The 57,454-nt window shown below is 69.5% G+C and carries 48 protein-coding genes, 1 tRNA gene, 2 pseudogenes and 2 other annotated features (2 of these 53 cut by a window edge); of the genes and pseudogenes, 41 read left to right on the top strand and 10 right to left on the bottom strand.

Going from position 1 to position 57,454, the window contains the following annotated elements:
- On the top strand, positions 1 to 415 hold the 3' portion of the coding sequence (locus tag CIK81_RS01520) for an IS30 family transposase (protein ID WP_087054967.1). Its footprint begins 722 nt before the window's first position; the window shows 415 of its 1,137 coding nt (coding positions 723-1,137); its start codon lies off the left edge, out of view; it ends in the stop codon at positions 413 to 415.
- Between the two features lie 5 nt (positions 416 to 420).
- On the opposite strand, the gene CIK81_RS01515 is transcribed toward CIK81_RS01520, so the two are convergent.
- Positions 421 to 798: a hypothetical protein gene (locus tag CIK81_RS01515; protein WP_147272333.1), complete on the bottom strand. Its 378-nt coding sequence runs from the start codon at positions 796 to 798 to the stop codon at positions 421 to 423.
- 667 nt (positions 799 to 1,465) lie between these two features.
- On the opposite strand from CIK81_RS01515, the gene CIK81_RS01510 reads away from it, so the two are divergent.
- The gene (locus CIK81_RS01510) at positions 1,466 to 2,611 is read left to right on the top strand and encodes a Cmx/CmrA family chloramphenicol efflux MFS transporter (protein ID WP_096166882.1); all 1,146 of its coding nucleotides are present in this window, start codon (positions 1,466 to 1,468) and stop codon (positions 2,609 to 2,611) included.
- 187 nt (positions 2,612 to 2,798) lie between these two features.
- On the opposite strand, the gene CIK81_RS01505 is transcribed toward CIK81_RS01510, so the two are convergent.
- Positions 2,799 to 3,200: a heme-binding protein gene (locus CIK81_RS01505; RefSeq protein WP_096166885.1), complete on the bottom strand. Its 402-nt coding sequence runs from the start codon at positions 3,198 to 3,200 to the stop codon at positions 2,799 to 2,801.
- Positions 3,201 to 3,230: 30 nt separating this feature from the next.
- Entirely contained in the window at positions 3,231 to 4,007 is a 777-nt protein-coding gene (locus CIK81_RS01500; RefSeq protein ID WP_096166886.1) for an SDR family oxidoreductase, read from the bottom strand.
- 99 nt (positions 4,008 to 4,106) lie between these two features.
- Between CIK81_RS01500 and CIK81_RS01495 the strand changes: the two genes are divergently transcribed.
- On the top strand, positions 4,107 to 4,673 hold the full coding sequence (locus tag CIK81_RS01495) for a TetR family transcriptional regulator (protein ID WP_096166887.1): 567 nt from the start codon (positions 4,107 to 4,109) through the stop codon (positions 4,671 to 4,673).
- A 72-nt stretch (positions 4,674 to 4,745) separates the two neighbouring features.
- Here CIK81_RS01495 and CIK81_RS01490 read toward each other — a convergent pair.
- Positions 4,746 to 5,968, bottom strand: a protein-coding gene (locus CIK81_RS01490) for an IS3 family transposase (protein ID WP_096166910.1) whose coding sequence is annotated in 2 segments (ribosomal slippage) — positions 4,746 to 5,689 and positions 5,689 to 5,968 — 1,224 coding nt in all. Because the reading frame shifts where the segments join, the coding sequence is not laid out codon by codon here.
- Positions 5,597 to 5,699 (bottom strand) — a sequence feature (AL1L pseudoknot). It overlaps the preceding gene by 103 nt.
- Positions 5,969 to 6,127: 159 nt before the next feature.
- On the opposite strand from CIK81_RS01490, the pseudogene CIK81_RS01485 reads away from it, so the two are divergent.
- Positions 6,128 to 6,433, top strand: a pseudogene (locus tag CIK81_RS01485) (leucine zipper domain-containing protein); the annotation flags it as partial.
- Between the two features lie 21 nt (positions 6,434 to 6,454).
- Here CIK81_RS01485 and CIK81_RS01480 read toward each other — a convergent pair.
- A protein-coding gene (locus tag CIK81_RS01480; RefSeq protein ID WP_241963871.1) for an IS3 family transposase occupies positions 6,455 to 7,701 on the bottom strand; the annotation gives its coding sequence in 2 pieces (ribosomal slippage) (positions 6,455 to 7,416 and positions 7,416 to 7,701; 1,248 coding nt in all).
- Positions 7,295 to 7,423: a sequence feature (AL1L pseudoknot), on the bottom strand. It overlaps the preceding gene by 129 nt.
- A 223-nt stretch (positions 7,702 to 7,924) precedes the next feature.
- Positions 7,925 to 8,959 (bottom strand): IS30 family transposase, encoded by a 1,035-nt coding sequence (locus CIK81_RS01475; protein ID WP_096166919.1) that lies wholly within the window; start codon positions 8,957 to 8,959, stop codon positions 7,925 to 7,927.
- A gap of 757 nt (positions 8,960 to 9,716) precedes the next feature.
- Here CIK81_RS01475 and CIK81_RS01470 point away from each other — a divergent pair.
- The gene (locus CIK81_RS01470; protein ID WP_114355297.1) at positions 9,717 to 11,003 is read left to right on the top strand and encodes an ISL3 family transposase; all 1,287 of its coding nucleotides are present in this window, start codon (positions 9,717 to 9,719) and stop codon (positions 11,001 to 11,003) included.
- A gap of 69 nt (positions 11,004 to 11,072) precedes the next feature.
- Here CIK81_RS01470 and CIK81_RS01465 read toward each other — a convergent pair whose 3' ends face one another.
- Positions 11,073 to 12,383, bottom strand: coding sequence for an ISL3-like element ISAar39 family transposase (locus CIK81_RS01465; protein ID WP_114355296.1), 1,311 nt, complete (start codon positions 12,381 to 12,383; stop codon positions 11,073 to 11,075).
- A 220-nt stretch (positions 12,384 to 12,603) separates the two neighbouring features.
- On the opposite strand from CIK81_RS01465, the pseudogene CIK81_RS01460 reads away from it, so the two are divergent.
- A pseudogene (locus CIK81_RS01460) lies at positions 12,604 to 12,690 on the top strand (metal-sulfur cluster biosynthetic enzyme); the annotation flags it as partial.
- Between the two features lie 213 nt (positions 12,691 to 12,903).
- Here CIK81_RS01460 and ald read toward each other — a convergent pair.
- A complete protein-coding gene (gene ald, locus CIK81_RS01455; protein ID WP_096163214.1) occupies positions 12,904 to 14,019 on the bottom strand; it encodes an alanine dehydrogenase in 1,116 nt (371 codons plus the stop codon).
- Positions 14,020 to 14,360: 341 nt separating this feature from the next.
- On the opposite strand from ald, the gene CIK81_RS01450 reads away from it, so the two are divergent.
- The 28 genes from CIK81_RS01450 (at position 14,361) to pyk (ending at position 46,670) form a co-directional block, all read left to right on the top strand.
- On the top strand, positions 14,361 to 15,965 hold the full coding sequence (locus CIK81_RS01450) for an ABC-F family ATP-binding cassette domain-containing protein (RefSeq protein WP_096163213.1): 1,605 nt from the start codon (positions 14,361 to 14,363) through the stop codon (positions 15,963 to 15,965).
- 130 nt (positions 15,966 to 16,095) lie between these two features.
- Positions 16,096 to 16,725: a helix-turn-helix domain-containing protein gene (locus tag CIK81_RS01445; protein WP_096163212.1), complete on the top strand. Its 630-nt coding sequence runs from the start codon at positions 16,096 to 16,098 to the stop codon at positions 16,723 to 16,725.
- 74 nt (positions 16,726 to 16,799) lie between these two features.
- Complete coding sequence (efp, locus tag CIK81_RS01440; protein ID WP_096163211.1) at positions 16,800 to 17,360, top strand: elongation factor P; 561 nt, start codon at positions 16,800 to 16,802, stop codon at positions 17,358 to 17,360.
- Entirely contained in the window at positions 17,357 to 17,875 is a 519-nt protein-coding gene (gene nusB, locus CIK81_RS01435; RefSeq protein WP_114355295.1) for a transcription antitermination factor NusB, read from the top strand. Before efp ends, nusB begins: the two co-directional genes overlap by 4 nt.
- Positions 17,876 to 18,094: 219 nt before the next feature.
- Positions 18,095 to 18,709, top strand: coding sequence for a bifunctional pyr operon transcriptional regulator/uracil phosphoribosyltransferase PyrR (pyrR, locus tag CIK81_RS01430; RefSeq protein ID WP_096163209.1), 615 nt, complete (start codon positions 18,095 to 18,097; stop codon positions 18,707 to 18,709).
- Complete coding sequence (locus tag CIK81_RS01425; RefSeq protein ID WP_096163208.1) at positions 18,706 to 19,662, top strand: aspartate carbamoyltransferase catalytic subunit; 957 nt, start codon at positions 18,706 to 18,708, stop codon at positions 19,660 to 19,662. The genes pyrR and CIK81_RS01425 overlap by 4 nt, the downstream gene beginning before the upstream one ends.
- Complete coding sequence (locus CIK81_RS01420; protein WP_096197802.1) at positions 19,659 to 20,993, top strand: dihydroorotase; 1,335 nt, start codon at positions 19,659 to 19,661, stop codon at positions 20,991 to 20,993. The genes CIK81_RS01425 and CIK81_RS01420 overlap by 4 nt, the downstream gene beginning before the upstream one ends.
- Positions 20,993 to 21,484 carry a hypothetical protein gene (locus CIK81_RS01415; protein ID WP_241963870.1) on the top strand — a complete coding sequence of 164 codons (492 nt, stop codon included), beginning with the start codon at positions 20,993 to 20,995 and terminating at the stop codon, positions 21,482 to 21,484. Before CIK81_RS01420 ends, CIK81_RS01415 begins: the two co-directional genes overlap by 1 nt.
- Entirely contained in the window at positions 21,481 to 22,725 is a 1,245-nt protein-coding gene (gene carA / locus CIK81_RS01410) for a glutamine-hydrolyzing carbamoyl-phosphate synthase small subunit (RefSeq protein WP_096163206.1), read from the top strand. The genes CIK81_RS01415 and carA overlap by 4 nt, the downstream gene beginning before the upstream one ends.
- Positions 22,725 to 26,081: a carbamoyl-phosphate synthase large subunit gene (carB, locus tag CIK81_RS01405; RefSeq protein WP_114307227.1), complete on the top strand. Its 3,357-nt coding sequence runs from the start codon at positions 22,725 to 22,727 to the stop codon at positions 26,079 to 26,081. Before carA ends, carB begins: the two co-directional genes overlap by 1 nt.
- Positions 26,078 to 26,929, top strand: coding sequence for an orotidine-5'-phosphate decarboxylase (gene pyrF / locus CIK81_RS01400; protein WP_096197800.1), 852 nt, complete (start codon positions 26,078 to 26,080; stop codon positions 26,927 to 26,929). Before carB ends, pyrF begins: the two co-directional genes overlap by 4 nt.
- Before the next feature lie 214 nt (positions 26,930 to 27,143).
- Entirely contained in the window at positions 27,144 to 27,470 is a 327-nt protein-coding gene (gene mihF / locus CIK81_RS01395) for an integration host factor, actinobacterial type (protein WP_096163203.1), read from the top strand.
- The gene (gene gmk / locus CIK81_RS01390; RefSeq protein ID WP_096163202.1) at positions 27,467 to 28,063 is read left to right on the top strand and encodes a guanylate kinase; all 597 of its coding nucleotides are present in this window, start codon (positions 27,467 to 27,469) and stop codon (positions 28,061 to 28,063) included. Before mihF ends, gmk begins: the two co-directional genes overlap by 4 nt.
- Before the next feature lie 83 nt (positions 28,064 to 28,146).
- Positions 28,147 to 28,512, top strand: a complete 366-nt coding sequence (rpoZ, locus tag CIK81_RS01385; protein ID WP_096163201.1) for a DNA-directed RNA polymerase subunit omega — start codon at positions 28,147 to 28,149, stop codon at positions 28,510 to 28,512.
- A 25-nt stretch (positions 28,513 to 28,537) separates the two neighbouring features.
- On the top strand, positions 28,538 to 29,812 hold the full coding sequence (gene coaBC / locus CIK81_RS01380; RefSeq protein ID WP_096163200.1) for a bifunctional phosphopantothenoylcysteine decarboxylase/phosphopantothenate--cysteine ligase CoaBC: 1,275 nt from the start codon (positions 28,538 to 28,540) through the stop codon (positions 29,810 to 29,812).
- Complete coding sequence (gene metK / locus CIK81_RS01375; RefSeq protein WP_096163199.1) at positions 29,809 to 31,017, top strand: methionine adenosyltransferase; 1,209 nt, start codon at positions 29,809 to 29,811, stop codon at positions 31,015 to 31,017. The genes coaBC and metK overlap by 4 nt, the downstream gene beginning before the upstream one ends.
- Positions 31,018 to 31,097: 80 nt before the next feature.
- A complete protein-coding gene (gene hisI, locus CIK81_RS01370; RefSeq protein ID WP_158541873.1) occupies positions 31,098 to 31,511 on the top strand; it encodes a phosphoribosyl-AMP cyclohydrolase in 414 nt (137 codons plus the stop codon).
- A complete protein-coding gene (locus tag CIK81_RS01365) occupies positions 31,508 to 33,112 on the top strand; it encodes an anthranilate synthase component I (RefSeq protein WP_158541872.1) in 1,605 nt (534 codons plus the stop codon). The genes hisI and CIK81_RS01365 overlap by 4 nt, the downstream gene beginning before the upstream one ends.
- The gene (locus CIK81_RS01360) at positions 33,109 to 33,846 is read left to right on the top strand and encodes a Trp biosynthesis-associated membrane protein (RefSeq protein WP_096163198.1); all 738 of its coding nucleotides are present in this window, start codon (positions 33,109 to 33,111) and stop codon (positions 33,844 to 33,846) included. The genes CIK81_RS01365 and CIK81_RS01360 overlap by 4 nt, the downstream gene beginning before the upstream one ends.
- A gap of 149 nt (positions 33,847 to 33,995) precedes the next feature.
- Positions 33,996 to 34,244, top strand: coding sequence for an HGxxPAAW family protein (locus CIK81_RS01355; protein ID WP_096163197.1), 249 nt, complete (start codon positions 33,996 to 33,998; stop codon positions 34,242 to 34,244).
- A complete protein-coding gene (locus CIK81_RS01350) occupies positions 34,241 to 34,708 on the top strand; it encodes a DUF2752 domain-containing protein (protein ID WP_241963869.1) in 468 nt (155 codons plus the stop codon). Before CIK81_RS01355 ends, CIK81_RS01350 begins: the two co-directional genes overlap by 4 nt.
- A 64-nt stretch (positions 34,709 to 34,772) precedes the next feature.
- Entirely contained in the window at positions 34,773 to 35,606 is an 834-nt protein-coding gene (trpC, locus tag CIK81_RS01345; protein WP_114355294.1) for an indole-3-glycerol phosphate synthase TrpC, read from the top strand.
- The gene (gene trpB / locus CIK81_RS01340; RefSeq protein ID WP_096197798.1) at positions 35,603 to 36,937 is read left to right on the top strand and encodes a tryptophan synthase subunit beta; all 1,335 of its coding nucleotides are present in this window, start codon (positions 35,603 to 35,605) and stop codon (positions 36,935 to 36,937) included. The genes trpC and trpB overlap by 4 nt, the downstream gene beginning before the upstream one ends.
- Positions 36,934 to 37,761 (top strand): tryptophan synthase subunit alpha, encoded by an 828-nt coding sequence (gene trpA, locus CIK81_RS01335; RefSeq protein WP_096163194.1) that lies wholly within the window; start codon positions 36,934 to 36,936, stop codon positions 37,759 to 37,761. Before trpB ends, trpA begins: the two co-directional genes overlap by 4 nt.
- 189 nt (positions 37,762 to 37,950) lie before the next feature.
- On the top strand, positions 37,951 to 38,880 hold the full coding sequence (gene lgt / locus CIK81_RS01330; protein WP_096197797.1) for a prolipoprotein diacylglyceryl transferase: 930 nt from the start codon (positions 37,951 to 37,953) through the stop codon (positions 38,878 to 38,880).
- Positions 38,881 to 39,000: 120 nt separating this feature from the next.
- Positions 39,001 to 43,626, top strand: coding sequence for a glutamate synthase large subunit (gene gltB, locus CIK81_RS01325; RefSeq protein ID WP_114355293.1), 4,626 nt, complete (start codon positions 39,001 to 39,003; stop codon positions 43,624 to 43,626).
- On the top strand, positions 43,619 to 45,097 hold the full coding sequence (locus CIK81_RS01320; RefSeq protein ID WP_114329512.1) for a glutamate synthase subunit beta: 1,479 nt from the start codon (positions 43,619 to 43,621) through the stop codon (positions 45,095 to 45,097). Before gltB ends, CIK81_RS01320 begins: the two co-directional genes overlap by 8 nt.
- A gap of 103 nt (positions 45,098 to 45,200) precedes the next feature.
- On the top strand, positions 45,201 to 46,670 hold the full coding sequence (gene pyk / locus CIK81_RS01315; RefSeq protein WP_096197795.1) for a pyruvate kinase: 1,470 nt from the start codon (positions 45,201 to 45,203) through the stop codon (positions 46,668 to 46,670).
- 94 nt (positions 46,671 to 46,764) lie between these two features.
- Here the strand turns inward: pyk and CIK81_RS01310 are convergent.
- A tRNA-Leu gene (locus CIK81_RS01310) sits at positions 46,765 to 46,847 on the bottom strand.
- A gap of 107 nt (positions 46,848 to 46,954) precedes the next feature.
- Between CIK81_RS01310 and CIK81_RS01305 the strand changes: the two genes are divergently transcribed.
- Together CIK81_RS01305 and CIK81_RS01300 are read left to right on the top strand one after the other, a co-directional pair.
- Entirely contained in the window at positions 46,955 to 47,605 is a 651-nt protein-coding gene (locus tag CIK81_RS01305; protein WP_096196581.1) for an ANTAR domain-containing response regulator, read from the top strand.
- Positions 47,606 to 47,653: 48 nt separating this feature from the next.
- Positions 47,654 to 49,018 carry an ABC transporter substrate-binding protein gene (locus tag CIK81_RS01300; protein ID WP_096196580.1) on the top strand — a complete coding sequence of 455 codons (1,365 nt, stop codon included), beginning with the start codon at positions 47,654 to 47,656 and terminating at the stop codon, positions 49,016 to 49,018.
- Positions 49,019 to 49,133: 115 nt separating this feature from the next.
- Here the strand turns inward: CIK81_RS01300 and CIK81_RS01295 are convergent, their stop codons facing one another.
- Positions 49,134 to 49,598, bottom strand: coding sequence for a PaaI family thioesterase (locus tag CIK81_RS01295; RefSeq protein WP_096163187.1), 465 nt, complete (start codon positions 49,596 to 49,598; stop codon positions 49,134 to 49,136).
- Positions 49,599 to 49,710: 112 nt separating this feature from the next.
- Here CIK81_RS01295 and polA point away from each other — a divergent pair, with 112 nt between their 5' ends.
- From polA to aroC, 5 genes are all read left to right on the top strand, one after another.
- Positions 49,711 to 52,401 (top strand): DNA polymerase I, encoded by a 2,691-nt coding sequence (gene polA / locus CIK81_RS01290; RefSeq protein WP_096163186.1) that lies wholly within the window; start codon positions 49,711 to 49,713, stop codon positions 52,399 to 52,401.
- A 394-nt stretch (positions 52,402 to 52,795) separates the two neighbouring features.
- Entirely contained in the window at positions 52,796 to 54,283 is a 1,488-nt protein-coding gene (gene rpsA, locus CIK81_RS01285) for a 30S ribosomal protein S1 (RefSeq protein ID WP_114305871.1), read from the top strand.
- Positions 54,284 to 54,456: 173 nt separating this feature from the next.
- Positions 54,457 to 55,287, top strand: a complete 831-nt coding sequence (locus tag CIK81_RS01280) for an HAD-IIA family hydrolase (RefSeq protein WP_096163222.1) — start codon at positions 54,457 to 54,459, stop codon at positions 55,285 to 55,287.
- A gap of 320 nt (positions 55,288 to 55,607) precedes the next feature.
- Positions 55,608 to 56,387: a hypothetical protein gene (locus CIK81_RS01275; protein WP_114355292.1), complete on the top strand. Its 780-nt coding sequence runs from the start codon at positions 55,608 to 55,610 to the stop codon at positions 56,385 to 56,387.
- A gap of 89 nt (positions 56,388 to 56,476) precedes the next feature.
- Positions 56,477 to 57,454: the 5' portion of a chorismate synthase gene (gene aroC, locus CIK81_RS01270; RefSeq protein ID WP_114355291.1), read on the top strand. It continues 273 nt past the right edge of the window; only the first 978 of its 1,251 coding nucleotides appear in the window; the start codon lies at positions 56,477 to 56,479; its stop codon lies beyond the right edge, outside the window.

Raw genomic sequence — 57,454 nt, 5'->3', positions numbered from 1 at the left:
CAGCGCCGTGGCAACCCTCGTGGAACGCACCACCAGGATCGTTCGCCTCGTCAAGCTCGATGGCATCAAGGGCCCAGACGTCCGCGCCGCGCTCGTCCAGAACCTCCGCGGCATGCCGAAATCACTGTTGAGGTCGATCACTTGGGATCGAGGTCGAGAGATGTCAGAGCACGAACAACTCGCCCACGACCTCGGCATCCACGTCTACTTCTGCGATCCTCGCTCACCGTGGCAACGAGGCTCGAACGAGAACACCAACCGGCTCCTACGCCAGTACCTGGCGAAGAACGCCGACCTGTACCGCTTCACTCAAGACGAACTCGATCAGATCGCGAACAAGATCAACACACGTCCACGCCAGGTCCTTGACTGGCTGAGCAGCCGCGAACGACTTCGTGCTTGCAGGCTCGCCTAAACGGCTCAGTAGAGCGGCTCGAGAGTGTCATCTTCGAGGTCAGGCAGCATCTCGTGATCGTCGTAGGTCATGTAGTCAACGGAGTGCAGGTAACCGTCGACGACCCATAGATCGAGCTGGCCAAGCCCTTCTCCGGCGCGCGAGACATCCAAGGTAGAGAACGGTCCGCCACCGTGCCTGATCCGGGCTGCCTTCGGCAACTTGGGAACCGAGATAAGGAAGCAGTCGCACTCGTCGAGCTGGTACCCACCCCACGACGCGACGCGGAGCTGCTCGCAAGCCTGTTCACGGTACGGGTGATCCCCGCTGCACAGAAGATCCAGCACCGTCTTCTCCTTCGCGGAGAAAGCACTCCCAACTGCGCGACCACGACTCATGTTCATCCCTCGAGGATACGGGGGCGGCATCGCTGGGTCTCGCTACCGCAGACATGGCACCTACGGCACGAAGACCTGACAGAGTAGGCGGGTGGTGCGTTGACCGGTTGAGACCGCCGTCGTTTCGGACCCTGTGGGACGGGGGAGCCTACGGTGCCGTAGCTGTCACGCAGGGTGGTGTTCAATGTGGCAGATGTGTCCAGTTGAGGTGACCTGACCTATAGCCCGGTTTCCAATGTCGGTCGCTAGCTTCTGGTGGTGGTGAGTGCGGACGTGATCATGCAGATCGAGCCACCGCCCCGAGCGCACGGCCGCCGCCCACAAGAGAACGGCATGTACCGATCGTGGGCGCAGCGACGCTCGCAAAAATGCGTTCTCGGGCCCTATTGGGAACCGTAAACGACCTGCGAGTAGCTGTCCTGGTGGGGTTCCCTAGTTCGAGACGTACCTGGCGACGCTGCGCGTGACACCTCTGTGCGTGTCAGTCCGGGGCTCGGTTATGGTGGTTCAGTGAGTTCTCCCGAAGCGTCCAAGGTCGAGCTGCCGGTACGCCGGTAGCTCACTACTTCGACGCCTTCCTCTTCGAGTGGGTGCGACTGCGCGACGTTGATCGCGGCCAGTGAGCACGCGTGCCGGTCTAACCCGACCGCCACCTCACTTCGAAAGACTCACCATGCCACTCGTTATCGTCCTGCTCGCTGTAGCGGTCTTCGCCCAGGGAACCTCCGAGTTCATGCTCGCCGGTCTTCTGCCGGATATCGCGGAAGACCTCGCAATCAGCATCCCTCAGGCGGGTCTACTGACCTCAGCCTTCGCCCTCGGCATGATCGTCGGCGCTCCTGCCATGGCCGCCGTCAGTCGCCGCTGGTCGCCGAGGCTTACCCTCTCGGTCTTCCTCATCGTTTTTATCGCGATGCATGCGATCGGAGCCATGACTGACAGCTTCGCACTCCTCCTCGCCACGCGCATCGTGGCCGCCTTGACCAACGCAGGCTTTCTCGCCGTCACACTCTCCACAGTCTCGGCACTGGTACCTCCCGGCCGCATTGCGCGTGCGCTGGCCGTGATCCTTGGTGGGACCACCTTGGCACTCATCGCAGGTGTCCCCGGCGGCGCTGTGATTGGATCTCTGCTCGGTTGGCGAGCAGCCATGTGGGCGGTAGCTGCCATCTCTGTGCCGGCTCTGGTCGCCGTGATGGTGGCGACCCCTCAGCGAGCGGTTGGCACGCAGCGCCCTGTGTCGCTGGTGGCGGAGCTCCGAGTTCTGCGCCGACCGGGACTCTTGATCCCGTTGGGGCTCGGGGCACTCATCAACGGTGCCACGTTCTGCGCCTTCACCTACTTCGCGCCAGTGATCACTGAGTCCGTTGGCCTCGCCGCGCCCGCAGTGCCTGCTGTGTTGGCGGTTTTCGGCATCGGATCATGCGTCGGAGTATGGACAGCGGGACGGCACGGCGATGCTCACTCCACCCTCATCCTCGTCGCAGGCGGAGCGGCTTTGTTCATCGGATGGGGGTCCCTCGCGGTGTTCGCCACGGTCCCTGCCGCGGTGTTCACCCTCGCACTTCTTCAAGGAGCGCTGTCATTCGCCGTCGGAAGCACCCTCATCGCCGCCTCGATCCGCGCGGCGGCATCTGCCCCAACTATGTCGGGCTCGTTCGCGACAGCATCCCTCAACATCGGCGCTGCTGCAGGTCCCATCCTCGGCGGGATCGCTTACGCAACAGCCGGAGCTACGGGGCCACTCGTAGTGAGCGCTGCTCTGGTCCTCGCCGCCGCACTGACGTTTTTGGCCACGCCAAGGGCAGGGGTTTCGTGAGGGAAGTGTGTTTCACACGGTGGAGATTTTGGTCGTTCGGCTCCGTGAGTGCGACAGCTGCTGCGCACCGTTACGACGTGGTCGACGCGGCGCCTGGGTGGGGAACGGGCCTCTGGCCGGAGTGGTGGGAGGGGGTGCTGGGTTCGTCCATCTCGCCGGACGAGGCCCGTTCCGTGACCCGAGTCGTTTAGCTGATCGCTGTCCGAGCGATCTCGGCGTCCTGTTCTGGGGTTCCTCCTGAGACGCCTAGCGCACCGAGGAGTCGACCTGTGTCATCAGTGATCGGAACGCCGCCGCCCATGAGGAGCAGACCGCCGTTGGTGTGATCGAAGTGAGCGACCGGCTCACCGAGCTGTAGGGGCGCGTTCAACGCTTCGCTTGGTGCTTCGAACATGACGGATGTACGTGACTTCGCCAGCGCGAGATCATTGGAGGCCAGCCAAGCGCCGTCCATCCGCTCGAAGGCGACAAGGTTCGCCCCGGCGTCGAGGACGGCGAAGACGGCGTTCAGGCCGAGATCGAGGGCCTTCTCCTGGCCGGCGTCGATGATGCGGCTGGCCGTTTCAAGAGTGATTGTGGGGTGTGACATGTGGTTCTGTCCTTTCCTTCTCTCTCGGTGTCAGGCCTTCTGGGTCCACTCGGTTTCCTGCCACTGCTTGGCAGCGTCGATGGTCTCCAGTGGCCGCATGGTCCGGTAGTCGGGATTGTCGGCGGTGATGGTCTCCACCATCGCGTCGACCATCTCCTGGGGGTCGGCCTGGTCGGCCAGCGACGGACCGAAGTCAGGCATCGGGACATGTGCGGTCTCGCCGTCGTACCACTGCACGTAGCTCTCGGCGCCGGTGTCGTTGAACCCGGTTCCGAACACTCCGGGGTTGATGGTGGCGACCTTGATGCCGAACTGCTCCAGCTCGGCCTTCATCGACCCGGCGACCGCTTCGATCGCGTGCTTGGTCGCGCAGTAGGCGCCCAGGAACGGGACGACGAGGATCCCGCCCATCGAGGAGGTCCAGACGATGCGTCCGCTCTTGCGAGCGATCATCTTCGGTGCGATGGCCTGGACCAGTTCGAGGTGCCCGAACAGGTTGATGTCGAACGACTCCCGCACGCGCTGCAGCGGGATATCGACCACTGCTCCACCCTCCATGACTCCGGCGTTGAGGACCAGAACGTCCACGTCGAAGGAGCCGGCGTGAGCGATGTCGATGGGGTCGAGCAGGTTGAGCTTGATGACGTTGAGTTCGACGCCGGCTGCGTCGGCATCCGCTCGAAGGCCGCGGACCTGGGGCCACGTCTCGGCGGCGGCGATCACGTCGTGGCCCTGGCGGGCGAGTTCGAGCGCGGCACCTTGCCCGAATCCACTGCTGGCACCGGTGATCAGGATCTTCTGGGACATGGACACTCCTCGTGTAACTATCTGGATGCTTACGAGAAGGAGACTGTCACGTCACGGCGAGAACGTCAATAACCAGATGGTTACCTATAGACTGGGGGCATGCCACCCGATGCCACAGACACCAAACGCCGGATCCTCGGCGCGGCGCGGGCCGAGTTCGCGCAGTTCGGCCTTGCTGGCGCGCGCGTGGACAGGATCGCTGAGACTGGGCGGGTCAACAAGCGCTCCATCTATGTCCACTTCGGACCGAAGCGCCAGCTGTTCGATTTCGTGGTGTCGGCCGCGCTGGCCGAGATGGCAGACGAGGTGCCATTCACCGCTAAGGACCTCCCGTCGTATGCAGGGGCACTCTTCGACTATCTGACGGCTCGACCAGAAATCTTGCGCCTAACGTCCTGGGCTGGCCTTGAACGGGAAGATGCATCGCCGAGCGAGGTCCAGGCGTACGAACCCAAGGTGCGAGAGCTGTCGAAAAGTTTCGATGGTGCGGCGGTCGATGTGCTCGCCCTGTTGCTTGGCCAGATCACGGCGTGGCAGTTCGCATCGCCTGGTCTTCGCGCGCACGCTTCAGAGGGGCCCTGGTCTGATGACCGCCTCCAGCGGCACCGCGCCCTGCTGATCGTTTCCGTTGAAGCACTCGTCAGCGCCGCGAGGGCCCGCACTTGAGGGTCATGCTTCAGGAGCCTCGATAGCTTGTTCCAATCGACTAGGTGAAGCGCCCTGGGTTTCGTTCCGTGGTTAGACGGTCGCGGGCGCGGTCGTCGTGGGGTGAGTGTAGGCCGCTTCGACCGCTGCGGGGGTGCGGTAGCCGAGAGCCTCGTGGAGCCGGGCCGTGTTCCACCAGTGGACCCAGCCCATCGTGGCGAGCTCGACCTCGCTGACCGACTCCCAGATCCGCTTCGAGTAGATCAACTCTGCCTTGTAGAGGCCGTTCACGGTCTCGGCCAGCGCGTTATCGTAGCTATCTCCAACGGTACCAACTGACGCTTTCACGCCTGCCGCGATGAGAGCGTCCGAATAGGCCAGTGAGACGTACTGACTGCCCCTGTCGGAATGGTGGATCAATCCGCTTTCATTCCTGCTCGTCCCAGTGGAAAGAAGCGCGTGCTCCAGTGCGAGCAATGGCAGCGGCTGTGTGTGGAGTGTGGGCGCGACCGCCCAGCCTACGATTCTGCGGCTGAAGACGTCGGTGATGAATGCGACGTAGCAGAACCCGGTGAGTATCCGAACGTAGGTGATGTCGGCGACCCAGAGCTGTTGCGGGCGGTCCGCGACGAACTTCCGCTCGACAAGGTCGGGACGCTGGTCGACTCCAGCTTCGGGACGGGTGGTGACGGGCTTGCGACCTCGGCGGACGCCCTGGAGGCCAGCGATCTTCATCAGCCTTACTACTTGGTCGCGACCGACATCCCATCCCGCATGGCGCATTGCGTGCCACATCTTCCGGACCCCGTAGACACTGTAGTTCTCCTGATGAATCCTCCGTAACTCCTCGACAAGCATCTCGTCTCGCAGGCTTCGAGCGGATCTCGGCCTGATTTTGGAGGCGCGGTATCCGCGGGAGGTGATGAACCCACATTCTGTCGCACCGAGGATGCGGCATATGGCCTCGACCCCGAACTTCTCGCGATGTATGTCAATGAACGCGATCATTTCGTTGTGGGGCGGTCGAGTTCCGCTGCAAAAAACGCTGAGGCAGCTTTCAAGATCTCGTTAGCGCGTCTCGCCTCGGCGAGTTCCCGCCGAAGCCGGCGGTTCTCCTCCTCGAGCGGCTCTCCCGAGCCAGCCGGTTCGGTGGGGCCGTACCGGTTGCACCAGATCCGCAGGGTCTCCTCACCGACGCCGAGCTGTGGTGCGACGGCGCGGATCGATGCCGCGCGGGGACCACCTTCGCGGGCTTGGCGGTCGTAGACCATGCGCACGGCGCGGTCACGCAGCTCTGGACTGAACTTCTTGGGCATGTTCCGATTCTCCTTGCTGAGACTCGGAACGGAACCCAGGGCGCTTCAAGGTGTTGCGGGTCATGACGTTGTAGTCACGGAGCGGGGATGAAGGAACGGGTCCCTGACCGGCACGATGGGTGGTGTCTAGACATCCGTCGCCCGGGAGGAACCCGTTCCATGACCCACCGTAATTCGCCGCTGACGCCTGCCGGAAGACTCCGCCTGGTCCAACGTGTCGAAGATGATGGCCGACCCATCGCCCACGTCGCCGCCGAAGCCGGCATCGCCCGCTCGACTCTGACGAAGTGGGTCCACCGCTACCGCAGCGACGGTGCCGAAACCCTGGAAGACCGCACCAGCGCCCCAGCCAGGCGACCCTCGCGGCTACCGGTCGAGGTCCTCGAGCTCATCGACTCCTGGCGACGAGAGCACAAATGGTCGGCCCGCCGTATCGCCCTCGAGCTTGCCTCCCGCGGTCACCACTACTGAATCGCCCCGGGTTTGTTAGAGGCTCGCAAGTGCCGCGTCGGCGGGTGCCGGTGCGGGGTTGTTGTGATGGTAGGTGTCCTCGAGCTCGACGGGCGGGATCATTCCGATCTCGCCGTGCAGACGCCGGTGGTTGAACCAGTCGATGTATTCCGCGGTCGCGATCTCGAGGTCGTCGATGTTCTTCCAGGGCCCGCGGTTGCGGACCAGTTCGGCCTTGAACAGCGAGTTGAAGGCCTCGGCCAGGGCATTGTCATACGAGTCGCCGGTGGAGCCGACCGAGGCGACCGCGCCGGCCTCGGCAAGTCGCTCGGTGTAGCGGATGGCGACGTATTGAACGCCCTTATCGCTGTGATGCGTGAGCCCGGTGACGGACTGGCCTGCGTGATCGCGGGCCCAGATGCCCATCTCCAACGCGTCCAGCGCAAGGTCGGTTCGTAGCGACTTCGACAGCTGCCAGCCGACCACGCGGCGGGAGAACACGTCGATGATGAACGCGGCATACACCCAGCCGGCGAAGGTTCGGCAGTAGGTGATGTCCGCGACCCACAACTGGTTCGGAGCAGTCGCCGTGAAGTCACGTTCGACAAGGTCAGGACGAGAATCCGGACCGCGACCGGAGATCGTGGTGCGCGGGCCCTTGGCCCGGCTGATCCCTCGCAACCCCGCGACGCGCATGAGTCGCTCGACCGTGCAGCGCGCCACCGAGATGCCCTCCCGCCGCAACTGCGCATGGACCTTCTTTGCCCCGTAGACGCTGAAGTTCGCGGAGTGGACCCGGCCGATATCGACCAGTAACTCCTCGTCACGCAGTGCTCGCTTCGAGGGCGGGCGGGCCGTGCTCGCGTAGTACGTGCTCGGCGCGATCTGCGTGCCCGCTGCGGTGAGCGTCCGACAGATCGGCTCGACGCCGAACTCATGCTTGTGCTGGTCTATGTACTCCACGATCAACGCTGTGGGCGGTCGAGCTCCGCCGCGAAAAAAGCCGACGCCGACCTCAGGATCGAGTTCGCCCGGCGCAGCTCACGTACTTCCTTCTCCAGCTCGACCAGGCGTTGGGACTCGCTAGTCGTGGTCCCGGGACGGTGCCCCTCGTCAACCTCGGCCTGCACGACCCAATTCCTCAGAGTCTCGGGATTGATCCCGAGCTGCTCGCCCACACGACGGAACGTGCCCGACCTCGTCGATGGATCCAGTCGCGCCTGAACAGCCATCCTCGTGGCTCTCTCCCGAAGCTCGTCCGGGTACTTCCTCGGTGCTGCCATGCTCCTCATCCTCCCGTGGATTCAGAGCCTCCACCAGACCCGGGGCGATTCACGCGAGCAGCATGGCCTGGCGCTGACGCCTACGGCCCAGACCCGAGGAGGCTGCAATGACTCGATGGGCGTCGGAGAGATCGTCCATGGCCATCGTCTCCTCGGACCGAAGTCCCTTGGGGCTATCCGAGTCCTGGTGCCGTAGAAGCTGACGCTGGAGGTCTCGGCGATGTCAAGGCGTCGAAGCAACATGGGGCTCGCCGGCGAGCAGTCGAGCGAATGCCTCGGTGGGCGTGAGATAGCCCAGTCGGCGGCGGGGTCGATTGTTGATCTCCTCGGCGATGGTGGTGAGGTAGGGCTGGTGATCGGGGATCACCGTGCCCTTGGGCAGATACTCCCGGTAGAGCCGGTTCGTGTTCTCGTTGCTGGGCCTCTGCCAGGGCGAGTGGGGATCGGCGAAGTAGACCGGCATCGCCGTGGCCAGGGAGACCTTCGCGTGCTGGGCCATCTCGCTGCCCTGGTCCCACGCCAACGATGCCTTCATCATCTCGGGCAGGTCGTTGAAAAACTCGATGACCGCGTCAGCGGTTGGCTCGGCGTGTTTCGAGGGCAGGGCCAGCAGCCCGGTGAACCCGCTCATCCGCTCCACCAGCGTCGCCGCGCACGAGGTGCCGTTCTTCCCGATGATCAGGTCACCTTCCCAGTGCCCCGGCACCCGACGCTGGGCGGCGTCCTCACCTCGCTCCGCGATCGGGACCATACCTACGATTGGGCCACCGCGCGTCCGCCCGGTCGTACGTGGTCGGCGCTTGGTCCGCTTGGACTGCAGGAAGATGCCCTTGCGGGCGAGCTCACCCTTCGGGATTGCGTAGATGTACTGGTAGATAGCCTCACCGGAGACGGTTCGGCCGCGTGCGTCAGGAGAGTTCGCCATGCGTTCAACGGTCGGGTCTGTCGCCTCCAGACGCAACCGGCCCGCTATCTCGTTCGGCGTCCACGACGCGGCCAGATCCGCCTCCACCCTCGCCTGCAGCACCGGATCCCCCGCGACCTTCCGCTGCTGCGGGCGAGCCCGCCGACGCTGCGCTCTGACGTCTGCGGTCACGGCTTGGTAGCCGCGGGTCTTCGTCGAGTTCCGGTGAAGCTCCCGCGAGATCACCGACGGGCAACGCCCCAGGTGACGGGCGATCCTCCGCACCGACCAGCCCGCTTTCGAGGCCGTCGAGATCTCCGACCTGTCGCTGAACGACAACCCCACCCGCGCCATCCGCACACTCCACCGATCAGACCCCCGCCGACCGGGAGTGTTGCTTCGACGCTATGACACCACCCTCGCGCAACGGCACTCAACTCCCTGACCGCTTCCTCGCGAGCTTGCGCGCGCATTTGGAGCACTGTGGACTGCGAGACGACCGCCAGACCGAATCCAGTGCTGATGATTGCGCTGATGAGGGCCGAAATGGCCACGGTGCTCCAGTCCATGAGTTGACCATATGCGTCTGTTCGATGAAGAAGACGCGATCTGTGTCATAGGGCTTTCAAGTCGTCGACCTGACTGGGCGGAACCGCGTTGCCCTGAGATGTGTGGCTTGCCGTCATGGTGCCTGATGGGCCACGACGCTGAAGCGGTCGCGGACGGTTCTCGTCATGGAGTGGCTCCTAGGGCCAGGCTCCAGTGCGGCCGGTCCGAAGCGACCACAACAGAGCCGAAGGGTCTCTTAGTCGAAGCCGAGAGGCGGCGCGACGACACAGATGGACCCCGATCTGGAGGCACCCTCGAGGGTCTGCAAGCAGTGCGCTGATTCGGCCGATGTTCCGTCTCCATCGTCAGGTCGTGAGCGGTGGCCATCGCGGTGCCACAAGGTCACCGAGATATTGCCCCGGCACATCGCTGAAATTGCAGTGAAATTGGCTCTTCGCGGCTCGTGGTGAAGGAGAGCGTCGCGTCGCTGGCGTAGAACGGCCCGTGGTCCTGCTGTGATGGGTGTTGTCTAGACAGCCACATCCCAGAGGACCACGAGCCTGTGCACGAGAATACTGGTTCGCAGCGAGATGCTGCGAGCACGATCTTCAACCTGCCCAACTACCGCGTCACAGACGCTGTCGACCTGCTCGACGGAGGTCGGCGGGTGGTGATCGCCTCGACCGTCCCGCCCGGATGTCCGTCGTGCGGGGTGCGCGCGACCAAGGTCCACTCCCGCCGGTCACAGAAGGTGCGAGACGTCCCCGTGGCCGGGGCTGTGGAGGTGGTGTGGGCCAAGCGGCGCTGGTTCTGTCTCGAGCCGGCCTGCGACCGGCGCACGTTCTGGGAAGCGACCGACCAGGTCCCGCACCGTGCGCGCTCGACGACCCGGTTGCGGGATCAGGTTGTCTCCGCAGTGATCACCTCGGGCCGGGCAGCCTCAGAAGTCGCCCGGGCTCATGGCGTCTCGTGGTGGCTGGTCCAGGCCGCGCTGGCGGCTGCCGCAGTGGTCCTGCCCACCGTCGACGACGTGCCAGTAACGCGCCTGGGCATCGATGAGCACCGCTACCGGTCGGTGCGCTGGTTCCGCACCGACGAAGGTGCCTGGAAACGGTTCGAGCCATGGATGACGACCTTGGTCGACCTCGCCACCGGGCAGGTCCTCGGCATCGTCGACGGCCGGGACTCCACCGCCGTCGGCCACTGGCTCGCCCAGCGATCTGACGCCTGGCGGGAGCGGATAGAGATCGTCGCGATCGATCCCTCGGCCGCTTTCCGTAAAGCACTGCGGACCTACCTGCCCCGCGCCGCGGTCTCGGTCGACAAGTTCCACCTCGTCAAGCTCGGAAACGACATGGTCACCACCGTTCGTCAGCGCCTCGCCCGCGCTCACCACGGTCGTCGGGGCCGGAAGGACGACCCGGCCTGGGCGCACCGGATGCTGCTGCTGTGTGGAGCTGACACCCTCACCCCGAAAGCGTGGAACCGGCTGGAGACGGTGTTCCGCACCGATGACCCCACCGACGAGCTCTCCGCTGCCTGGGGCATCAAGGAGCAGCTCCGCCGTCTGCTGGCCACCGACACCCTCGCCCAGGCCTGGGACGAACGGATGCGGATGGGCTACTTCGCCCAGATCGCGAACATGCCCGAGGCGACCAAGCTCTACGACACGATCGTGACCTGGTGGGACGCGATCGAGATCCTCATCGTCACCGGCGCGACCACCGCCCGCGTCGAGGCCGCGAACACCGGCATCAAGAACATCAAACGCACCGGCCGCGGCTTCCGCAACGCCGAGAACTACCGCACCCGTATCCTGCTGGCCAGCGCCGCGAGAACCGTAGCGTGAATACCCGCCACAGCAGGGTCATTCACCACGAACCGCGAAGAGCCGTGAAATTGTGCGTAGTTTTGTGGCTCATCGCATTTGACGGTGTAGCAGGGGTCTGAATCCGCCGGTGTCGAGGAGGGATCGGAGGATGTAGTGGGCGAGGTTGCGGAAGCCCAGCGCGGTGCCACGGAGGTGCTCGAGGCGGCCATTGATAGCCTCTGTTGGGCCGTTGCTGGTGCCGGGCCGGTCGAAGTAGGCCAGCACGTCCCCGGCCCGGCGTTTCAGAGTGCGGCCGAGCGTGATGACCTCGGTCAGCGAGGCTGGAACGTTGCCGGCGAGGTCCTGGATCACGGCGGTGAGTTGCTGCTTGGCGGCAACGCGATCGGGATTGCGGTATGCCTGGACGATCCGCTGGTAGATGCCCCAGGTCGCCTCCACTGCGGCGTGCTCGTCTGCGGCGAACACGCTGCTCAGGCGGCCGCACTGGCGATCGGTCAGGAGGTCTGCGCCGGTGCGGAGGACTCGGCGGATCCCGTAGAGAGGATCCCCGGATCGGCCACGATGCCCGCAGGTGGTCTGCTGGATCCGTTGCCGGCAGCGGTCCAGTGCGTCACCGGCCAGGGCGACGACGTGGAACGGATCCATCACCGCGACGGCCTGCGGGATCTCTTCCGCAGCGGCGGTCTTGAAACCGGTGAACCCATCCATCGCCACGGTCTCGATCCGGTCGCGGAAGCCCTGTTCCTGCTGGTCGAGCCAGGTCTTGAGCACCTTCTTCGAACGGCCGGGGACCATGTCCAGCAGCCTCGAGGCTCCGGTGCCATCGCGGACCGGGGTCAGGTCGATGATCACGGTGACGTACTTGTTACCGCCTCTGGTGTGGGACCAGACGTGCTCGTCCACGCCGAGGACCCGGACCCCCTCGAACCGGGCAGGATCGTTGATCAGGAGCTCGGAGCCGGCTTCGAGGACAGCGTCGTTCACGGTGTGCCAGGCGGTGCCGAGGTTCTCGGCGACCCGCGCGATCGACATCCGGTCGATGACCACGCTCTTGAGTGCCCAGAAGACCGCGTCGCGCGACAGCTTCGTGCGGGACGCGGCAGCGGCTGTGGTGTCCTGACGCCACACGGTGCAGCAGTCCGGGCAGCGGTAGCGACGCACTCTGACCTGCAGCATCGTCGGTCGCCAGCCGAGGGGGACGTGCACGATCGTCCTGAGGACCGTGCCGCGAGGAACTCCGGCCTGGCCGCAGCGATGGCACCACTGATCGTCCGCGAGGACCCGGCACTCCAGAACTGCCTGGCCCGTCTCGATGTGCTGGCCGGTGGCTGTGAGGCCGAGCCCGTCCAGGCCGCAGAAGGCATCGAGATCAGGGGACGAGAAGGTAGCGTGGGGCATGTCGAGGTCTTCCAGATGGCGAGCGTCAGAACTTCCATCATCGGGAGACCTCGACGTCTATCCCCGCATCGACGCGCCCACCCCGCCACCGACCGCTACACCCTCATCTGCGAAGAGCCAGTTTTGTGCGTAATTTGCGCCAGCCTGGTGAGCGTGTCGCAGAGAAGCTGCAGGTCACGCCCCCGTTCTCGAGTCATTGAGTGGGCATCGGTGGGATAGCAACTGGGTGTGGATGCCCCCGTGGGGCATGGAGAAGATCACCGAGGACGGCCGCGAGCAGCTGCGCGCGATCGGCTTCAACCTCTGATCGACCTCGTCGACGCTCCGCCGTTTGCGCGGGGCGATGGCCTCAGGCCGTGCACGACGACGGGCCCCGGGATGATCCCGGGGCCCGTCGTCGTGCGTGTGCAGCACATGGCCGTCTGCAAAGCCGCTGGGCGGGGAGGCGCAACGGGATCGAGGGGACGGAGCAGCTCGCCTGCGCGGATGCGCGGCTGAGTTGGTGCGACCTCGCCGCCGTTCAGCCGATGACCTGCTGGGCGGGCGTCACCTCGAGTCCGTGGGCCTCGCCGGTCCCGGCGTGGGTGAGCGCACCCTCGTGGGTGTGCAGACCCTTCGCGAGCGCTTCATCGGCGCGGAGCGCGTCGCGCCAGCCGGCATCAGCGACCTTCAGCACGTAGGGGAGCGTGGCGTTGGTGAGCGCCGAGGTGGCGGTGACCGGCACCGAACCGGGCATGTTGGCGACGCAGTAGTAGACCGAGTCGTGCACGGCGAAGGTCGGGTCGTCGTGGGTCGTCGGGCGGGAGCCCTCGAAACAGCCGCCCTGGTCGATGGCGACGTCCACGAGCACAGAGCCCGGCTTCATGGTCGCGACCATCTCGTCGGTGACCAGCTTGGGTGCGCGCTTCCCGGGGACCAGGACCGAACCGACCACCACGTCGGCCTCACGGATCTGCTCGGCCAGCTCGAGGGTCGTCGAATAGCGGGTGAGGATGCCGCCGTGGTGCATCGTGGCGATCTGTCCCAAGCGGGTGACGTCGAGATCCATGACGGTGACGTTCGCGTGCAGCCCATGAGCCATCACCGCTGCCTGCTCACCGACCATGCCGCCGCCGAGGATCAGCACGTTCGCCTGGTCGGTGCCGGGGACTCCTCCCATCAGCACCCCCGATCCGCCCAGCGGGGCCATCAGGTGATACGCGGCCACCTGGGTGGCCAGCCGCCCGGCGATCATGCTCATGGGCGCGAGCAGCGGCAGAGCGCGGCTGGGCAGCTGGACGGTCTCGTAGGCGATCGACGTGACGCCGGAGGAGAGGAGCGCTTCGGTGAGGTCTGCGTCGGCGGCGAGATGCAGATAGGTCAGCAGCACCTGGCCGCGCCGCATCCGTCCGTACTCAGCGGCGAGCGGCTCCTTCACCTTGACGATCAGCTCGGCCTGCTCCCAGATCTCGTCCGCGGAATCCAGGACCCGGGCATCGGCGGCGCGATAGTCCTCGTCGCTGATGCGCGCCCTGCTCCCCGCCCCCGACTCGACCACCACGTCGTGCCCGCGCACGGCGAGCTCGTGGACCCCGGCGGCGGTCAGCCCCACGCGGTTCTCGTTGTTCTTGATCTCCTTGGGCACCCCGATGCGCATCCAGAAGCCTCCTTGCCTCGACGCTCGGCCGCCTCATGCGGCCGCTCGGGACCAGCATGTCACCGACGGACGGCCGATGGCGGGTCCACGGAGACGGAGCGGCACGTGTCGGCACGACTCGAGCCGGGGAGGGCGTCGGCGCGGGGCCGGGGAGACGAAAGCGCGCGCCGAGCAGGAGGGCTCGGAGTGTGGTTCACCGCACCGCGCGCGGAAATTCTGAGGCCGACGGGTTCGCGCGCACCTAGACTCGATCCGGCCCCTGCCCGGATCCTGTCCGGGCCGGGGTTCCCACCGCCTGCGGGCCCGTGCCCGCCCTCTCGACCCCCAAGGAGTCTGATCCTGTGATCACCGTGCACGACCTCGCCATCCGAGTCGGTGCCCGGCTGCTCATGAGTGACGTCTCCTTCCAGATCACCGCAGGGGACAGAGTGGGCCTGGTGGGCCGCAACGGCGCCGGCAAGACGACGCTGACGAAGGTCCTCTCCGGGACCCTGCAGCCGTCCGAGGGCTCTGTCGAGGTCACCGGGGAGCTGGGCTATCTCCCGCAGGACACCCACAGCGGCGAGGACGACGAGCTCGTCATCTCACGGATCCTCTCCGCCCGCGGGCTGGACGGCGTGCTGAACCGGCTGCGTCGCGCCGAGGAGGAGATGGGCGACATGAGCCTGTCCGAGGCGAAGCGGGAGAAGGCGATGGACCGTTACCCGCGCCTGGAGGCGGAGCTCGACGCCGTCGGCGGATATGCGGCGGAGTCCGAGGCCAAGCGCATGGCCGCGAACCTGGGCCTGCCCAACCGGATCCTCGAGCAGGAGCTCGGCACCCTCTCCGGCGGTCAGCGCCGTCGCGTGGAGCTGGCCCGCATTCTGTTCTCTCAGGCCTCCACGATGATCCTCGACGAACCCACCAACCACCTCGATCATGACTCGATCGTGTGGCTGCGCGACTACCTCCTGAGCTACCGCGGAGGGCTGATCATCATCAGCCATGACGTCCAGGTCACCGAGACCGTCGTGAACAAGGTGTTCTACCTCGACGCCAATCGGGCCGAGATCGACATCTACAACATGGGCTGGAAGCTGTACCAGCGCCAGCGCGACGACGATGAGAAGCGTCGCAAGCGCGAGCGCATGAACGCCGAGAAGAAGGCGTCGACGCTGACGGCCCAGGCGGAGAAGATGCGGGCGAAGGCCACCAAGGCCGTCGCCGCGCAGAACATGCTCAAGCGCGCCGAGCGGATGCTCGACGGCGTGGAGGGGGAGCGGCAGAAGGATCGCGTGGCCTCGCTGCGCTTCCCCAAGCCCGCTCCCTGCGGCAAGACCCCGCTGATGGCCAAGGACCTCTCGAAGTCCTACGGCAGCCTCGAGATCTTCACCGGGGTGGATCTCGCCATCGACCGTGGGTCGAAAGTGGTCATCCTCGGGCTGAACGGTGCGGGAAAGACCACCCTGCTGCGCATCCTCGCAGGGGTCGATGACTCAGACACCGGCGGCATCCTGCCGGGACACGGACTGCGCGTGGGCTACTACGCGCAGGAGCACGAGACCCTCGACCTCGAGCGGACCGTGCTGGAGAACATGATGACCGCGGCCTACGAGCTGCCGGAGGTCGAGGCCCGCAAGATCCTCGGCTCCTTCCTGTTCACGGGGGACGACGTCCACAAGCCCACCCGCGTGCTCTCCGGCGGGGAGAAGACGCGCCTCGCGCTCGCGACCCTCGTGGTCTCCAGCGCGAACGTGCTGCTGCTCGATGAGCCCACGAACAACCTCGACCCGGCCAGCCGTGAGGAGATCCTCGGTGCCCTCGCAGCCTTCGAGGGCGCCGTCGTGCTGGTCTCCCACGACCCCGGCGCCGTCGAGTCGCTCTCCCCGGAGCGCGTGCTGATGATGCCCGACGCCGTCGAGGACCTCTGGAACGCGGAGTACCAGGAGCTCATCGAGCTCGCCTGAGCGGTCGGACCGTCGACGGCACCGACTATCGCCGTTATTCCGCTGTACTGTGTCGCACAGCGGGAATCGGCTGATTCCTGTGCGATCGTGACGTCGGCGCCGACGCGCCGGCACGAGGTGGTGGCCGTCCATGTTCGTCCTGTCCCTGTCAGGCGCCTCCGTGCGCGCTGCCGACAGCGGTGCCGATCCCGTCCCGGCTCTGCTCGACGCGCTCGGGGGAGTGGCGCTCGCCCGACCCGCCGAGCGCACCGCCGGTCCCGAGGTGCTCGCGCTCGCGTCGCGGGCCGACGCCGCCCTCGACGCCCTGCTGCGCGCCCGGGAGGAGGGGGACTGGCAGATCGGGCTCGGCATCGGGGCCGTCCGCGCACCGCTGCCGGCCTCCGTCCGTGAGATCGACGGACCAGCGGTCGAGGCCGCGGCGGAGGCGGCGCGGTCGGCCCGACGGCAGAGGGCGTCGACCAGTGTTCCGGTGGTGGTGCGGGCGGCCGATGAGCGTCACGCGGAGACCGCACAGGACGTCGAGGCCGTGCTGTGCCTGATCGGATGGATGGTGCGGACCCGGAACCGGGGCCAGTGGCAGGCCGTCCGCGCACTCCGGGAGGACCCCGGCGCTACGCAGAGCCAGCTCGCCGAGCGCCTCGGCGTCACCCAGCAGACCGTCTCCCGGGCGGTGAAGACCAGCGGGTGGCGCGAGGAGAGCGCCGCGCATCCGCTCGCGGTCCGTCTGCTCAGCATGATCGACCTCACGTCCGCGCGCTGACGGGCTGGTCCGCCACGGACAGCGGGGCGAGGCACGCTATCCTGGGCTGGCCCCGACGACTACCGAGGAGACTCATGGCGACGACGAATGATCTGAAGAACGGGATGGTCCTCGTTCTGGACAAGCAGCTCTGGAGCGTGGTCGAGTTCCAGCACGTCAAGCCCGGCAAGGGCCCGGCGTTCGTGCGGACCAAGCTGAAGAACGTCATGTCCGGCAAGGGCGTCGACAAGACCTTCAACGCCGGCCTCAAGGTCGAGACCGCGACGGTCGACCGCCGCGACATGCAGTTCTCGTACCTCGACGGCGACATGTTCGTCTTCATGGACACGACCAACTGGGAGCAGACCAACATCACCGCCGAGATCGTCGGCGGCGCGAAGGACTTCATGCTCGAGGGCCAGGACGTGGTCGTGGCCTTCCACGAGGGCGAGCCCCTGTTCGTGGAGCTGCCCACCTCCGTGACCCTGGCGATCGAGTTCACGGAGCCGGGCCTGCAGGGCGACCGCTCCAGCGGCGGCACCAAGCCCGCGCGCCTGGCGACCGGCCGCGAGATCCAGGTGCCCCTGTTCCTGAACGAGGGCGACCAGGTCAAGGTGGACACCCGCAGCGGTGAGTACCTCGAGCGCGTGAAGTGACCGATTCCCCCGCCCCACGGGGCACCGGCCTCCCCCTTCCCACCCGGGAAGGGGCGGAGGTCGAGTTCGAGAAGACGGTCCCCGCGGCGACCGATCGCCTGCATCGGCGCTCGCGCGACCGCATCCGCGCCGTGGACGTGCTCTTCGAGGCCGACGCCAAGCGTGCAGAGGTCCTGGACGTGCTCGAGGAGCGCCTGCGGCGCACGGCCGCCCAGAGCCCGCTGCCTCCGGCGGCCCGCGACCTGGTGGAGCTGTACGCTCCCCATACGATCGACATCGACGAGGACCTCGCCACGCACTCCCGGGACTGGCCGCTGCACCGCATGCCCGCGGTGGACCGCGCGATCCTGCGCCTGGGCAGCGCCGAGGTGCTCTACGGCTCGGACGAGTCCCCGCGCGGCGCGATCATCGGCGAGTACACGAAGATCGCCGAGGTCCTCTCGACCGACGATTCGCCCCGATTCGTCAACGGGCTCCTGCAGCGCCTGGCCGACGTGCGAGGCCTGCTGTCCTGACCGCCCGGGTGAAGCTGCACCCGATCGTCTCGACCTCTCCCACCACCGGCCCCCGCGGCGCGTGAACCGGCGCGGGAGCGGGACGGCACCGGACCCCCGTCCCGAAGGGCGGGCACCGACACAGCACCGCACGACGGCCGAGTAGGATCGGCTGCGCTCGGAGACGAGCATCCATACCCTTTAACGACACGTCCTGTGAGGCGTGGAAGGGAGATACCCATGCATGACGCACCTCCTTCAGCAGGAGCAGATCCGGGCGACACCGCCGCGGAGACCTCACGCGTTCTCGGCGCGGAGGAGATCCGTCGGGCCCTGACCCGGATCGCCCACGAGATCCTCGAGAGCGGCCACGGTGCCGATGACCTCGTCCTGCTCGGTATCCCGCACCGCGGGGTCCCGCTGGCCGAACGCCTCGCGATCCAGATCGCCCGGGCCGAGGGCGATGACCGCCCGCTGGACCAGCTCGCCGGCTCGCTGGACATCACGATGTACCGCGACGACCTCCGGCACAATCCGACCCGGGCCCCGAGCCCCACGCGCATCCCCCGTGACGGCATCGACGGCCGCACCGTGGTGCTCGTCGACGACGTCCTCTATTCGGGCCGCACCATCCGTGCCGCTCTCGACGCGCTCGGCGCGATCGGGCGCCCCGCCGCGGTGCGGCTGGCGGTGCTGGTGGACCGCGGTCATCGGCAGCTGCCGATCCGGGCCGACCACGTGGGCAAGAACCTCCCCACCTCGCGCAGCGAGCGGGTGCACGTCCAGCTGATGGAGACCGACGGTGCGGATGCGGTCGACATCGTCCGTCCCACGGCAGGGGAGGACCGAGCATGAGGCACTTCATCTCGATCGCCGACCTCGACCGTGAGGAGGCCATCGCCGTCCTCGCGACCGCCGAGCACATGGCCGAGACCCAGTCCCGCTCGATCCGCAAGCTGCCCACCCTCGTGGGCACGACCGTCGTGAACCTCTTCTTCGAGGACTCCACTCGCACGCGGATCAGCTTCGAGGCGGCGGCCAAGCGGCTCTCGGCCGATGTCATCAACTTCTCCGCCAAGGGGTCGAGCGTCTCCAAGGGGGAGTCGCTCAAGGACACCGCGCTGACGCTCCAGGCCATGGGCGCCGACGCCGTGGTGGTGCGCTCCGGATCCTCCGGCGCCGCCCACCTGCTGGCCCATGCCGGCTGGATCGACCAGCCGATCGTGAACGCCGGGGACGGCGCCCACGAGCACCCCACCCAGGCGATGCTGGACGCCTTCACCCTGCGCCGGCATCTGCGCCCTGGCGACCTGACCGCCGGGCTCGACGGACTCCACGTCGTCATCGTCGGGGACGTCCTGCACTCGCGGGTGGCGCGCTCCAACGTGCTGCTGCTGACGCTGCTCGGCGCACGCGTCACCCTGGTCGCCCCGCCGGCCCTGGTGCCCGTGGGCGCCGCGGCATGGCCCTGCCGGATCACGTACGACCTCGACGAGGCCCTCGCCACCGGGCCCGACGCGGTCATGATGCTGCGCGTCCAGAGAGAGCGCATGGTCGGGGGAGGGTTCTTCCCCACGGCCGGGGAGTACTCGCGTCGCTACGGGCTCACCACCGCTCGGGCCGCGGCCCTGCCCGACCACGCGATCGTCCTGCACCCCGGCCCCATGAACCGCGGGTTCGAGATCGCCGGGGACGTCGCCGACTCCCCGCGCAGCGTCATCGTCGAGCAGGTCGCCTCCGGCGTGTTCGTGCGGATGGCCGTCCTCTACCACCTGCTCGCCACCGATTCCCGGGAGGGCCTCCGATGACCGCTGACCAGACCGCACCGCCGCTGGCGACCGATCACGCGCCGCTCCTGATCCGGGGCGGGCGCCCCTACGGCGAGGACGTCCAGGACGTCCTGGTCGTCAAGGGCCGCATCGAGGCCGTCGGCACGTCCCTCGAGGCCCCCGCCGAGGCCGAGATCGTGGACGCCGACGGCTGCATCGTGCTGCCCGGACTCGTGGACCTCCACACCCATCTGCGCGAGCCCGGAGGCGAGGAGGCGGAGACCATCGAGTCCGGCACCCGTGCCGCGGCCCGCGGCGGCTTCACCGCCGTGCACGCCATGGCCAACACCACGCCGGTCGCCGACACCGCCGGCGTCGTCGAACAGGTGGCGCGCCGCGGCGAGTCCTCCGGCTGGTGCTCCGTGCGCCCCGTCGGCGCGGTGACGGTGGGCCTGGCCGGCGAGCGGCTCGCCGAGCTCGATGCGATGGCGAACTCGCGAGCGAAGGTCCGTGTGTTCAGCGACGACGGCAAGTGCGTGCACGACCCGGTGCTGATGCGCCGGGCGCTGGAGTACGTGAAGTCGTTCGACGGCGTCATCGCCCAGCACGCCCAGGACCCTCGCCTGACGGAGGGCGCCCAGATGCACGAGGGCGTCGTCTCCGCGGAGCTCGGCCTCGCCGGCTGGCCTGCGGTCGCCGAGGAGTCGATCATCGCCCGTGACGTGCTGCTCGCGCAGCACGTCGGGTCTCGCCTGCACGTCTGCCACCTCTCCACCGCAGGGAGCGTCGACATCGTGCGCTGGGCCAAGCAGCGCGGCATCGCTGTCACGGCCGAGGTCACCCCGCACCATCTGCTGCTGACCGACGAGAACGTCCGCGACTTCGACGCCGTGTACAAGGTGAACCCGCCGCTGCGCACCGCCGCGGACGTCGAGGCCGTGCGCGAGGGTCTCGCCGACGGCACCATCGACATCGTCGCCACGGATCACGCTCCGCACCCCCGTGACGCGAAGGACCGCGAGTGGGATCAGGCCGCGATGGGCATGACCGGGCTGGAGACCGCCCTCGCGCTGGTGCAGCGCACGATGGTCGACGAAGGCCGTCTCAGCTGGCGCGAGGTCGCCAGGGTGCTCTCCGAGAGACCCGCCGAGATCGGCCGCGACGAGGACCAGGGGCAGCAGCTCGCCGCCGGGGCCCCGGCTCACGTGCTGGTCTGGGACCCGCGTCCGGTCCGGACCACCGACCCGGCGGAGCACTCCTCCCGCGGCCGCAACTCCCCGTTCGCCGGACTCGAGCTGCCGGGCCTGAACCGGCTGACGCTCCTCGGGGGGCGGCCCACGGTGCGCGACGGCGCCGTGGTGGAGCACTGATGGCCGAGCTCGGACCGGTTCTCGCGCTGGTCGCGCTCTTCCTGCTGGTGCTCGCCCTCATGGCCTGGGGATGGCGACGGCGAGGGCGCTCCCAGCAGCACCTGCCCGCACCGACGACCGCCGCGCTCGAGGAGCTCGGCGAGACCACGACGATCGGTCCGCTCCAGGCCGTCTACGTGAGCACCGTGCTCGCGCAGCAGCCGCTCGAACGGGTCGTCGCCCACACGCTGGGGCAGCGGGCCTCCGCCCGAGTCAGCATCGGGTCCGCCGGCACCTGGCACATCCTGCGCGAGGGCGCTCGTCCCCTGACCATCCCCGCCGATGCAGTCTCCGAGATCACCGCCGGGCCCGGAATGGCCGGGAAGTTCGTGGGCGGCGACGGCATCCTCATCCTCCGCTGGCGCCTCGGCGACCAGCTCCTCGACACCGGTCTGCGCCTCGCACGGCGTGAGGACCACGATCTGCTGCTCTCCCGGAAGGAGCACCCATGACAGCCTCTGCCCCGCACCAGGCGTCCACGTCCACTCGTCCGCCCTCCCGTGCCCGGCGCGACCCCGCGCTGCTGGTCCTCGAGGACGGCACCGTCCTGCGCGGCAGCGCGTACGGAGCCCGCGGCGCGCGACGCGGAGAAGTCGTCTTCACCACTGGGATGACCGGTTACCAGGAGACGCTCTCGGACCCGTCGTACGCCGGCCAGATCGTCGTGCAGACCGCGCCGCACATCGGCAACACCGGCGCCAACGCCGAGGACATGGAGTCCCGGAAGGTCTGGGTGCGCGGCTACGCGGTGCGCGACGCCAGCCGCATCACCTCCAGCTGGCGCTCCGAGCAGTCCCTGGACGAGCTCCTGCTCAGCAGTGAGGTGGTCGGCATCTCCGACATCGACACCCGCATGCTCACCCGGCACCTGCGCGATGCCGGCTCGATGCGCGGCGGGATCTTCTCCGGAGATGCGCTGGAGGCCACCGAGGCGGACCTCGTGTCCCTGGTGCGTGAGCAGCCCACCATGAGCGGATCCAGCTTCGTCGAGGAGGTGACCATCGCCCAGCCGGTCGTGCTCGAGCCCGAGGGCGAGGCCGTCGGGACCGTCGCCGCCGTCGACCTCGGCATCAAGGGGGCGTCCCCGCGCAGCATGCTCTCGCGCGGTCTGCGGGTCCACCTGCTGCCGGCCACCTCCACGCTGGAGGAGTTGCTGGCCGTCGAGCCCGACGCCGTCTTCTTCTCCAACGGCCCGGGCGACCCCGCCGCCGCCGACGACCAGGTCGAGCTGCTGCGCGGCGTCCTGGACGCGGACCTGCCGTTCTTCGGGATCTGCTTCGGCAACCAGCTGCTGGGCCGGGCCCTCGGGTTCGACACCTACAAGCTGAAGTTCGGCCACCGCGGCATCAACCAGCCCGTGATGGACCGCGAGACCGGCAAGGTCGAGATCACTGCCCACAACCACGGCTTCGCGCTCGACGTCCCTCTGGACGGCGAGCACACCGCGCCGCACGACGGCGGCCGCTACGGCCGTGTCACGGTCACCCACGTCGGCCTGAACGACGACGTGGTCGAGGGCATCCGCTGCCTCGACCGTCCCGCCTACTCCGTCCAGTACCACCCCGAGGCCGCCGGCGGACCGCACGACGCCTCCTACCTCTTCGATCGTCTCGTGGACCTGGTGAGGGAGCGTCGCAGCGGATCCGCTGCACCCGCCTCCTCCACCCTCCCGTCCTCGCAGAAGGAGTCCTGATGCCCCGTCGTCCCGACATCTCCTCCGTCCTCGTCATCGGCTCCGGGCCGATCGTCATCGGCCAGGCCGCGGAGTTCGACTACTCCGGCACCCAGGCCTGCCGGGTGCTTCGCGAGGAGGGCCTGCGCGTCATCCTCGTGAACTCGAACCCGGCGACGATCATGACCGATCCGGACATCGCCGATGCCACCTACATCGAGCCGATCGACCCGGACATCCTCCGCTCGATCATCGCCGCGGAGCGTCCCGACGCGCTGCTGCCGACCCTGGGCGGCCAGACCGCCCTGAACGCCGCGATCGCCCTCTCCGGGAACGGCACGCTCGAGGAGTTCGGCGTCGAGATGATCGGTGCGAGCCTCGAGGCGATCAACAAGGCCGAGGATCGCCAGCTGTTCAAGGAGGTCGTGGACCGCGTGGGCGGCGAATCGGCCCGCTCGAAGATCTGCCACACCATGGACGACCTGCTCGAAGGTGCCGAGGAGCTCGGCTACCCGATGGTCGTGCGTCCCAGCTTCACCATGGGCGGGCTCGGCTCCGGCATGGCCTACGACGAGCAGGACCTGCGCCGCATCGGAGGCGACGGCCTCCACTACTCGCCGACCACCGAGGTGCTCCTGGAGGAGTCGATCCTGGGCTGGAAGGAGTTCGAGCTCGAACTGATGCGCGACCGCAACGACAACTGCGTGGTCGTCTGCTCGATCGAGAACGTCGATGCCGTCGGCGTCCACACCGGCGACTCGGTCACCGTCGCACCGGCGCTCACCCTCACCGACGTCGAGATGCAGAAGATGCGCGACCTCGGCATCGGCATCATCCGCGAGGTCGGGGTCGACACCGGCGGCTGCAACGTGCAGTTCGCGACGCACCCCGAGACGGGCCGCATCGTCGTGATCGAGATGAATCCGCGCGTCTCCCGCTCCTCGGCGCTGGCCTCCAAGGCCACCGGCTTCCCGATCGCGAAGATCGCCGCGCGGCTGGCCATCGGCTATTCGCTCGACGAGATCCGCAACGACATCACCGGCACCACCCCGGCCAGCTTCGAGCCCGCGCTCGACTACGTCGTCGTGAAGGTGCCGCGCTTCGCCTTCGAGAAGTTCCCGGCGGCGGATCCGACCCTCACCACCACCATGAAGAGCGTCGGCGAGGCGATGGCCATGGGCCGCAACTTCACCGAGGCCCTCGGCAAGGCCCAGCGCTCCCTGGACATCAAGGGAGCTGCCCCGACCTACGAGGGCACCCCGCCGACCGCCACCGAGATCACCGAGCTGCTGGACGAGGTGCGCACCCCGACCGACTCCCGCCTGGTGACGATCTCCCGCATCCTGTGGGCCGCCGCCGAGGGCGTCGTGGACCCCGCGGAGACTCTCGACCGTCTGGTGGAGGCCACCTGGATCGACCGCTGGTTCCTGGACCAGATGCTGATGGTCGCGGAGATCGCTGCCGAGATCCGCACCTCCGAGGTGCTGGACGGAGAGCTGCTCGCGCTGGCCAAGCGCCATGGGCTCTCCGACGACCAGATCGGCCGCCTGCGCGGTCAGCACGGCGACGTCGTCAAGGGCGTCCGTGAGGCGCTGGGCATCAACCCGGTGTTCAAGACGGTCGACACCTGCGCGGCAGAATTCGTGTCGCGGACCCCGTATCACTACTCGACCTACGACCAGGAGACCGAGGTCGAGCCGCGCGAGCGCCCGGCCATCCTGATCCTCGGCTCCGGCCCCAACCGCATCGGCCAGGGCATCGAGTTCGACTACTCGTGCGTGCATGCGGCGCTCGCGCTCGGCGATCGGGACCTCCCCGGCGGCGGCTACGAGACCGTGATGATCAACTGCAACCCCGAGACGGTCTCGACCGACTACGACATCGCGGATCGGCTCTACTTCGAGCCCCTCACCTTCGAGGACGTCGTCGAGGTGTACGAGGCGGAGAAGGCCGCCGGTCCCGTGGCCGGCATCATCGTCCAGCTCGGCGGCCAGACCCCGTTGTCGCTCGCCCGCCGCCTCGAGGAGGCCGGCCTGCCGATCATCGGCACCAGCCCCTCGGCGATCGATCTCGCCGAGGACCGCGGCCACTTCGGTGCGGTGCTCGCCGACGCCGATCTCCCCGCCCCGCCCTACGGCACCGCCTGGGGCCTCGCGGACGCGACGGAGGTTGCCGCGAGCGTCGGCTACCCGGTGCTCGTGCGTCCGAGCTACGTGCTCGGCGGACGCGGCATGGAGATCGTCTACGACCAGGACGGTCTGGTCGACTACGTGAGCCGCAACCTGCCCGACGGCGGCCGCGCCGAGGCGCCCATCCTCATCGACCGCTTCCTGGACACCGCGATCGAGATCGACGTGGACGCCCTGTACGACGGGACGGACCTCTACCTCGGCGGCGTCATGGAGCACATCGAGGAGGCGGGCATCCACTCCGGTGACTCCGCGTGCACCCTGCCGCCGGTCACCCTCTCGGACGCGGTCATGGACCGTATCCGCACCTCCACCCTCGGGATCGCCGCGGGCGTGGGCGTGCGTGGGCTCCTCAACGTCCAGTACGCGCTCTCCCAGGGCACCCTGTACGTCCTCGAGGCCAACCCGCGCGCCTCGCGCACGGTGCCCTTCGTGGCCAAGGCCACCGGGGTGCCTCTCGCCCGGGCGGCAGCCCGCCTGATGGCGGGGGAGACCATCGCCGAGCTGCGGGAGCGCGGCGTGCTGCCCGACCAGGGCGACGGCGCGGACCTGCCCGATGATTCCCCGATCGCCGTGAAGGAGGCGGTGCTCCCGTTCAAGCGCTTCCGCACTCGCGAAGGGCGCGCCGTGGACTCGGTGCTCGGTCCTGAGATGCGCTCGACCGGAGAGGTCATGGGCCTGGACGCGACCTTCCCGCTCGCCTTCGCCAAGTCCCAGCTGGCGATCTCCGGCCAGGGCCTGCCGCTCAGCGGCGCGGTCTTCGTCTCGGTCGCCGACCGCGACAAGCGCGCGGTCGTGCTGCCGGCTGCCCGTCTGGCCGCGCTCGGCTTCGACGTCCTCACCACCGCCGGCACCGGCCGCGTGCTGCGCCGCAGCGGGATCCCCTGCACGGTGCTGCGCAAGGCCTCCGAGGCCGACGGCGAGGGGGCCAGCGTGATCGACCTGATCGAGTCCGGGGACATCGACCTGGTGCTCAACACCCCGTCGGGCTCGAACGCCCGGGCCGACGGCTACGCGATCCGCGCCGCCGCGACCAGCATGGACGTGCCGATGATCACGACCCTGCAGGAGTTCCAGGCCGCGGTGCAGGCGATCGAGGCACGCCCGGTCGAGCCCTTCGAGGTGGGCAGCCTGCAGGAGCACACCCGTCGCCTGGTGGAGGCCCGCGCGGCCGCCGTGACGGCATGAGCGGCAGCACGGCGGCGCGTCCGTTCGGCAGCCGGCTGCGGCAGGCGGTCGAGGCGAACGGACGTCTCCTCGCCGGCATCGACCCCCACGCCTCTCTGCTGGAGGCGTGGGGCCTGCCGGACTCCCCTGCCGGGATCGCGGAGTTCTCCCGCATCGCCCTGGACGCGGTCGCGGGGCAGGTCGCGGCGATCAAGCCGCAGTCGGCCTTCTTCGAACGGCACGGCTCGGCAGGGGTCGCCGTCCTCGAGCAGCTTCTGGGCGAGGCCCGGGAGCGCGGAGTGCTGAGCATCCTGGACGTCAAGCGCGGGGACATCGGCTCGACCATGGAGGCGTACGCCCACGCGCATCTGCGCCCGGGAGCCCCGCTCGAGGCCGATGCGATCACCGTGAGCCCGTATCTGGGGACAGGTTCGCTGGACCCGGCGGCCCGGCTCGCGCTCGCCCACGGCAAGGGGCTCTTCGTCCTCGCCCTCACCTCGAATCCCGACGGACCCCAGGTCCAGCACGCTCTGACGGCTTCTGACACGCCGGTGGCTCTCGAGATCGCGCGACACGCCGAACTGATCGGCGCGGGTGCATCGGGGGAGTGGGGGAGCGTCGGTCTCGTCGTCGGGGCGACGGTCGGCGACGCCTACCGGCGGCTCGGGCTGGATCGCGCGGCACCATCGGTCCCGCTGCTCGCACCGGGCTTCGGAGCCCAGGGCGCAGGACCTGCCGACATGGCCGAAGTGTTCGGAGAAAGTGCAGGTCACGTGCTGGTCTCTCTCTCCCGTGGGCTGCTGTCCGCCGGTCCCGATCCGGACCGCCTGCGCGCCCACGTCGAGCAGCTGCGCAGGCAGTACGCCTGAGTGCGGACAGGGTCGACGGGGCTCTCGACGAGCGTCCGCGAGACCGGGGAACCGGGGTGCCACGGGACGCTCGTGGCACCCCGGATCTGCACCGGACCTGCGCTTCAGCGTGTCAGAAGTGCCCTTCGCCACGATATTGGGGTTACGCTCTTCCCACACGCGGGATCCTTCCGGATCCCGCCCGTCTCCAGCAAGAGAAGATGAGGTAAGAACAGTGGCTCTCCCTCCCCTCACCCCTGAGCAGCGGGCCGACGCCCTGAAGAAGGCCGCCGAGGCTCGACGTGAGCGCGCGGCCATCAAGGCTCGGCTCAAGGACAGCGCCGGTCACCGCGGCGAGGAGATCAAGAAGGTCCTCACCGAGGCCGAGACCAACGAGATCGTCGGTCGCCTGCGGGTCGCCGCCCTGCTCGAGGCTCTCCCGGGCGTCGGCAAGGTCAAGGCCCAGCAGATCATGGAGGAGATCGGCATCTCCCCGTCCCGCAAGATCCGGGGCCTCGGCTCCCATCAGGCGGAGAAGCTCGTCGCCCACTTCTCCGAGTGACCGCTTCCGTCGGGGCCGGTGCCGCAGCGGCACCGGCCCCAGTGACGGTCCTGGCCGGCCCCACAGCGGTCGGCAAGGGCACGGTCTCCGCGGCGATCCGGGCGCGATATCCCGAGATCTGGCTGTCCGTGTCGGCGACGACCCGGGCTGCGCGGCCCGGTGAGGTCGACGGGGTGCACTACCGCTTCGTGAGCGAGGAGGCGTTCAGCCGCCTGCTCGAGGACGGGCAGATGCTCGAATGGGCGATCGTGCACGGCCGCAACAAGTACGGCACGCCGCGCGGTCCCGTCGAGGAGAAGGTCGCCGAGGGCCGCCCCGTGCTCCTTGAGATCGACCTCGCCGGTGCCCGGCAGGTCCGCGATTCGATGCCCGAGGCGCGGTTCGTCTTCCTCGCTCCGCCCGACTGGGACACCCTGGTGGACCGGCTCGTGGGCCGGGGCACCGAGGACGCCGAGGAGCGCGAGCGGCGCCTGGAGACCGCGAAGGTCGAGCTCGCGGCGGAGAGCGAGTTCGACGTCACGATCGTCAACGACTCGGTGGACCGCGCAGCCGACGAGCTCGCCGGGCTCCTCGGGGTGCGCGACCTCACCTGACCTGTGCACCCGGCTCCTGGCCCTTTGCTATGCAGAGGGAGTATCCTGGAGCGTCGCACGCCGAAACTCACGAAGGGACATCCGTGGCCGGAACAGTCGCTCAGCCCGAAGGCATCACGAACCCCCCGATCGATCGTCTCCTCGAGACCGTCGACTCGAAGTACGCCCTGGTGCTCTACGGATCCCAGCGCGCCCGTCAGATCAACGCCTACTACTCGCAGCTCTCCGAGGGCCTGCTGGAGTTCGTCGGCCCCCTGGTGGACGTCGACAACCAGGAGAAGCCGCTGTCGATCGCGCTGCGCGAGATCGACGAGGGCCTGCTGACCGTGCGTGAGATCGATGAGGCGGAGTACGCCGCGCAGAACGAGCCCGATCCGGACGCCCCGGCGCCCCTCAAGCTCGGTGACGACGCGCCCGAGGTCCCCCCGACCTCGGACTTCTCCTTCTGATCCCTCACCGCCACCGGGAGGCCCGATGAGTCCCTCGCAGCGCACCCTTGACGGTGCCCGCGTCCTGGTCGGCGTCGGTGGCGGGATCGCCGCCTACAAGACCGCGCACCTGGTGCGCGGTCTTGTCGGTGAAGGGGCCGATGTCCGCGTCGTGCCCACCGCCTCCTCGTTGCACTTCGTGGGGGCCGCCACCTGGGAGGCCCTCAGCGGGCACCCGGTCCTGACCTCCGTCTTCGAGGACGTCGACGAGGTCGCGCATGTGCGTTTCGGCCAGGAGGCCGACCTCGTCGTGATCGCCCCGGCCACCGCCGATCTGCTCGCACGGATGCGCAGCGGACGCGCCGACGACATGCTCACCGCCTCCGTGCTCGTCACCCGCGCACCCGTGGTGGTCGCTCCCGCGATGCACACCGAGATGTGGGAGCACCCCTCGACCCGGGAGAACGTCAGCGTGCTCCGTGAGCGGGGGACCCTCGTCATCGACCCGGCCGTCGGCCGTCTCACCGGCCCCGACTCCGGTCCCGGGCGTCTTCCCGAACCCGACGCCCTGCTCGACGCCGCTCGCGCGGCGATCGCTGCGCCCCGCGATGAGCGCGGCGCCGTGCGGCGGGACCTCGCCGGTCGCGAGCTGCTCATCACCGCGGGCGGTACCCGTGAGGACCTCGATCCCGTCCGGTTCCTCGCCAACCACTCCTCGGGTCGCCAGGGCTGGGCCCTCGCCCATGCCGCCCTGGTGCGCGGCGCGCGCGTCCGTCTCCTCGCGGCCAACGTGGAGCTCGAGACGCCTCCGGGCGCCGAGCGGATCGATCTGGGCAGCGCCGCCGAGCTCGCCGACGCCGTCGCGACGCACCGCAGCAGGGTCGACGCCCTGGTGATGGCGGCGGCCGTGGCGGACTTCACAGCCGCCGATCGCGCCCAGGACAAGATCAAGAAGGACGACGGCGATGACGACTCCGTGCCGTCGCTCGCCCTGCGCCGCACCCAGGACATCCTGCGTCACAGCGTGCTCGATCGCGCCGACGCCGAATACCCCGTGATCGTGGGCTTCGCGGCCGAGACCGGCGGGAATGCCGCCTCGGCCCTGGACCTGGCCCGGGCGAAAGCACACCGAAAGGGTGCTGACCTGCTGGTCTTCAACGATGTCTCGGGCGAGGTCTTCGGCTCCGCGAGCAACTCCGTGCACATCCTGGATCAGACCGGGGAGGAGCTCGCCGCATCCGCCGGGAGCAAGACCGCCGTCGCCCACGTGGTGCTCGACGAACTCGCCCGTCGGCTGCCGGAAGTACCCTGGTCCGCATGACGTCCAGCGAGCTGCGCACCTTCACCTCAGAGTCGGTCACCGAGGGGCATCCGGACAAGATCTGCGACCAGATCTCCGATGCGATCCTCGATGACCTGCTGTCCCAGGACACCGGCGCCCGCGTCGCCGTCGAGACCATGGTGACCACCGGTCTCGTCCACGTCGCCGGCGAGGTCCGCACCTCGGGCTACAGCGACGTCGCGACGATCGTGCGCGATGTGATCCGAGACATCGGCTACGACTCCTCCGAGAAGGGCTTCGACGCGGACTCCTGCGGCATCGAGGTCTCCATCGGCGCCCAGTCCCCGGACATCGCACAGGGCGTCGACACGTCGTTCGAGACCCGGGGCGATGACACCGCCGAGGCCTTCGCCCGGCTCGGCGCCGGAGACCAGGGGCTCATGTTCGGCTACGCCTGCCACGACACCCCGGAGCTCATGCCCCTGCCGATCCATGCGGCCCACCGCCTCACCGCGAACCTCTCGGCCGCGCGCCGCGACGAGGTGCTCCCGTACCTGCGGCCCGACGGCAAGACCCAGGTGTCGATCGGCTATGACGAGGACGGTGTGGCACGCAGCGTCGAGGCCGTCGTCGTCTCCACGCAGCACAGCGAGGACGTCGATCTGACCAGCCAGCTCGCGCCAGCGATCCAGAAGGTCGTCATCAACCCCGTGCTCGAGGACCTCGACGCCCTGGGCCTGGACACCTCCGCGGTCGTCACGCACATCAACCCCTCGGGCCGCTTCGTGCTCGGCGGGCCCAAGGGCGATGCCGGCCTGACGGGACGCAAGATCATCGTCGACACCTACGGCGGCATGGCCCGCCACGGGGGCGGTGCCTTCTCCGGCAAGGACCCCTCGAAGGTGGATCGTTCGGGCGCCTATGCGATGCGCTGGGTGGCCAAGAACATCGTCGCCGCGGGTCTCGCGGACCGTTGCGAGGTGCAGGTCGCCTACGCGATCGGCGTCGCCGAGCCCGTCGGCCTGTACGTCGAGACCTTCGGCACCGGCCATCGCCCGGCGCACCAGATCGCGGCCGCCGTCCGCAAGGTGTTCGACCTGCGCCCGGCCGCGCTCATCGACTCGCTCGACCTGCTGCGCCCGATCTACTCCCTGACCTCCGTGCACGGCCACTTCGGCCGCGAGCTGCCCGAGTTCACCTGGGAGCGCACCGACCGTGCCGAGGAGCTGGAGCGCGCGCTGTGACGGCGCTCGCTCCGATCGGGTCCCGCGTTCCACCGTCGTCGGACTCTTCCGCTCCGTCCACCGATCCCAGGGAGTCCACCGTGTCGACAGAATCCGCCGTGCCCGACGTGCGGGCGATCCCCAGCTCCGGCCTCGATCCCGAGCTCGCCGCCCGCCTCAAGCGGGACCCCGACGGACTCGTCACCGCCGTCGTGCAGGGGGCGTCGGACCACCGCGTGCTGATGGTGGGCTGGATGGACGACGAGGCTCTGCACCGCACCCTGACCTCCGGCCGCGCGACCTACTGGTCGCGCTCGCGACAGGAGTACTGGCGCAAGGGTGACACCAGCGGCCACGTGCAGTGGGTCCGCTCCGTCGCCCTGGACTGCGACGGCGACACCCTGCTGGTGGAGGTCGACCAGGTCGGAGCGGCCTGCCACCGCGGCACCGACACCTGTTTCGACGGCGGCGACCTGGGCGCCGTCGTCCTGGACCCGACGGAGCGCACGGCATGAGCGAGACCACTTCCGCCGACAAGACCGCCGACGGCCCTCGGCCCGAGTCCTACCCCGAGCGCGTGGCCGGCCGTGAGGGCGACCTGCTCGGCGCCGTCCAGCCCGACCGCGAGACCTTCCGCGCCCTCGCGGAGCGTCAGCGCGTCGTGCCCGTGAGCGTGCGCCTGCTCGCCGACGAGGACACCCCGGTCTCGCTGTACCGCCGACTCACGACGGACGGCGATGCACGGGGCACCTTCCTGCTCGAATCCGCCGGGGAGGGCGAGGCCTCTCGCTGGTCGATCATTGGCACCCGTGCCCGCGCTGTCCTCACGGAGCGCGACGGCCGTGCCCACTGGCGCGGCGACGTCCCCTCCGGAGTGCCCACCGACGGCAGCCCCGTGGAGGCCCTGCGAGAGGTCACCAGCGCCTTCCGGGCCGCACGCCAGGAGCACCTGCCGCCGTTCTCGGGCGGCATGGTCGGATTCATCGCGTACGACGCGGTCAGGCACTGGGAGGCCCTCCCGGACGCTCCGCCCGACGAGATCGGTCTGCCGGACCTGTCGATGCTCCTCGCCCAGGACGTCGTGGTCCACGACGCGCACGATTCGACGGTCGTGCTGGTCGCCAATGCCCTGAACCTCAATGCGACGGCCGACGGGGTCGACGCCGCCTATGACGACGCCCTCGCACGCCTCGAGGCGATGCGCGAGCGACTGCGCGTCCCGCTGGACTCGAGCGCCATGGTCTACGAGACCGTCCGCGATCTGGAGCCGAAGGCCCGCACCGCCCAGCTGGACTACGAGCGCGCCGTGCACGAAGCGGTCCAGGACATCATCGACGGGGAGATCTTCCAGGTCGTCCCCTCCCAGCGGTTCTCCGTCCCGGTGGCGGCCGATCCGCTGGACGTGTACCGGGTGCTGCGGCGCATGAACCCCAGCCCCTACATGTACCTGCTGCGCACCGTCGACTCCGAGGGCGAGCCGATCGACGTGGTGGGCGCGAGCCCCGAATCCCTCGTGACCGTGCGCGGCACGACGGCGACCACGCACCCGATCGCCGGCTCGCGGCCCCGCGGCGCGACGCCGGAAGAGGACGAACGGCTCGCCGCCGAGCTGCTGGCGGATCCCAAGGAGCGCTCCGAGCACCTCATGCTCGTGGACCTCGCCCGCAACGACCTGCAGAAGTTCTGCGCGCCGGGGACCGTGGTGGTGCGGGACTTCATGCACATCCAGAAGTTCTCGCACATCCAGCACATCGTCTCCACGGTGACCGGGACGATCCGTGAGGACGCCCTGGCCTACGACGCGCTGCGGGCCACGTTCCCCGCCGGCACCCTCTCCGGCGCGCCCAAGCCCTCGGCGATGCGGATCATCGACGGTCTGGAGCCGGTGCGCCGCGGCGTCTACGGCGGCACCGTCGGCTATATCGACTTCGCCGGTGACATGGACATGGCCATCGCGATCCGCACCGCCGTGCTCAAGGACGGCACGGCCCACGTGCAGGCAGGCGGCGGCGTGGTGGCCGATTCCGACGCCACCATGGAGCACCGCGAGACCCAGTCCAAGGCCGCCGCCGCCCTGCGCGCGGTGGCCTCGGCGGATACGCTGCGCACCGCATGAGCACGCAGCCGCCCCGCACCGCCCGGCGACCTGGGCGCCGTCTGACCGTCCTGGCGGCCACGGCCGCCTCGGCCCTGCTGATCGGGGCCACCCGCACCACCTGGACGGCCGCGACGGCTCCCGACCTGACCGGCGCGGCGCAGTCCGTCGCGGTCACCGGCGCCGACGCCGCCCCGGCGGTGCTCGCCCTGGCCATCGTCGCTCTGGCAGCGGCGCTGGCCACCTCGCTGTCCTCGACCTGGGTGCGCTTCGTGACCGGGCCGGTGCTGATCGCCTCGGGACTGGGCGCCGCCTGGACCGCGTTCGCCGTGCACCGGGATCCCGTGTCCGCCTCCGGATCCGCGGTCTCCTCCGCCACCGGCGTGGTGGGTTCGGAGCTGTCCGCGACCGCCACCGTGTGGCCGTTGCTCGCGGTGCTCCTCGGGCTCGTCCTGGTCGTGCTCGGCGTCGTGGTGCTGATCGCCGGTCGCAGCTGGCCCGTCGGCACCCGGTACCGCAGCCCGGCGGTCGCCGCGCCGTCGGACCCGTCACGCGACCCCGCCGCCGCGTGGGACGCCCTCACCCGGGGCGAGGACCCGAGCCTCGGTCCGGAGGACGAGGAGCCGTCAGCCTCGTCGGTGGAGGTGCCGGCCGCGGCCGAGCAGGAGACGGCTGAGCAGGAGACGGGCGAGCAGGAGACGGCTCCGGGGACGCGGCGCTCCGCGCCCGACGACGGCGCGGCGCGCGCGGACTGAGCGAGCGCGACGGCCACCGGGGGAACGGCGCGGCGGTGATCGTGCTCACGGCCCCCGCGACACCCCGGGCACACGCCGGACAGCTCGTCGCCCACCGAGCGCTGACGTGGCACAATGTCGGTGACCGGGACCCTGACTGGAGAAGGATCATGACCAAGACCTATGCCGTGCCGCCGCCCCCGCCCCACAACGAGGGCAAGACCGTGGCTGCGTACATCCTCAACTTCGGTGTAGTCCTGGGCGCGATCTTCATCGGGCTGGGCATGGTCCTCCCGATGCCGATCCTGGTCTGGGTGGGCTGCGGAATCATCGCCGTCGCGATCATCGCCGGCGTCGCGCTCTCCCTGGCAGGCTTCGGCCAGCCCCGTCGACGAGCCTCCGAAGCAGAAGCGCGGTGACCTCTGCGGTGGATGACCTGCGCGGTGACACCGTGCAGGACGCCACCGCCCGAGGCATGGGCCGGGCCCTGCTGCCGCTGGGGATCGTCACCGGGGGCGTGGTGCTCGCGGTGGGTGTGCAGCTGGTCTTCGATCCGTTCCGGACCGATGTCCCGCTGTGCCTCGTGTACCACCTGACCGGGCTGCACTGCCCGGGCTGCGGCGCCATCCGCGCCGTGCACTCCCTCCTGGCCGGTGACCTGCTGCTCGCCCTGCGCAGCAATCTCCTGATCACGGCCTCCCTGCCGCTGGTCGCGCTCGGCTTCGCCGCGTGGACCGTGCGCCGGGTCCGCGGGACGGCCCTGCGCCGGCTCCCGGCCAGCCGCACGCTCTACCTGCTGCTCGCCGTGGTCGCCGTGTTCACGGTATTGCGCAATCTGCCCGCCTTCTGGTTCCTCGCCCCGGTCTCGTTCGTCGGCGCCTGAGATCCCGAATCCCGACCTGCTCGCTCCGGGCAGGCAACGCCCCCGACTGCTGCAGGAGGCCCGTATGACCACCACCGGAACCGTGCTCGACGAGATCATCGCCGGAGTGCGAGAGGACCTCGAGGTGCGTCGTGCCCAGATCTCGGTCACCGAGATCGAGCGACTGGCCCGCGCCGCGTCCCCGGCACGGGACGCCCGCGCGGCCCTGGTCGGCGACGGCTCGACCATGGGTCTGATCGCCGAGGTGAAGCGTGCGAGCCCGTCCAAGGGCTCCCTGGCCGACATCCCCGTGCCGGCGGACCTCGCCGAGATCTATGCGACCCACGGCGCCTCCGCCATCAGCGTCCTCACCGAGCAGCGTCGATTCCGCGGCTCCCTCGCAGATCTGGACGCCGTGCGCGAGCGGGTGCAGGTGCCGGTGCTGCGCAAGGACTTCGTGGTCGATCCGTACCAGGTGTTCGAGGCACGCGCCCATGGGGCCGATCTCGTGCTGCTCATCGTCGCTGCCCTGGATGACGACCTGCTGCGCGAGCTGTACGACCTGATCGCCGAGCTCGGCATGCAGGCCCTGGTCGAGACCCACACCGAGGAGGAGCTGGACCGTGCGCTCGCGCTCGGGGCCGACCTCATCGGGGTCAACGCCCGCAACCTCAAGACGCTGGACGTGGACCTCTCCCGCGCCGCGGCCCTGCTTCAGCGCATCCCCCGGGGCCCGCTCGCGATCGGGGAATCCGCAGTGCTCTCCGTCGACGACGTCGAGGCCTACGCCGCCGCCGTCGCCGACGCCGTCCTGGTCGGTGAGGCCCTGGTGACCGCCGGCGCGCCCGCAGCCTCCGTCACCGCGTTCCGCCAGGTGGCCCGTCGAGGCCGCCCCGCCCCGGAAGGAGCTCAGGCATGAGCACCCCCGATCCGCTCCCCGTCGTCCCCGAGCTCGAGCGCCCCGAGGGCGAGCTGCGCTCCGAAGCAGGTCCCTACTTCGGTGACTTCGGCGGCCGTTTCCTGCCCGAGGCGCTCGTGCCCGCTCTCGACGAGCTGCGCGAGACCTACGAGAAGGCGGTGCTGGACCCGGAATTCGTCGCCGAGCTGCAGCGCCTCGCCCGGGAGTACACGGGCCGCCCCTCGCTGCTGTCCGAGGCGCCGCGCTTCTCCCGGCTCGCCGGTGGCGCGCGCATCCTGCTCAAACGCGAGGATCTCAACCACACCGGCAGCCACAAGATCAACAACGTGCTCGGCCAGGCGCTGCTGACCAAGCGCATGGGCAAGACCCGCCTCATCGCGGAGACCGGCGCCGGCCAGCACGGCGTCGCCACCGCGACCGCGGCCGCCCTGTTCGGTCTGGACTGCACGATCTACATGGGCGAGGAGGACACCGAGCGCCAGGCGCTCAATGTCGCCCGCATGAGGCTCCTCGGCGCCGAGGTGGTCGCGGTGTCCCAGGGATCGCGCACCCTCAAGGACGCGATCAACGAGGCGTTCCGTGACTGGGTCGCCAACGTCGAGAGCACCCACTACCTGCTGGGGACCGTCGCCGGCCCCCACCCCTTCCCGGTGATGGTGCGCGACTTCCACCGCATCATCGGCGAGGAGGCGCGTGCCCAGACCCTCGAGGTCGCCGGGCGCCTGCCCGACGCCGTGGTCGCGTGCGTCGGCGGCGGATCCAACGCCATGGGGATCTTCCACGCCTTCCTCGACGACACCGACCCGATGGTGCGCCTGGTGGGCTGTGAGGCCGGCGGCGACGGGGTCGCGACCGGACGCCACAGCGCCACCATCGGCGGCGGCTCACCCGGGGTGCTGCACGGCGCCCGCAGCTTCGTCATGCAGGACGAGGACGGTCAGACCATTCCCTCGCACTCCATCTCGGCGGGCCTGGACTACCCCAGCGTGGGCCCCGAGCACGCGTGGCTGGCGGACATCGGACGTGCCGAGTACCGCCCGGTCGACGACACCGCCGCCATGGAGGCCTTCGCCCTGCTGTCGATGACCGAGGGCATCATGCCCGCGATCGAATCCGCCCATGCCCTCGCCGGTGCCCTGACGCTGGGCCGAGAGCTCGGCGAGGACGCCGTCATCCTGGTGAGCCTCTCCGGCCGCGGCGACAAGGACGTGGACACCGCCTCGCGCTGGTTCGGCCTGGTGGGGGACGACCCCGCCCGCGCCGATCTCGGAGCCCTGCGCGCCCAGGCCCGCACCACCTCCGACCTCATCGACCCGAAGGAGACGCCATGAGCGCCCCCGACACCCGGCGTCTGCGCTCCGCGGACGCCCTGGACCGCGCCCGCGACGAGGAGCGCGCCGCGCTGATCGGCTACCTCCCCGTCGGCTACCCGGACCTGGCCGGCTCGATCGACGCCGCGCGCGTGCTCATCGACCACGGCGCGGACATGATCGAGCTGGGGCTGCCCTACTCGGACCCCGTGATGGACGGCCCGGTGATCCAGAGGGCCGCGGGCAGCGCGCTGGCCGCAGGCACCCGCACCCGCCATGTGCTCGATGCCGTCGAGGCGCTCTCCGGCCGCGGCGCCGCGATCCTCGTGATGTCCTACTGGAACCCGATCCTCGCCTACGGCCCGCACACCTTCGCCCGTGATCTCGCCATGGCCGGCGGCGCCGGGGTCATCACCCCGGACCTGATCCCCGACGAGGGAGCGGACTGGATCGAGGCCAGCGAGGAGCACGGCGTGGACCGGGTGTTCCTGGTCGCCCCCAGCTCCCCGCCGGACCGTCTGGCCCATGTGGTCTCCCACACGCGCGGATTCGTCTATGCGGCGAGCACCATGGGCGTGACGGGCACCCGCGCGAGCGTCTCGGCGGCGACCGAGGGCCTGGTGGAGCGCACCCGGGCCGCCGGCGCCGAGAACGTCTGCGTCGGTCTGGGCGTCTCGAACGGTGAACAGGCCGCGCAGGTCGGCGCGTACGCTGATGGAGTGATCGTCGGCTCCGCATTCGTGCGGGCTCTGCTCGAGAACGAGGGCGACTCCTCCGCGGCGCGCAGTGCGCTCGCGACGGTGGCCGACGATCTGCGTGCCGGTGTCGAACGCTCACGGCGGTGAGAACGGCTCGGCGCCCGGTCCCGCCGATGCCCTCAGGCAGCGGCGGGATGACGCAGCAGCATGACGACGACGTGACGACATGACGGAGGAACCCCGTCCCGGGGTCGGCGATGCCGAGCCGGGGACAGGTCCCCGAGGACGGATCCGCAGCCGCACCGTGCGGCACGAGCCAGTGAGGAGTGCACGGCGATGATTCCCAGCCCACCCATCTCCTCGCTGTCCCTCGGCCCGCTCACCGTGCACTTCTACGCGATCTGCATCCTGGCCGGGATCGGGTTCGCCCTGTGGTGGGCCACCAAGCGCTGGGTAGCCCGCGGCGGCGACGGCGACGATCTGTTCGACATCGTCTTCGTCGCGGTGATCGCCGGCATCGTCGGCTCCCGCGTCTGGCACGTGCTGACCTCGCCCGCCCCCTTCTTCGGCCCGGACGGCAACCCCCTGGCGGTGTTCTACATCTGGCAGGGCGGTCTCGCCATCTACGGCGGAGTCGCCGGCGGCGCGATCGCGGTGTGGATCATGGCGCGGGTGAAGAAGGTGTCCTTCACCGCGCTGGCCGACACGATCGGCCCCACCATCATGGCCGCCCAGATCCTCGGCCGCTTCGGCAACTGGTTCAACCAGGAGCTGTACGGGCCCGAGCTCGACGCCTGGTGGGCCTGGGACGTCACCTGCGTGACCAACGGGCAGACCATCGGCGGGTGCGAGCCCGGCATGTACCACCCCACCTTCCTGTACGAGCAGCTCTGGAATCTGGTGGGGCTCGCGGTCCTGCTCCTGCTGAGCCGACGGTTCCAGTGGGCCGGAGGCCGCGTGTTCTGGGCCTACGTGGCGATCTACTCCGTCGGCCGTGCAGGCATCGACGCGATCCGCACCGAGCCGGTGCTCATGGTCGGCCCGTTGCGCATCCATACGCTCGTCGCCATCCTCACTGCCCTCGTCGCGATCGGTGTGTTCACCCTGCTCACGGTGCGCAAGCAGCGCCGTGGCGGCGAGGTCGTCGCGGCCGACGGCTCCTTCGAGCTGTCCGCGCAGACGGCAGGGAACGGTCCTGACGAGGACGAGGTCGAGAAGTCCGGGACGCCCCCCTCCACGGGCGACGACCCCGCACCCGGCCCCTAGGGCACGCAGGAACCCCGCGCGACGCGAATCGCCAGGACGGGAACCCGTGCCCGGGACCGGGCACACGTCGATACCCGACGTCCCCGTCACCGGCCGCCCACCTGGAAGGGCTTCGCAGCCATGCGCACTCCTGATACTCGTCTCCGCCGTCCTCGACCCTCCTCCGAACACTCTCTGACCACTCGGTTCTCCCGTCTTCCCGCTGCGCAGGGTCTCTACCGCCCCGAGAGCGAGGTCGACTCGTGCGGCGTCGCGATGATCGCGACCCTGCGCGGCAGCGCCGGCCATGACATCGTCGAGCACGCGCTGACTGCCCTGCGGAACCTCGAACATCGGGGCGCCACCGGCGCCGAGGAGGACACCGGGGACGGAACAGGCATCATGGTCCAGCTGCCGGACGCCTTCCTCCGCGAGGTCAGCGGCCTGGAGCTGCCGCCGCTCGGCGCCTATGCGGCCGGTATCGCGTTCCTCCCGCGCGAGGCAGGGGAGCGGGAAGAGGCTCTCAGGAGCCTCGAGGAGATCTCGGCCGACGAGGGCCTGCGGCTGCTCGGCCTGCGCGATGTGCCCACCACCGACGGACTCGTCGGCCCCTCCGCGGAAGAGGTGCGCCCGGACTTCGCGCAGGTGTTCCTCGCCGACGCCGCCGGCGAGCGCACCGGCATCGAGCTGGAGCGCGCGGCCTTCGCAGTGCGGCGGCGCATGGAGCACACCACCGAGGCGTACTTCCCCTCGCTCTCGACCCGCGTGATGGTCTACAAGGGGATGCTCACCCCGGCGCAGCTCGACGAGTTCTATCCCGATCTGCGTGATCCCCGCTTCGCCTCCGAGCTCGCGATCGTCCATTCCCGGTTCTCCACGAACACGTTCCCGGCCTGGCCGCTCGCTCACCCCTTCCGCTCCCTCGCCCACAACGGCGAGATCAACACGGTGATCGGCAACCGCAATCGCCTGCGGGCCGCCGAGGGGAGCATGCGCACCGACGTGTTCGGCGAGGACTTCGAGCGCCTGCTGCCGGTGGCGACGCCCGGCGGCTCGGATTCCGCCGCGCTCGACGAGGCGCTCGAGCTGCTGCACCTTGCGGGCCGCTCGCTCCCGCACGCCCTGATGATGCTGATCCCCGAGCCGTGGGAGAACGACGAGTCGATGGACCCGAAGCTGCGGGCCTTCTACGAGTTCCATTCCGCGCTCCAGGAGCCGTGGGACGGCCCCGCCTCCGTGGTGTTCACCGACGGCACGCAGGTGGGCGCCCGGCTGGATCGCAACGGACTGCGCCCGCTGCGCTACTGGATCACGCAGGACGATCTGGTGATCCTCGGCTCCGAGACCGGACTGGTCGACGTGCCGCGCTCCTCCGTGGTGCGCACCGGGCGCGTCGCCCCGGGCGAGATCTTCCTGCTCGATCTCGCGGCGGGGGAGATCGTGCCCAGCGCCGAGCTCAAGCACGCCATCGCCACCGGGCACCCGTACGACCAGTGGGTGCGCGAGCAGAAGGTGCCGCTCACGGACCTCCCCGCCCGTGAGCACATCGTCCACTCTCGCTCCTCCGTGGTGCGCCGCCAGCAGACCTTCGGCTATACCGAGGAGGAGCTGAGGATCCTGCTGGCCCCGATGGCCGCGAAGGGCGCCGAACCGCTCGGGGCCATGGGCACCGACACCCCGGTCGCGGTGCTCTCGGAGCGCCCACGGCTGCTGTTCGACTACTTCACACAGATGTTTGCGCAGGTCACGAATCCCCCTCTGGACTCCCTGCGGGAGGAGATCGTGACGTCGCTGGGCGTGGCGATCGGTCGGTCCCGGAACCTGCTGGAGGCCACCGCGCAGCACACCCGCCAGCTCGCCCTGGACTTCCCGATCCTGGACAACGACGAGCTCGCGAAGATCATGTCGGTGGAGGCGAACCCCGCCACCGCGGACTTCCGCACCGTCCGGCTGCGCGGGCTGTACCCCGTCGCCGGCGGCACCGCCGCCCTCGAACAGCGCCTGCAGGAGATCTGCGCGGAGGCGGTCGCCGCGATCGACGACGGCGCCACCTTCCTGGTGCTCTCGGACCGCGACGCCGACCAGGTGCTGGCCCCGATCCCGTCCCTGCTGCTGACCAGCGCCGTCCAGCATCACCTGGTGCGCACGGGGCGCCGCACCTCCGCGGCGCTGCTCGTGGAGGCCGGGGACGTGCGGGAGGTGCATCACGCGGCCCTGCTGATCGGCTACGGCGCGAGCGCCCTGAACCCGTATCTCGCGATGGAGAGCGTCGAGGAGCTCGTGCAGCGCGGCGTGATCAGCGACCTCACCCCCGAGCAGGCCGTCGAGAACCTCAACCGGGCGCTCGGGAAGGGCGTCCTGAAGATCATGTCGAAGATGGGCATCGCCACGGTCGCCTCCTACCGCGGCGCCCAGATCTTCGAGGCGGTGGGCCTGTCCCAGGACCTCGTGGAGACCTGGTTCCCCGGGACCATCAGCCGCCTGGGAGGGATCACGCTGGACGTCATCGCCGCGGAGAACGCGGCGCGGCACGCCCTGGCCTATCCGGTGGACGGCGAGCATCCCGCCCACCGCAGCCTCCCGGTGGGCGGGGAGTACCAGTGGCGTCGGGAGGGGGAGCCGCACCTGTTCACGCCGGAGGCGGTCTTCCGCCTCCAGCACTCCACCCGCACCCGGCAGTTCGAGGAGTTCCGCCGCTACACCGACGAGGTCGATGAGCAGCACGAACGGCTGATGACGATCCGCGGTCTGCTGCGCCTGCGCACCGGAGAGCTCGACCCGGTGCCGATCGACGAGGTCGAGGGGATCGAGTCGATCACGAGGCGGTTCATGACCGGGGCGATGAGCTACGGCTCGATCTCCCAGGAGGCGCACGAGACCCTCGCGATCGCCATGAACCGGCTGGGCGGGATGTCCAACAGCGGCGAAGGGGGAGAGGATCCCGAGCGTCTGCGGGATCCCGAGCGGCGCAGCGCGATCAAGCAGATCGCCTCCGGACGCTTCGGCGTCACCAGCGAATACCTCAGCTCGGCCAGGGACATCCAGATCAAGATCGCCCAGGGCGCCAAGCCCGGCGAGGGCGGCCAGCTGCCGCCCGAGAAGGTCTATCCGTGGATCGCCCGCACCCGGCATTCGACCCCGGGCATCGGCCTCATCTCGCCGCCGCCCCATCACGACATCTACTCGATCGAGGACCTCGCCCAGCTCATCCACGATGCGAAGTCCGCGAACCCGCGGGCCCGCATCCACGTCAAACTGGTCTCCCGCTTCGGCGTCGGGACGGTCGCGGCGGGCGTGTCGAAGTCCCATGCCGACGTCGTCCTGATCTCCGGGCACGACGGCGGCACCGGCGCCAGCCCGCTGAACTCGCTCAAGCACGCAGGGACCCCGTGGGAGCTGGGGCTCGCCGAGACCCAGCAGACGCTCCTGCTGAACGGGCTGCGCGATCGCATCACCGTGCAGGTCGACGGCCAGATGAAGACCGGTCGCGACGTCGTGATCGCCGCGCTGCTGGGCGCCGAGGAGTACGGTTTCGCGTCCGCACCGCTCGTCGTCTCCGGCTGCGTCATGATGCGCGTGTGCCACCTGGACACCTGCCCGGTGGGGGTGGCGACGCAGAACCCCGAGCTGCGCGCCCGCTTCACCGGCAGCGCCGACCACGTGGTGACCTTCTTCGAGTTCGTCGCCCAGCAGGTGCGCGAGCATCTCGCGGCGCTCGGGCTGAGGAACCTGGACGAGGCGGTGGGCCGCAGCGATCTGCTGGGACTGCGCACGGACCTCGAGGGCCGCTCCGCCCTCGGCGCCGCCAAGCGCGCGGGCCTGGATCTCGCAGCGATCCTCGCGACCCCCGCCGCACATCCCGGCGACCATCCGCGGCGTCTGCGGGGGCAGGACCACCAGCTCGAGCGCGCCGCGGACCACCCCTGGATCGAACAGGCGGGTCCGGTCATCGACGGCCTCGAGCAGTCGGTGCGGATCGCGGACACGCTTCGCAACACCCAGCGCAGCAGCGGCACACTGCTGGGCCACGAGGTCACGCGCCGGACCGGAGGCGAGGGCCTGGCCGAGGACTCGGTCGTACTGGACCTCGCGGGCACCGGGGGGCAGTCCTTCGGGGCCTTCCTGCCGCGCGGCGTCAGCATGCACCTGAGCGGGGACGCGAACGACTACGTCGGCAAGGGCCTGTCCGGGGGCGTCATCGCCGTCGGCCACGGCGCCGGGACCGAGCCCTCGTTGACCTCCGCGGTCATCGCAGGGAACACCTGCGCCTACGGGGCCACCAGCGGGCGCCTGTTCCTCGCCGGCTCGGCGGGGGAGAGGTTCGGCGTGCGCAACTCCGGCGCCACGCTGGTCGTCGAGGGCATCGGCGACCACGGCGCGGAGTACATGACCGGCGGTGCGGTGCTCGTGCTCGGCCCCACCGGGCGCAACCTCGGCGCCGGGATGAGCGGGGGCACGCTGTTCGTGCTCGATCTCGACGCGACGACGCTGAACCCGCAGGACGCCGCCGGCTTCGAGATCACCCCCGTGCGCGAGGAGCATCGCGCCTTCGTGCTCGAGACCCTCGGCGAGCACGCCCGCCGCACCGGCTCGGACCGCGCGGCCGCCCTGCTGGCGGACCCCGATGAGCTGCTGCGCCGTCTCACGGAGATCGCCCCGCGCGCGTTCCTGCGCATCACCGGGATCCGCGAGCGGGCGCTGGCGACGGGGGACGACCCCGATTCACACGATGTCTGGAACGAGATCATGGAGAGCACTCATGGCTGATCCCCGCGGATTCCTGCGCTACCGGGACCGTGAGCTCCCGGCCCGTCGTCCCGTCCCGCTGCGCCTGATGGACTGGCGCGAGGTCTACGAGGCCCGTGAGCAGGGCACGCTGGACGTCGTCTCCCGGCAGGCGGGTCGCTGCATGAACTGCGGCATCCCGTTCTGCCATCAGGGCTGCCCCCTGGGCAACCTGGTCCCCGAATGGAACGACCTGGTCTACCGCGACGACTGGCACGAGGCCGTCGAGCGCCTGCACGCGACCAACAACTTCCCGGAGTTCACCGGGAGGGCGTGCCCCGCGCCGTGCGAGTCCAGCTGCGTGCTGGGCATCAACCAGCCGCCCGTCACGATCAAGAACGTCGAGGTGTCGATCATCGACCGCGCCTTCGAGGAGGGCTGGGTCCGACCCGTCGAGGCCTCGCGCCAGACCGGACGCTCGGTGGCGGTCGTCGGTTCCGGTCCTGCCGGGCTCGCCGCAGCGCAGCAGCTCACCCGCGCCGGCCACTCGGTCGTCGTGCTCGAGCGCGACGACCGGTTGGGCGGGCTGCTGCGGTACGGCATCCCCGAGTTCAAGCTCGAGAAGCGCCATGTCGACCGTCGCCTGGAGCAGATGCGCGCCGAGGGCACCCGCTTCCGCACGGGCGTCGACGTCGGCGGGACGGGGGAGGGCGCACTGTCCGTGGAGGACCTGCGCTCCCGCTTCGACGCCGTCGTGCTCGCGACCGGGGCGAATGTCCCCCGCGAGCTGCAGGTCCCCGGCCGCCAGGCCGCAGGCGTCCATCCCGCCATGTCCTACCTGACCGAGGCGAACCGGCTCGTCGAGGGCGATCGGCTCGACGGCGCCATCGACGCGGAGGGCAAGGACGTCGTGATCATCGGCGGCGGCGACACCGGCGCGGACTGCCTGGGCACCGCGCTGCGCCAGGGCGCCCGTTCCGTCACGACGCTCGCGATCGGCACCCAGCCCCCGTCGGAGCGGGACGAGAGCCAGCCCTGGCCCACGCATCCCGTGCTCTTCGAGGTCTCCACGGCGCACGAGGAGGGCGGCGACCGCAGCTATCTCGCCTCGACCACCGGCTTCACCGTCGACGAGCACGGAGCGGTCACGGGCCTGAAGGTGGCCCGCACCGAGATCCGTGACGGCCGGCGCCGACCCGCGCCGGGCACCGAGACCGTGCTGCCGGCGACTCTCGTCCTGATCGCCATGGGCTTCACGGGGACCCAGGAGCAGGGGCTGCTCTCCGATCTCGGCGTGGAGCTCACCTCCCGGGGCACGATCGTGCACGACGGGGAGTGGGCCACGAGCGCCCCGGACGTGTTCACCGCCGGCGACTGCGCGCGGGGCCAGAGCCTCATCGTGTGGGCGATCGCCGAGGGCCGGTCCTGCGCCGCGGCGGTGGATCGTCACCTCATGGGCGCCTCGTCGCTCCCTGCTCCGGTGAGTCCTGGGGAGAAGCCCGTCACGGTATGAAACACTAGAGGTGACCACGCGATGCTGCGGCCAGTCCGGCAGAGCACTTCGTGGTGTCCGCCGGCGGGGCCGCGGCCCTTATTCGAACGATAGATGGGTTGATATGCGTAAAGCGAAGATCGTCTGCACACTCGGTCCGGCGACCAACACCTACGAGCAGATTCGTACCTTGATCGAAGCCGGGATGAACGTGGCGAGGATGAACCTCAGCCATGGCACCTACGACGATCACGAGCAGGTCTACGCGAACATCCGCAAGGCCGCCGAGGACCTCGGTCGCAACGTCGCCGTCCTGGTCGACCTCCAGGGTCCCAAGATCCGCCTCGGCAAGTTCGAGAACGGTCCCCACCAGCTCGAGGTCGGCGACACCCTCGTGATCACGACCGACGACATCGTCGGCACGAAGGAGCGCGTCTCGACCACGTTCAAGGGCCTGCCGGGCGACTGCCGCCCCGGCGACGTGCTCCTGATCGACGACGGCAAGGTGTCCATCCGCGTCACCGACGTCTCCGAGACCGACGTGACCACTGTCGTCGAGGTCCCCGGTCCGGTCTCCGACAACAAGGGCATCAACCTCCCGGGGGTCGCTGTGTCGATCCCCGCGATGAGCGAGAAGGACATCGCCGACCTGCGCTGGGGCCTGAAGCTCGGCGCCGACGTCATCGCGCTGTCCTTCGTGCGCGATGCCCACGACATGGACGACGTCCTGCGCATCATGCAGGAGGAGGGGCGTCGCGTCCCGGTCATCGCCAAGATCGAGAAGCCGCAGGCGGTCCGCGCGCTGCGCTCCATCGTCGGCGCCTTCGACGGCATCATGGTCGCCCGCGGCGACCTCGGCGTCGAGCTGCCCCTCGAGCAGGTCCCGCTGGTGCAGAAGCGCGCCATCGAGCTCGCCCGTCGCAACGCGAAGCCGGTCATCGTCGCCACCCAGGTGCTCGAGTCGATGATCACGAGCCCCCGCCCCACCCGAGCCGAGGCCTCGGACTGCGCCAACGCCATCCTCGACGGTGCGGACGCCGTCATGCTCTCCGGCGAGACCAGCGTCGGCGCGTACCCCTTCGAGGCGGTCCGCACCATGGCCCGCATCATCACCAACACGGAGGAGAACGGCGCGGACCGCATCCTCCCGCTGGGCACCATCCCGCACACCCGCGGCGGCGCGATCACGCGTGCGGCGGCGGAGATCGGCGATCAGCTCTCGGCGCAGTACCTGGTGACCTTCACCGAGTCCGGGGACACCGCACGCCGCCTGTCGCGCCTGCGCCCCACGATTCCCCTGCTCGCGATGACCCCGTATCCCGAGGTCGCCCGCCAGCTGTCGCTCACCTGGGGCATCGAGGCGCACCTCGTGCCCATGCAGTCGGACTCCGATCAGATGGTGTCCGAGGCCGACGCGATGCTGCGCGAGAGCAAGGGACTGCAGAAGAACGATCTGGTCGTGATCGCGGCAGGCTCGCCTCCCGGTGTCCACGGCTCGACCAACACGCTGCGCGTGCACCGCATCGGTGACCTCGACGGCACCGAGTCAGCTCGCATCGAGGCCGACCGCATCGCGGCCGGACCCCAGAACTGACGCAGCGCACCGCATGACGACGGCGCCCGCGGCCGCAAGGCCGACGGGCGCCGTCGTGTGTATCGACCCACATCTGGTGCAGGCTCCGACACGGTGCCGGGTGCGGGACTCGAACCCGCACGCCCTCGCGGACAGCGCATTTTGAGTGCGCCGCGTCTACCATTCCGCCAACCCGGCTCGCCCCCGGCGTGGAGGGCTGGACTAGGATACCGCTGATGACCACTTGCCTTGACCACGGCGTGGAGACCACCCCGTGACAGGCCTTACCCGAGATACAGGGCACTATGACTGACGAGAACGCTTCCCTTCCCGACGACCAGCAGGACCTCTCGCTCCCCGAGGAGGAGCAGCGCCGACGCACGGCGATCGTGGCTGAGGACGAGAGCCTCATCCGGATGGACATCGTGGAGAGCCTCACCGAGGCCGGTTTCGAGGTCGTCGCCGCGGTGGGGGACGGCGAGAGCGCCGTATCCAAGACCCGCGAGCTGCGGCCCGACGTGGTCGTGATGGACGTGAAGATGCCCCAGACCGACGGCGTGACCGCTGCGGAGCGCATCGGTGAGGACAATCTGGCCCCTGTGGTCATGCTCACGGCCTTCTCCCAGGCCGAGCTCGTCGAGCGGGCCCGGGACGCCGGCGCGATGGCGTACGTCGTCAAGCCCTTCACCCCGGCGGACCTGCTGCCCGCGATCGAGATCGCGATCTCCCGCTACCAGCAGATCACCCAGCTCGAGTCCGAGATTGCGGATCTCGGCGAGCGTTTCGAGACCCGCAAGCGCGTGGACCGCGCCAAGGGGCTGCTGCAGACGAACATGGGCCTGTCCGAGCCGGAGGCCTTCCGCTGGATCCAGAAGACGTCGATGGACCGTCGGCTCACGATGCGCGAGGTCGCCGACGCGGTCGTCGATCAGCTGGGCGGCTCGAGCAAGGACTGACGGCAGGGCGCCATCCCGCCCCGCGATGAGGGGCGGCGGGGAAAGGGGATGCGCACGACGATGCCGATGCGACGCAGGACGCTGATCCGGGGACTCGGGGTGGGTGCCTTCGGCGCAGGCGCTCTGAGCGCGTGCTCCGGCGGATTCCGGAGGGCGCGTGCGGCGCCGACGGCCGCCGCTGCCCCGGAGCCTCTCCACGAGCCGGAGACCGAGCTCGTCCTCGGATCCCTCGGCGCCGTCCACGGCCGTTCAGCACCGTTCGAGCGCGCGATCTCGGTCGCCGTCGATCAGGCGATGATCGACCTCAACGCCTCCTTCGAGGGCCTGTTCGGCCACGAGGTGGCGATGCGGGAACGGATCGTGGCGCCGGAGACCGGCGCCGATCTGTCGGCGGAGATCGCCGGCCTGGCCGAGGCCGGCGTGAGCGCCGTGGTCTCCTCCCTCGACGAGGAGGCGCTGGCCACGGCGATGCCGCTGCTCGCCGAGGCGGGCATCGCCGTGATCGACGTGTTCACCTCCGGACTAAGCGTGCGGGCCCCCGAGGTGCGCACCGGGAACATGCTGATCCGCCTGGCCCCGCAGGACGCGGCCATCGCGCAGCTGTACGCGGACATCGCCCTGCGCGCGAGCGCCGACGACGGGTCGACGGCCGGGACTCTCGCCTACGTCTCCGAGGAGACCGCGCAGGGACGCAGCCTCGTGCAGGAGCTCAGACGGATCCTCGAGCCCGCCGGCGGAGCCGTGGCCCTGGAGAGCTTCCACCCCGTCGGCGATCTCGGGTCGACCGACGATCTGGTGGCCGCCCTGCTGGACGACCCTCCGGCGCTGCTGGTGCTCAACGGGGGAGGGGAGGCCGGCACCCTGCTCTCGGCTCTGCACACGGCGTCTCGCGACGAGAACGGGCGGCGGACGGTGACGATCCCGGCTCGACTCGGCCCCGCGGCGAGCATCGACTATTCCGGCGCGGGCCTGGCCGCCGGGTGCCTCGAGTCCGCGACCGGGTACGAGCCGGGCGGCGAGCTCTCCGAGGAGCACCTGAACATGATGCTCAACGCGGATCCGGAGCTGCAGACCATCGGCTGCGCGTACTCGCAGCAGGCGTACGACGCAGTGATGCTGGCCGCCCTCGCCGCGCAGGAAGCCCTGTCCGTGGACGGAGCGGCGATCGCCGGTGCGGTCCAGCGGGTGCTGGAGGGATCGACTGCCTGCACGGACTACGGGACGTGCCGCGACATCCTGCGCACCGGCGCCGAGGCGGGGTCCGCCGGATCGGTCGCCTTCGCAGGCAGGGCGGGCACGCTCCGGCTCGGGCCCACCAAGGATGTCTCGGCGACGTCGATCCGCGGGGTGGCCTGGACGACCGCGAACCAGAAGTCCTTCACGAGCCCCACCGCGGTGGGCACGGCACTCTGAGCACCCCGGCGCAGCCCGAGGACTCGTGAGCGGTGCGCAGTCCCGGGCGCGTTGCGTTGTGCAGCGCAGTGCTGTGCTGTGCTGTGAGTCAGCTTCGCCGGTCAGCGTGGAGGTCTCAGCGGGGAGGCAGCAGCATCGTCTGCACGGTGACGGTGCTGAGCAGGGTCCCGGCCTCGTCGTGCACGTCCACCAGGTAGCTGGCGACCTGTCGGCCGGAGTGCCGGGCAGTGCAGGTCGCGGTGACCAGGCCCGAACGGGCCGAGCGATGGTGCAGCGCCGAGACCGAGGTGCCCACCGCCTGCGCACCCTCTCCGTGGACGTCCCGGGCACGCAGGATCGCCGCGAACGAGGCGACGGACTCCGCGAGCGCGATGGTGGCGCCGCCGTGGAGCAGTCCGGCCGGCTGGGTGTTGCCCTTCACGGGCATCGTCATGATGCCTCCGTCGGCGTCCAGCGAGACCAGCTCCATGCCGCAGCGCTCGACGAGCGTGTCGCGGATCAGCGGGCCGAAGAGCGCGTTCAGCTGCTCGGCGTCGAGTCGGGCGGTTCCGCCCTCGGGCACGGAGGTCATATCGGTCATGTCCCAGATGTTGCCACAGGGCGGTCGCGTGTCCGGACCGGCCCGGCCCGGGCAGGGGACGACGGCACGCGGCCGGGCACGCCTGTCATGCGGACGTGCGAGACTTCTCCTCATGACTGCGAGCGACATCGGTGATCAGCGGATCCTCCTCATCGACGGGCATGCCATGGCGTTCCGCGCCTTCTTCGCGCTGCCCGCGGACGGGTTCAGCGACGGGCGCGGTCAGGCCACCAACGCCGTCTACGGCTTCACCCGGATGATCATCAACGTCGTGGCGTCGGAGCAGCCCACCCACGTCGCGGTGGCCTTCGATCTGCCCGGCGGCACGTTCCGTGACCGCATCTACGACCAGTACAAGGGCGGACGCGACGAGACGCCCGCAGAGTTCCACGGCCAGATCGACCTGATCATGCAGGTGCTGGACGCGCTGGGCGTGCGCTGGCTGACCGTCGAGGACTACGAGGCCGACGACGTCATCGCGACCCTCGCCACCCGCACGGCCGCCGAGGGCGGCGAGGCGCTGATCGTCTCGAGCGATCGCGACGCGATCCAGCTGGTGGGCGAGAACGTCACCCTGCTGCAGCCGATCAAGGGCGTCACCGAGATGCGCCGGATGACCCCTGCCGCCGTCGAGGAGAAGTACGGCATCCCGCCCGAGCGCTATCCGGACCTCGCCGCCCTGGTGGGCGAGGCGGCCGACAACCTCCCCGGGGTCCCCGGCGTCGGGCCCAAGACCGCGGCCAAGTGGATCGTGCAGTACGGCGATCTGCCCGGGATCATCGCCCACGCCGGTGAGATCAAGGGCAAGGCCGGCCAGTCGTTGCGCGACCATCTCGAGGACGTCGAACGCAACCGACTCATGAACGCCGCCGTGCTCGATCTCGAGCTGCCCACCGATCCGGAGCACTACACACTGGGGCGCGGCGACGGCGCGACGCTGAACGCCGTCTTCGACGAGCTCGCCTTCGGTCCCACGATCCGCAAGGACGTCCCCACGCGCTTCCTGGCGGAGGGCGAGGAGGTCCCCGCGGCGCCCGCCCGCGAGCTGCCCCCGCTGCAGCAGCCGACCTCGGCGGAGCTGCCCGTGCTGCTGAGCGAGGCCTTCGCCGAGGGCGCGGCCCTCGCGACCGAGGGGAGCTGGGCCCTGGGGCAGGGCGATCTGCTGCGGATCGCCCTGGCCACCCAGGACGCGCGCGCCGTGATCACCCTCGCCGAGCTGGACGACGCCGCCGAGCGCGCCCTCGCCGGGTGGCTCGCCGATCCGGCGATCCCGAAGGTCGCCCACGACACCAAGCTCGTCGGCCATCAGGCTCGGGGGCGCGCTCTCCGGATCGCGGGCTGGCGCACCGACCTCGCGATCGCCGAGTTCCTCTGCCGACCCGACCAGCGCCCGACGGATCTCGCAGGGCTGGCGATGCGCCACCTGCAGGAGGATCTGCAGGTCGAGGCCGCGGCCGCTCAGCAGGAGCTGGACCTCGGCTCCGATGAAGCCGATGGCGAGCAGCTGGGCCGCGCGGCCGACGCCGTGCTGCGTCTGGAGGACCTGCTGCGCGACGAGCTCGAGGAGCGCGGCGCCACCTCGCTCCACGACGACCTCGAGCTCCCGCTGTCCGCGGTGATCGGCGAGCTCGAGGCCACGGGCATCGCGGTCGACGACGCCGTGCTGGCCGGGCTCGACGAGGAGCACGCCGCCCGTCAGAGCGAGGTCGCGGACTCCGCCTTCTCCCACCTCGACGGCGACCGGATCAACCTCGGGTCGCCCAAACAGCTCCAGGAGGTGCTCTACGAGCGCCTCGAGCTCCCCAAGGGGCGGCGTACCAAGACCGGCTACAGCACGAACGCGGAGACCCTGGTCGACCTGTTCGAGAAGACGCAGCACCCGTTCCTCGCGGACCTCCTCGCGCACCGCGACGTCACGAAGATGCGTCAGATCATCGACACCCTGCGGCGATTCATCTCGCCCGAGGGTCGGATCCATACGACGTTCCACCAGAACATCGCGGCGACCGGCCGGCTCTCCTCGAACAACCCCAATCTGCAGAACATCCCCACCCGCACCGAGGAGGGCCGACGGATCCGCTCGGCCTTCCACGTCTCCGAGGGCTACGGCTCGCTGATGACGGCGGACTACTCGCAGATCGAGATGCGCATCATGGCGCACCTGTCCGAGGATGCCGGCCTGATCGAGGCCTTCCGCTCCGGTGAGGACCTCCACAACTTCGTCGCCTCGCGCGTGTTCGACGTCGACCCCGACGAGGTCGATCCCGCGATGCGGTCCAAGACCAAGGCGGTCAGCTACGGGCTCGCCTACGGCCTCAGCGCCTTCGGCCTCGCCCGCCAGCTGCGCGTCTCGCAGGCCGAGGCCACCGGTCTGCGTGACGGGTACTTCGAACGCTTCGGCGGGGTGCGGGACTTCCTGCGCGAGAGCGTCGAGAAGGCTCGCGCGACGGGCTACACCGAGACCATCCTCGGCCGCCGCCGCTACCTGCCGGATCTCACCTCGGACAACCGTCAGCGACGGGAGAACGCCGAGCGCGTCGCTCTGAACTCCCCGATCCAGGGGAGCGCCGCCGACATCATCAAGCTCGCGATGCTGCGGGTCGACGAGCTGCTGCGCCGGAAGGAGCTCACCTCGCGCGTGCTGCTCCAGGTCCATGATGAGCTCGTCGTGGACGTCGCCGCCGGCGAGGACCAGGCCGTGCGCGACGTCATCACCGAGGGCATGGGGTCGGCCTTCGAGCTGTCCGTGCCGCTCGAGGTCGGCATCGGCGTCGGAGCGAACTGGCTCGAAGCGGCTCACTGAGAGCGGCCCCGGGCCGTTTGCGCCGCCGCTGAGTGCTGACTGCGGCCCCGTCCTGCAGCGCGTCAGCGCGGCGATCCGCACCAGGCGAGCGCAGTCAGCGCGGCGACTCGCGCCGGACGAGCGCAGAGGGGGCAGAGCGACCAGAGGGGCAGACGGGCAGACGGGACCGAACTCACAGCGCCATGCCGCCTCGGACGCTCGGTCCCCTCGCGGATCCTGGGCATGGCTGGTAACCTTGTCGAGGTCTGTGCACGGGGCTGCCCGTCTGCGGCGACCAGGTGGATATCCACCAGGTCCCTCACGCTCCGCCGTCCCTGCACCGATCGCGTCCTTCCGAGGGCGCTGCATGCCCACCATTCCTACTCAATCCTGTCCCGACGGAGTCCTTACCTACATGACCGACACCACGACCCCCCAGATCGCCATCAACGACATCGGCGGCGCCGACGAGCTCATGGCCGCCATCGATGCCACCATCAAGTACTTCAACGATGGCGACATCGTCGAGGGCACTGTGGTGAAGGTCGATCACGACGAGGTCCTCCTGGACATCGGCTACAAGACCGAGGGCGTCATCCCCTCGCGCGAGCTGTCCATCAAGCACGACGTCGACCCCGGAGAGGTCGTCGAGGTCGGCGATGAGATCGAGGCCCTGGTCCTCCAGAAGGAGGACAAGGAAGGCCGTCTGATCCTGTCCAAGAAGCGTGCGCAGTACGAGCGCGCCTGGGGCACGATCGAGCAGATCAAGGAAGACGAGGGCGTCGTCACCGGCCGCGTCATCGAGGTCGTCAAGGGCGGCCTCATCGTCGACATCGGCCTGCGCGGCTTCCTCCCCGCCTCCCTCGTCGAGATGCGTCGCGTCCGCGACCTGCAGCCCTACGTCGGCCAGGAGATCGAGGCGAAGATCATCGAGCTCGACAAGAACCGCAACAACGTGGTCCTGTCGCGCCGTGCCTACCTCGAGGAGACCCAGTCCGCGGTCCGCTCGGACTTCCTGCAGACCCTGCAGAAGGGCCAGGTCCGCGAGGGTGCTGTGTCCTCCATCGTCAACTTCGGCGCATTCGTCGATCTCGGCGGTGTCGACGGCCTGGTGCACGTCTCCGAGCTGTCCTGGAAGCACATCGATCACCCCTCCGAGGTCGTCGAGGTCGGTCAGAAGGTCTCCGTCGAGGTCCTCGACGTGGACATGGACCGCGAGCGCGTCTCTCTGTCGCTGAAGGCGACTCAGGAAGACCCGTGGCAGCTCTTCGCACGCACCCACGCCATCGGCGAGGTCGTGCCGGGCAAGGTCACCAAGCTGGTTCCCTTCGGTGCGTTCGTGCGCGTCGAGGACGGCATCGAGGGCCTCGTGCACATCTCCGAGCTGGCTCAGCGCCACGTGGATCTGCCCGAGCAGGTCGTCACCGTCGACCAGGACGTCTTCGTCAAGGTCATCGACATCGACCTCGAGCGTCGTCGTATCTCGCTCTCGCTCAAGCAGGCCAACGAGGGCGTCGACCCCGAGGGCGACGACACCACGTTCGACCCGGCTCTGTACGGCATGGCCGCGGAGTACGACGAGAACGGCGAGTACAAGTACCCCGAGGGCTTCGACCCGGAGACCAACGAGTGGCTCGAGGGCTACGACGCCCAGCGCGAGGTGTGGGAGGGCCAGTACGCGGCCGCCTACGAGCGCTGGACCGCCCACAAGGCTCAGGTCGCCGAGGCCATCAAGGCCGACGAGGAGTCCGCGAACGCCCCGGCAGTGGAGTCCTCCTCCTCGACGCCGTCCGCGGCGCCGGCTGCTGCGCAGTCGTCCTACCAGTCGAGCACCTCGGACGAGGGCACCCTGGCCTCCGACGAGGCCCTGGCCGCCCTGCGCGCCAAGCTCACCGGCAACTGATCCTCGGATCGTTCCTCGGAACGGCCCGGTCCCTTCTGGGGCCGGGCCGTTCCGGCGTCTCGGTGCCGGGCCGGCCCCTCCGCCCCGTCGGCCGACGGGCAGCGTGAGGACACGTGCGCGGTCGTGGCCGGATGGACCTGCACGTCGGGCCGTCCTCAGGGCACACTGGTGTCATGACCACCGCGTTCGACGACCATCCGATCCACTCCTGGCTCACCGACATGGACGGCGTGCTCGTCCATGAGCAGGCCGCCCTCCCGGGCGCCGCCGATTTCATCGCTGCCCTGCAGCAGTACGGCCGGCCCTTCCTGGTGCTGACCAACAACTCCGTCTTCACCCCGCGAGACCTGCGGGCCCGGCTCTCGCGCAGCGGCATCGACATCCCCGAGGACTCGATCTGGACCAGTGCCCTGGCCACCGCCCGCTTCCTCGCCGAGCAGGCGCCCGGTTCCTCGGCGTACGTGATCGGTGAGGCCGGCCTGACGAGCGCCATGCATGAGGAGGGCTTCATTCTTGCCGACAGCGATGTCGAGTTCGTCGTCCTGGGGGAGACCCGCACGTATTCGTTCGAGGCGATCACGCGAGCGATCCGCCTGGTCAAGGGCGGCGCGAAGTTCATCGCCACCAACCCGGACGTCACCGGTCCCAGTGCCGAAGGCCCGCTGCCGGCCACCGGAGCCGTCGCGGCGATGATCACCGCCGCCACCGGCATCCACCCGTACTACATCGGCAAGCCGAACCCGCTGATGATGCGCACCGCGCTGAATCGCATCGGTGCGCACTCGGAGACCTCGGTGATGATCGGTGACCGGATGGACACCGATGTGAAGTCCGGCCTCGAGGCCGGCATGCGCTCGGTGCTCGTGCTGTCGGGATCGACGCGCGAGGAGGAGATCGCCCAGTACCCGTTCCGCCCCACCACGGTGCTGGACGGCATCGCCGACGTGGTCCCGCTGGTCGAGCGGCTCACCCCGCTGGAGTCCGTCGAGCTCGACGAGGACTGACGCCAGGTGCTGGATGCCCGGTCTCGTCGGCCGGGCCCGTTCGTCCGACGGGACCGAGCGTCTTCGAGGGCCAGGACGGCGGATCCTGGTGCGTAGGCCCTGGCGTCGGCGGACGTGAATGGTTTGTGAGGAAGCGATGGCCGTCCGGGCAATGGCGTTGACGTCACCGCAGCACCATGGAAGGTTCATGGGCGAACCGCAGAACTGTAAACGAAAGGTCAAGGGTGATGGTGGCAGCTGTCAGTCGCCCCAGATCCTTCGACCGCCTGCGGGTCCCGGGAGGCCACGAGGCACTCGGTCACAGATCGAAGGAGACGACGATGACCAGCCGGCAGCGCATCCGCACCCTGACCGCCCTCGGATTCTGCGCCCCGCTCGTGGCGGCTGCAGCCTTCGGCGGCGCCACTCTGGCCAGTGCGGACTCTGCGCCCCAGCAGGCCGTTTCCGCGCAGCAGGGAGCTGTGTCCGAGGTTCAGCTCGACGCCCGATCCGGCGAGCCCACGGATCTCCTCACCACGGGCAGCAAGGATTTCGCCGAGCCGACGGACCCTACCGTGTCGTCGAAGGGCGTGGCGAAGGAGCTGTACGCCGCGGCGGCGAACCTGGATCTGAGCGACTCTGCGACGTGCGCGAGCGGTCTGGACATGGACGATCCTCAGAGCGTGACGACCTGCACAGTGGTCGGTGTCAGCGGCGAGGAGGAGACCTACTACGCGTACATCTCGCCGTCCTCCACCGCGGAGAGCGACTACTGGCTGTACTTCGCACAGGATGCGCCCCTCTCCGACGCCGCGGCGACGGGGCTGAACGACGGGCTGAACGGCACCGGGGTCTACCCGGCGTTCGGCGAGCAGGACGACGTGCAGCAGGTGCTCGATCCGGAGCTCGCCACCGAGCGGGCGAACTTCGTGCTCGACGGCGTCGGTCGCGACGACATGACGGTGACCGATGTCGACGGCGATGTCGACCTCGCCATCCCGGAGCCGGTGCGCGGCACGGCCGTGGAGGACGGCTCCGGGCGTGAGGTGGGGGTGACACTGCTGCCGATCCCGACCACCGGGGAGACGCCCGGACTCCTGGTGAGCATCGACGGTCCGTGAACGACGCATCGTGAGAAGGATCCGGGTGGGCGTCCGTGCAGCACGGACGCCCACCCGGTGCACGCCGTCGTCATGAGAGAATCGGCCCCATGTTGCGCTGGCTCACGGCCGGGGAATCCCATGGCCCTTCCCTCATCTCCCTGCTCGACGGCGTCCCCGCCGGGATCGAGCTGACCAGTGACGACCTGAAGGCGGCTCTCGCCCGACGGCGGCTCGGGCATGGCCGCGGCAGCCGGCAGAAGTTCGAGCAGGACGTGCTGACGATCCACGGCGGCCTCCGTCACGGGCGCACGCTCGGCTCTCCGATCGCGATCGAGATCGCGAACTCGGAATGGCCCAAGTGGGAGAAGGTCATGAGCGCGGATCCGGTGCCCCGCGAGGACCTCCTGGTGGATGCCGGCACCGGCGACGAGCGCGAGATCGCCCGGAACCGCCCGCTGACCCGTCCTCGTCCCGGTCACGCCGATCTCTCCGGCATGCTCAAGTACGGCCTGGACGAGGCCCGTCCGATCCTGGAGCGCGCGAGCGCGCGAGAGACCGCCGCTCGCGTGGTCGCCGGCCGCGTGGCCGCCGCGATCCTCGAGCAGACCGCAGGCATCCGCCTCGTCTCCCACACCCTCTCCGTCGGCTCCGTGCGGGGCCCCGAGGACGCTCCGCTGCCGGCCCCCGAGGACGGCGCCGCTCTGGACGCGGATCCGCTGCGCTGCTTCCACGCCGAGACCTCCGCCGAGATGGTCAGCGAGGTCGACGCCGCGAAGGCCGACGGCGACACCCTCGGCGGCGTCGTCGAGGTGCTCGCCTACGGCCTGCCCGTGGGGCTCGGCTCGCACACCCAGTGGGATCGCAAGCTCGACGGCCGCCTCGCCCATGCGGTCATGTCCATCCAGGCCATGAAGGGCGTCGAGATCGGCGACGGCTTCGCCACCGCGGCCCGCCGCGGCTCCGTCGCCCACGACGAGATCCTCATCGGCGACGCGGCGGACGCCGGGCAGGACGTCCCGCGGGCCACGAACCGCGCCGGAGGCCTCGAGGGCGGCATGACCAACGGTCAGGTGCTGCGGGTCCGA

Source organism: Brachybacterium sp. JB7 (assembly GCF_003335205.1).
GTDB lineage: Bacteria > Actinomycetota > Actinomycetes > Actinomycetales > Dermabacteraceae > Brachybacterium > Brachybacterium alimentarium.
This window is presented reverse-complemented; position numbering and strand designations above follow the sequence as displayed.

What these genes read in the sequence shown, in the direction of transcription:
- pyrF (WP_096197800.1), top strand. Translation starts at nt 26,078, where the DNA reads ATGAGCGGCAGCACGGCGGCGCGTCCGTTCGGCAGCCGGCTGCGGCAG.
- polA (WP_096163186.1), top strand. Translation starts at nt 49,711, where the DNA reads ATGACTGCGAGCGACATCGGTGATCAGCGGATCCTCCTCATCGACGGG.
- CIK81_RS01515 (WP_147272333.1), bottom strand. Translation starts at nt 798, where the DNA reads ATGAACATGAGTCGTGGTCGCGCAGTTGGGAGTGCTTTCTCCGCGAAG.
- CIK81_RS01505 (WP_096166885.1), bottom strand. Translation starts at nt 3,200, where the DNA reads ATGTCACACCCCACAATCACTCTTGAAACGGCCAGCCGCATCATCGAC.
- CIK81_RS01275 (WP_114355292.1), top strand. Translation starts at nt 55,608, where the DNA reads ATGACCAGCCGGCAGCGCATCCGCACCCTGACCGCCCTCGGATTCTGC.
- gltB (WP_114355293.1), top strand. Translation starts at nt 39,001, where the DNA reads ATGCGCACTCCTGATACTCGTCTCCGCCGTCCTCGACCCTCCTCCGAA.
- CIK81_RS01465 (WP_114355296.1), bottom strand. Translation starts at nt 12,383, where the DNA reads ATGCCCCACGCTACCTTCTCGTCCCCTGATCTCGATGCCTTCTGCGGC.
- CIK81_RS01420 (WP_096197802.1), top strand. Translation starts at nt 19,659, where the DNA reads ATGACCGCTGACCAGACCGCACCGCCGCTGGCGACCGATCACGCGCCG.
- CIK81_RS01510 (WP_096166882.1), top strand. Translation starts at nt 1,466, where the DNA reads ATGCCACTCGTTATCGTCCTGCTCGCTGTAGCGGTCTTCGCCCAGGGA.
- CIK81_RS01300 (WP_096196580.1), top strand. Translation starts at nt 47,654, where the DNA reads ATGCGCACGACGATGCCGATGCGACGCAGGACGCTGATCCGGGGACTC.
- carA (WP_096163206.1), top strand. Translation starts at nt 21,481, where the DNA reads ATGACAGCCTCTGCCCCGCACCAGGCGTCCACGTCCACTCGTCCGCCC.
- carB (WP_114307227.1), top strand. Translation starts at nt 22,725, where the DNA reads ATGCCCCGTCGTCCCGACATCTCCTCCGTCCTCGTCATCGGCTCCGGG.
- rpsA (WP_114305871.1), top strand. Translation starts at nt 52,796, where the DNA reads ATGACCGACACCACGACCCCCCAGATCGCCATCAACGACATCGGCGGC.
- CIK81_RS01360 (WP_096163198.1), top strand. Translation starts at nt 33,109, where the DNA reads ATGAGCACGCAGCCGCCCCGCACCGCCCGGCGACCTGGGCGCCGTCTG.
- CIK81_RS01365 (WP_158541872.1), top strand. Translation starts at nt 31,508, where the DNA reads ATGAGCGAGACCACTTCCGCCGACAAGACCGCCGACGGCCCTCGGCCC.
- lgt (WP_096197797.1), top strand. Translation starts at nt 37,951, where the DNA reads ATGATTCCCAGCCCACCCATCTCCTCGCTGTCCCTCGGCCCGCTCACC.
- trpC (WP_114355294.1), top strand. Translation starts at nt 34,773, where the DNA reads ATGACCACCACCGGAACCGTGCTCGACGAGATCATCGCCGGAGTGCGA.
- trpA (WP_096163194.1), top strand. Translation starts at nt 36,934, where the DNA reads ATGAGCGCCCCCGACACCCGGCGTCTGCGCTCCGCGGACGCCCTGGAC.
- CIK81_RS01500 (WP_096166886.1), bottom strand. Translation starts at nt 4,007, where the DNA reads ATGTCCCAGAAGATCCTGATCACCGGTGCCAGCAGTGGATTCGGGCAA.
- pyrR (WP_096163209.1), top strand. Translation starts at nt 18,095, where the DNA reads ATGCATGACGCACCTCCTTCAGCAGGAGCAGATCCGGGCGACACCGCC.
- pyk (WP_096197795.1), top strand. Translation starts at nt 45,201, where the DNA reads ATGCGTAAAGCGAAGATCGTCTGCACACTCGGTCCGGCGACCAACACC.
- CIK81_RS01475 (WP_096166919.1), bottom strand. Translation starts at nt 8,959, where the DNA reads ATGGCGCGGGTGGGGTTGTCGTTCAGCGACAGGTCGGAGATCTCGACG.
- CIK81_RS01355 (WP_096163197.1), top strand. Translation starts at nt 33,996, where the DNA reads ATGACCAAGACCTATGCCGTGCCGCCGCCCCCGCCCCACAACGAGGGC.
- CIK81_RS01295 (WP_096163187.1), bottom strand. Translation starts at nt 49,598, where the DNA reads ATGACCGATATGACCTCCGTGCCCGAGGGCGGAACCGCCCGACTCGAC.
- trpB (WP_096197798.1), top strand. Translation starts at nt 35,603, where the DNA reads ATGAGCACCCCCGATCCGCTCCCCGTCGTCCCCGAGCTCGAGCGCCCC.
- CIK81_RS01445 (WP_096163212.1), top strand. Translation starts at nt 16,096, where the DNA reads ATGTTCGTCCTGTCCCTGTCAGGCGCCTCCGTGCGCGCTGCCGACAGC.
- CIK81_RS01320 (WP_114329512.1), top strand. Translation starts at nt 43,619, where the DNA reads ATGGCTGATCCCCGCGGATTCCTGCGCTACCGGGACCGTGAGCTCCCG.
- efp (WP_096163211.1), top strand. Translation starts at nt 16,800, where the DNA reads ATGGCGACGACGAATGATCTGAAGAACGGGATGGTCCTCGTTCTGGAC.
- CIK81_RS01305 (WP_096196581.1), top strand. Translation starts at nt 46,955, where the DNA reads ATGACTGACGAGAACGCTTCCCTTCCCGACGACCAGCAGGACCTCTCG.
- coaBC (WP_096163200.1), top strand. Translation starts at nt 28,538, where the DNA reads ATGAGTCCCTCGCAGCGCACCCTTGACGGTGCCCGCGTCCTGGTCGGC.
- CIK81_RS01415 (WP_241963870.1), top strand. Translation starts at nt 20,993, where the DNA reads ATGGCCGAGCTCGGACCGGTTCTCGCGCTGGTCGCGCTCTTCCTGCTG.
- metK (WP_096163199.1), top strand. Translation starts at nt 29,809, where the DNA reads ATGACGTCCAGCGAGCTGCGCACCTTCACCTCAGAGTCGGTCACCGAG.
- ald (WP_096163214.1), bottom strand. Translation starts at nt 14,019, where the DNA reads ATGCGCATCGGGGTGCCCAAGGAGATCAAGAACAACGAGAACCGCGTG.
- CIK81_RS01280 (WP_096163222.1), top strand. Translation starts at nt 54,457, where the DNA reads ATGACCACCGCGTTCGACGACCATCCGATCCACTCCTGGCTCACCGAC.
- CIK81_RS01425 (WP_096163208.1), top strand. Translation starts at nt 18,706, where the DNA reads ATGAGGCACTTCATCTCGATCGCCGACCTCGACCGTGAGGAGGCCATC.
- CIK81_RS01495 (WP_096166887.1), top strand. Translation starts at nt 4,107, where the DNA reads ATGCCACCCGATGCCACAGACACCAAACGCCGGATCCTCGGCGCGGCG.